Source organism: Labrys monachus (assembly GCF_030814655.1).
GTDB classification, from domain to species: Bacteria; Pseudomonadota; Alphaproteobacteria; order Rhizobiales; family Labraceae; genus Labrys; species Labrys monacha.
In genome coordinates this window covers 1,481,728-1,536,474 of record NZ_JAUSVK010000001.1, presented here as the reverse complement: position 1 = coordinate 1,536,474, position 54,747 = coordinate 1,481,728, and the positions used below count along the sequence as shown (strand labels likewise).

The 54,747-nt window shown below is 67.6% G+C and carries 56 protein-coding genes (2 of these 56 cut by a window edge); 27 read left to right on the top strand and 29 right to left on the bottom strand.

The window, feature by feature from the left end:
• The 11 genes from J3R73_RS06835 to J3R73_RS06785 form a co-directional block, all read right to left on the bottom strand.
• A protein-coding gene (locus tag J3R73_RS06835; protein ID WP_307424150.1) for a 3'(2'),5'-bisphosphate nucleotidase CysQ crosses the window boundary here: on the bottom strand, positions 1 to 389 show its beginning. It extends 430 nt beyond the left edge of the window; the window shows 389 of its 819 coding nt (coding positions 1-389); the start codon lies at positions 387 to 389; its stop codon lies beyond the left edge, outside the window.
• Between the two features lie 160 nt (positions 390 to 549).
• On the bottom strand, positions 550 to 1,074 hold the full coding sequence (locus tag J3R73_RS06830) for a GNAT family N-acetyltransferase (protein WP_307424147.1): 525 nt from the start codon (positions 1,072 to 1,074) through the stop codon (positions 550 to 552).
• Between the two features lie 304 nt (positions 1,075 to 1,378).
• Positions 1,379 to 1,714, bottom strand: coding sequence for a heme-degrading protein HmuQ (gene hmuQ / locus J3R73_RS06825; RefSeq protein ID WP_307424144.1), 336 nt, complete (start codon positions 1,712 to 1,714; stop codon positions 1,379 to 1,381).
• Positions 1,715 to 1,742: 28 nt separating this feature from the next.
• Positions 1,743 to 2,870 carry a TonB family protein gene (locus tag J3R73_RS06820; protein WP_307424141.1) on the bottom strand — a complete coding sequence of 376 codons (1,128 nt, stop codon included), beginning with the start codon at positions 2,868 to 2,870 and terminating at the stop codon, positions 1,743 to 1,745.
• The gene (locus J3R73_RS06815) at positions 2,867 to 3,316 is read right to left on the bottom strand and encodes an ExbD/TolR family protein (RefSeq protein ID WP_307424138.1); all 450 of its coding nucleotides are present in this window, start codon (positions 3,314 to 3,316) and stop codon (positions 2,867 to 2,869) included. Before J3R73_RS06815 ends, J3R73_RS06820 begins: the two co-directional genes overlap by 4 nt.
• Positions 3,313 to 3,990 carry a MotA/TolQ/ExbB proton channel family protein gene (locus J3R73_RS06810; protein ID WP_307424135.1) on the bottom strand — a complete coding sequence of 226 codons (678 nt, stop codon included), beginning with the start codon at positions 3,988 to 3,990 and terminating at the stop codon, positions 3,313 to 3,315. The genes J3R73_RS06815 and J3R73_RS06810 overlap by 4 nt, the downstream gene beginning before the upstream one ends.
• A 25-nt stretch (positions 3,991 to 4,015) precedes the next feature.
• Positions 4,016 to 4,438: a hypothetical protein gene (locus tag J3R73_RS06805; RefSeq protein WP_307424133.1), complete on the bottom strand. Its 423-nt coding sequence runs from the start codon at positions 4,436 to 4,438 to the stop codon at positions 4,016 to 4,018.
• On the bottom strand, positions 4,435 to 5,241 hold the full coding sequence (locus J3R73_RS06800) for an ATP-binding cassette domain-containing protein (RefSeq protein ID WP_307424130.1): 807 nt from the start codon (positions 5,239 to 5,241) through the stop codon (positions 4,435 to 4,437). The genes J3R73_RS06805 and J3R73_RS06800 overlap by 4 nt, the downstream gene beginning before the upstream one ends.
• Positions 5,238 to 6,299, bottom strand: a complete 1,062-nt coding sequence (locus tag J3R73_RS06795; RefSeq protein WP_307424128.1) for a FecCD family ABC transporter permease — start codon at positions 6,297 to 6,299, stop codon at positions 5,238 to 5,240. Before J3R73_RS06795 ends, J3R73_RS06800 begins: the two co-directional genes overlap by 4 nt.
• A gap of 4 nt (positions 6,300 to 6,303) precedes the next feature.
• The gene (locus J3R73_RS06790) at positions 6,304 to 7,179 is read right to left on the bottom strand and encodes a heme/hemin ABC transporter substrate-binding protein (RefSeq protein ID WP_307424124.1); all 876 of its coding nucleotides are present in this window, start codon (positions 7,177 to 7,179) and stop codon (positions 6,304 to 6,306) included.
• Between the two features lie 9 nt (positions 7,180 to 7,188).
• Positions 7,189 to 9,315, bottom strand: a complete 2,127-nt coding sequence (locus J3R73_RS06785) for a TonB-dependent hemoglobin/transferrin/lactoferrin family receptor (protein WP_307424121.1) — start codon at positions 9,313 to 9,315, stop codon at positions 7,189 to 7,191.
• Between the two features lie 254 nt (positions 9,316 to 9,569).
• Here J3R73_RS06785 and J3R73_RS06780 point away from each other — a divergent pair, with 254 nt between their 5' ends.
• Positions 9,570 to 10,451 (top strand): ChuX/HutX family heme-like substrate-binding protein, encoded by an 882-nt coding sequence (locus tag J3R73_RS06780; protein ID WP_307424118.1) that lies wholly within the window; start codon positions 9,570 to 9,572, stop codon positions 10,449 to 10,451.
• Positions 10,444 to 10,836, top strand: a complete 393-nt coding sequence (locus J3R73_RS06775) for a bleomycin resistance protein (protein WP_307424115.1) — start codon at positions 10,444 to 10,446, stop codon at positions 10,834 to 10,836. Before J3R73_RS06780 ends, J3R73_RS06775 begins: the two co-directional genes overlap by 8 nt.
• A gap of 147 nt (positions 10,837 to 10,983) precedes the next feature.
• Here the strand turns inward: J3R73_RS06775 and J3R73_RS06770 are convergent, their stop codons facing one another.
• Positions 10,984 to 11,760, bottom strand: coding sequence for an MBL fold metallo-hydrolase (locus J3R73_RS06770; RefSeq protein ID WP_307424112.1), 777 nt, complete (start codon positions 11,758 to 11,760; stop codon positions 10,984 to 10,986).
• A gap of 80 nt (positions 11,761 to 11,840) precedes the next feature.
• Here J3R73_RS06770 and J3R73_RS06765 point away from each other — a divergent pair, with 80 nt between their 5' ends.
• Entirely contained in the window at positions 11,841 to 12,731 is an 891-nt protein-coding gene (locus J3R73_RS06765) for a LysR family transcriptional regulator (RefSeq protein WP_307424109.1), read from the top strand.
• A gap of 98 nt (positions 12,732 to 12,829) precedes the next feature.
• On the opposite strand, the gene ubiA is transcribed toward J3R73_RS06765, so the two are convergent.
• Entirely contained in the window at positions 12,830 to 13,768 is a 939-nt protein-coding gene (gene ubiA, locus J3R73_RS06760) for a 4-hydroxybenzoate octaprenyltransferase (protein ID WP_307424108.1), read from the bottom strand.
• Positions 13,769 to 14,182 (bottom strand): hypothetical protein, encoded by a 414-nt coding sequence (locus tag J3R73_RS06755; protein ID WP_307424105.1) that lies wholly within the window; start codon positions 14,180 to 14,182, stop codon positions 13,769 to 13,771. It abuts the gene before it with no gap.
• A 153-nt stretch (positions 14,183 to 14,335) separates the two neighbouring features.
• Between J3R73_RS06755 and J3R73_RS06750 the strand changes: the two genes are divergently transcribed.
• The 3 genes from J3R73_RS06750 (at position 14,336) to J3R73_RS06740 (ending at position 17,560) form a co-directional block, all read left to right on the top strand.
• Positions 14,336 to 15,076 carry a 16S rRNA (uracil(1498)-N(3))-methyltransferase gene (locus tag J3R73_RS06750; protein ID WP_307424103.1) on the top strand — a complete coding sequence of 247 codons (741 nt, stop codon included), beginning with the start codon at positions 14,336 to 14,338 and terminating at the stop codon, positions 15,074 to 15,076.
• 137 nt (positions 15,077 to 15,213) lie between these two features.
• Positions 15,214 to 16,584, top strand: coding sequence for a glutamate--cysteine ligase (locus J3R73_RS06745; RefSeq protein WP_307424100.1), 1,371 nt, complete (start codon positions 15,214 to 15,216; stop codon positions 16,582 to 16,584).
• Between the two features lie 124 nt (positions 16,585 to 16,708).
• Positions 16,709 to 17,560, top strand: a complete 852-nt coding sequence (locus J3R73_RS06740) for a slipin family protein (RefSeq protein WP_307424097.1) — start codon at positions 16,709 to 16,711, stop codon at positions 17,558 to 17,560.
• Positions 17,561 to 17,568: 8 nt separating this feature from the next.
• Here J3R73_RS06740 and J3R73_RS06735 read toward each other — a convergent pair whose 3' ends face one another.
• On the bottom strand, positions 17,569 to 18,450 hold the full coding sequence (locus J3R73_RS06735; RefSeq protein WP_307424094.1) for a LysR substrate-binding domain-containing protein: 882 nt from the start codon (positions 18,448 to 18,450) through the stop codon (positions 17,569 to 17,571).
• 206 nt (positions 18,451 to 18,656) lie between these two features.
• On the opposite strand from J3R73_RS06735, the gene J3R73_RS06730 reads away from it, so the two are divergent.
• Entirely contained in the window at positions 18,657 to 18,965 is a 309-nt protein-coding gene (locus J3R73_RS06730; RefSeq protein WP_307424091.1) for a DUF1127 domain-containing protein, read from the top strand.
• 99 nt (positions 18,966 to 19,064) lie between these two features.
• Here J3R73_RS06730 and J3R73_RS06725 read toward each other — a convergent pair whose 3' ends face one another.
• A complete protein-coding gene (locus tag J3R73_RS06725; protein ID WP_307424089.1) occupies positions 19,065 to 19,763 on the bottom strand; it encodes a DUF937 domain-containing protein in 699 nt (232 codons plus the stop codon).
• 19 nt (positions 19,764 to 19,782) lie between these two features.
• Entirely contained in the window at positions 19,783 to 21,213 is a 1,431-nt protein-coding gene (locus J3R73_RS06720; protein WP_307424086.1) for an MATE family efflux transporter, read from the bottom strand.
• A 165-nt stretch (positions 21,214 to 21,378) separates the two neighbouring features.
• On the opposite strand from J3R73_RS06720, the gene J3R73_RS06715 reads away from it, so the two are divergent.
• Positions 21,379 to 23,025, top strand: a complete 1,647-nt coding sequence (locus J3R73_RS06715; protein WP_307424082.1) for an acyl-CoA dehydrogenase family protein — start codon at positions 21,379 to 21,381, stop codon at positions 23,023 to 23,025.
• Positions 23,026 to 23,046: 21 nt separating this feature from the next.
• Here J3R73_RS06715 and J3R73_RS06710 read toward each other — a convergent pair whose 3' ends face one another.
• Positions 23,047 to 23,598 (bottom strand): invasion associated locus B family protein, encoded by a 552-nt coding sequence (locus J3R73_RS06710; RefSeq protein ID WP_370880071.1) that lies wholly within the window; start codon positions 23,596 to 23,598, stop codon positions 23,047 to 23,049.
• 328 nt (positions 23,599 to 23,926) lie between these two features.
• On the opposite strand from J3R73_RS06710, the gene coxB reads away from it, so the two are divergent.
• The 11 genes from coxB (at position 23,927) to J3R73_RS06655 (ending at position 34,018) form a co-directional block, all read left to right on the top strand.
• On the top strand, positions 23,927 to 24,796 hold the full coding sequence (coxB, locus tag J3R73_RS06705; RefSeq protein ID WP_370879853.1) for a cytochrome c oxidase subunit II: 870 nt from the start codon (positions 23,927 to 23,929) through the stop codon (positions 24,794 to 24,796).
• Positions 24,797 to 24,829: 33 nt separating this feature from the next.
• Positions 24,830 to 26,461 (top strand): cytochrome c oxidase subunit I, encoded by a 1,632-nt coding sequence (gene ctaD / locus J3R73_RS06700; protein WP_307424075.1) that lies wholly within the window; start codon positions 24,830 to 24,832, stop codon positions 26,459 to 26,461.
• 194 nt (positions 26,462 to 26,655) lie between these two features.
• Complete coding sequence (gene cyoE, locus J3R73_RS06695) at positions 26,656 to 27,579, top strand: heme o synthase (protein ID WP_307437151.1); 924 nt, start codon at positions 26,656 to 26,658, stop codon at positions 27,577 to 27,579.
• A complete protein-coding gene (locus J3R73_RS06690; RefSeq protein ID WP_307424072.1) occupies positions 27,576 to 27,824 on the top strand; it encodes a hypothetical protein in 249 nt (82 codons plus the stop codon). The genes cyoE and J3R73_RS06690 overlap by 4 nt, the downstream gene beginning before the upstream one ends.
• A gap of 1 nt (position 27,825) precedes the next feature.
• Positions 27,826 to 28,431, top strand: a complete 606-nt coding sequence (locus tag J3R73_RS06685; protein WP_307424070.1) for a cytochrome c oxidase assembly protein — start codon at positions 27,826 to 27,828, stop codon at positions 28,429 to 28,431.
• 30 nt (positions 28,432 to 28,461) lie between these two features.
• The gene (locus J3R73_RS06680; protein WP_307424068.1) at positions 28,462 to 29,298 is read left to right on the top strand and encodes a cytochrome c oxidase subunit 3; all 837 of its coding nucleotides are present in this window, start codon (positions 28,462 to 28,464) and stop codon (positions 29,296 to 29,298) included.
• Between the two features lie 83 nt (positions 29,299 to 29,381).
• Complete coding sequence (locus tag J3R73_RS06675; protein WP_307424064.1) at positions 29,382 to 29,759, top strand: DUF983 domain-containing protein; 378 nt, start codon at positions 29,382 to 29,384, stop codon at positions 29,757 to 29,759.
• A gap of 3 nt (positions 29,760 to 29,762) precedes the next feature.
• Positions 29,763 to 30,509 (top strand): SURF1 family protein, encoded by a 747-nt coding sequence (locus tag J3R73_RS06670; protein ID WP_307424062.1) that lies wholly within the window; start codon positions 29,763 to 29,765, stop codon positions 30,507 to 30,509.
• A gap of 147 nt (positions 30,510 to 30,656) precedes the next feature.
• Positions 30,657 to 32,069 carry a threonine synthase gene (gene thrC / locus J3R73_RS06665; protein WP_307424060.1) on the top strand — a complete coding sequence of 471 codons (1,413 nt, stop codon included), beginning with the start codon at positions 30,657 to 30,659 and terminating at the stop codon, positions 32,067 to 32,069.
• A complete protein-coding gene (locus J3R73_RS06660) occupies positions 32,066 to 33,325 on the top strand; it encodes a M16 family metallopeptidase (RefSeq protein WP_307424057.1) in 1,260 nt (419 codons plus the stop codon). The genes thrC and J3R73_RS06660 overlap by 4 nt, the downstream gene beginning before the upstream one ends.
• A gap of 105 nt (positions 33,326 to 33,430) precedes the next feature.
• Entirely contained in the window at positions 33,431 to 34,018 is a 588-nt protein-coding gene (locus J3R73_RS06655; RefSeq protein WP_307424055.1) for a GNAT family N-acetyltransferase, read from the top strand.
• A gap of 99 nt (positions 34,019 to 34,117) precedes the next feature.
• Here J3R73_RS06655 and galU read toward each other — a convergent pair whose 3' ends face one another.
• Positions 34,118 to 34,993, bottom strand: a complete 876-nt coding sequence (galU, locus tag J3R73_RS06650; protein ID WP_307424052.1) for a UTP--glucose-1-phosphate uridylyltransferase GalU — start codon at positions 34,991 to 34,993, stop codon at positions 34,118 to 34,120.
• A gap of 494 nt (positions 34,994 to 35,487) precedes the next feature.
• Between galU and J3R73_RS06645 the strand changes: the two genes are divergently transcribed.
• Positions 35,488 to 38,373: an EAL domain-containing protein gene (locus J3R73_RS06645; RefSeq protein ID WP_370879852.1), complete on the top strand. Its 2,886-nt coding sequence runs from the start codon at positions 35,488 to 35,490 to the stop codon at positions 38,371 to 38,373.
• A 278-nt stretch (positions 38,374 to 38,651) separates the two neighbouring features.
• Here the strand turns inward: J3R73_RS06645 and J3R73_RS06640 are convergent, their stop codons facing one another.
• Positions 38,652 to 39,263, bottom strand: a complete 612-nt coding sequence (locus J3R73_RS06640; RefSeq protein WP_307424050.1) for a YqgE/AlgH family protein — start codon at positions 39,261 to 39,263, stop codon at positions 38,652 to 38,654.
• A 228-nt stretch (positions 39,264 to 39,491) separates the two neighbouring features.
• Here J3R73_RS06640 and J3R73_RS06635 point away from each other — a divergent pair, with 228 nt between their 5' ends.
• Positions 39,492 to 40,370, top strand: coding sequence for a protein-disulfide reductase DsbD domain-containing protein (locus J3R73_RS06635; protein ID WP_307424048.1), 879 nt, complete (start codon positions 39,492 to 39,494; stop codon positions 40,368 to 40,370).
• Positions 40,371 to 40,622: 252 nt separating this feature from the next.
• A complete protein-coding gene (locus J3R73_RS06630; RefSeq protein ID WP_307424045.1) occupies positions 40,623 to 41,105 on the top strand; it encodes a peroxiredoxin in 483 nt (160 codons plus the stop codon).
• Positions 41,106 to 41,129: 24 nt separating this feature from the next.
• On the opposite strand, the gene rnhA is transcribed toward J3R73_RS06630, so the two are convergent.
• The 5 genes from rnhA to J3R73_RS06605 all read right to left on the bottom strand — a co-directional run bounded on the left by rnhA (position 41,130) and on the right by J3R73_RS06605 (position 45,409).
• Complete coding sequence (gene rnhA / locus J3R73_RS06625; RefSeq protein WP_307424042.1) at positions 41,130 to 41,603, bottom strand: ribonuclease HI; 474 nt, start codon at positions 41,601 to 41,603, stop codon at positions 41,130 to 41,132.
• Positions 41,600 to 42,565 carry a homoserine kinase gene (locus J3R73_RS06620; RefSeq protein ID WP_307424040.1) on the bottom strand — a complete coding sequence of 322 codons (966 nt, stop codon included), beginning with the start codon at positions 42,563 to 42,565 and terminating at the stop codon, positions 41,600 to 41,602. Before J3R73_RS06620 ends, rnhA begins: the two co-directional genes overlap by 4 nt.
• A 31-nt stretch (positions 42,566 to 42,596) precedes the next feature.
• The gene (ispH, locus tag J3R73_RS06615) at positions 42,597 to 43,562 is read right to left on the bottom strand and encodes a 4-hydroxy-3-methylbut-2-enyl diphosphate reductase (protein WP_307424038.1); all 966 of its coding nucleotides are present in this window, start codon (positions 43,560 to 43,562) and stop codon (positions 42,597 to 42,599) included.
• Positions 43,563 to 43,639: 77 nt separating this feature from the next.
• On the bottom strand, positions 43,640 to 44,485 hold the full coding sequence (gene cuyB / locus J3R73_RS06610; protein WP_307424035.1) for a cysteate racemase: 846 nt from the start codon (positions 44,483 to 44,485) through the stop codon (positions 43,640 to 43,642).
• A gap of 9 nt (positions 44,486 to 44,494) precedes the next feature.
• A complete protein-coding gene (locus J3R73_RS06605; RefSeq protein WP_307424030.1) occupies positions 44,495 to 45,409 on the bottom strand; it encodes a LysR family transcriptional regulator in 915 nt (304 codons plus the stop codon).
• 176 nt (positions 45,410 to 45,585) lie between these two features.
• Between J3R73_RS06605 and cuyA the strand changes: the two genes are divergently transcribed.
• The 4 genes from cuyA to J3R73_RS06585 are packed head-to-tail and all read left to right on the top strand — an operon-like array spanning position 45,586 to position 49,376.
• A complete protein-coding gene (gene cuyA, locus J3R73_RS06600; RefSeq protein ID WP_370880070.1) occupies positions 45,586 to 46,599 on the top strand; it encodes a D-cysteate sulfo-lyase in 1,014 nt (337 codons plus the stop codon).
• 31 nt (positions 46,600 to 46,630) lie between these two features.
• Positions 46,631 to 47,434, top strand: coding sequence for an ABC transporter ATP-binding protein (locus tag J3R73_RS06595; protein ID WP_307424024.1), 804 nt, complete (start codon positions 46,631 to 46,633; stop codon positions 47,432 to 47,434).
• Positions 47,427 to 48,275 carry an ABC transporter permease gene (locus J3R73_RS06590; protein ID WP_307424020.1) on the top strand — a complete coding sequence of 283 codons (849 nt, stop codon included), beginning with the start codon at positions 47,427 to 47,429 and terminating at the stop codon, positions 48,273 to 48,275. The genes J3R73_RS06595 and J3R73_RS06590 overlap by 8 nt, the downstream gene beginning before the upstream one ends.
• Before the next feature lie 30 nt (positions 48,276 to 48,305).
• A complete protein-coding gene (locus tag J3R73_RS06585; protein ID WP_307424017.1) occupies positions 48,306 to 49,376 on the top strand; it encodes an ABC transporter substrate-binding protein in 1,071 nt (356 codons plus the stop codon).
• Positions 49,377 to 49,541: 165 nt separating this feature from the next.
• Here the strand turns inward: J3R73_RS06585 and J3R73_RS06580 are convergent, their stop codons facing one another.
• From J3R73_RS06580 to J3R73_RS06565, 4 genes are all read right to left on the bottom strand, one after another.
• On the bottom strand, positions 49,542 to 50,339 hold the full coding sequence (locus tag J3R73_RS06580; protein WP_307424015.1) for an ATP-binding cassette domain-containing protein: 798 nt from the start codon (positions 50,337 to 50,339) through the stop codon (positions 49,542 to 49,544).
• Complete coding sequence (locus J3R73_RS06575; protein ID WP_307424013.1) at positions 50,339 to 51,325, bottom strand: ABC transporter permease; 987 nt, start codon at positions 51,323 to 51,325, stop codon at positions 50,339 to 50,341. The genes J3R73_RS06580 and J3R73_RS06575 overlap by 1 nt, the downstream gene beginning before the upstream one ends.
• Positions 51,326 to 51,470: 145 nt before the next feature.
• On the bottom strand, positions 51,471 to 52,493 hold the full coding sequence (locus J3R73_RS06570; RefSeq protein WP_370879851.1) for a substrate-binding domain-containing protein: 1,023 nt from the start codon (positions 52,491 to 52,493) through the stop codon (positions 51,471 to 51,473).
• Between the two features lie 176 nt (positions 52,494 to 52,669).
• Positions 52,670 to 54,226, bottom strand: coding sequence for an FGGY-family carbohydrate kinase (locus J3R73_RS06565; protein ID WP_307424006.1), 1,557 nt, complete (start codon positions 54,224 to 54,226; stop codon positions 52,670 to 52,672).
• A gap of 239 nt (positions 54,227 to 54,465) precedes the next feature.
• Here J3R73_RS06565 and J3R73_RS06560 point away from each other — a divergent pair, with 239 nt between their 5' ends.
• Positions 54,466 to 54,747: the start of an ROK family transcriptional regulator gene (locus J3R73_RS06560; protein ID WP_307424005.1), read on the top strand. The gene runs 984 nt beyond the window's last position; the window shows 282 of its 1,266 coding nt (coding positions 1-282); it begins with the start codon at positions 54,466 to 54,468; its stop codon lies off the right edge, out of view.

Below are 54,747 nucleotides of genomic sequence, written 5' to 3'. Positions count from 1 at the left end.
TCGCCGGTGGTCGGACGATAGAGCACGCCGGCCAGCGGCCGCCCCTCCTCGACCAGCGCCGCCGAAATCACCCATTCGCCGTTGCCCGCGATGAAGCCGCGCGTGCCGTCGATCGGATCGAGCACCCAGACCTGGCGGCGCGACAGCCTGTCGGCGCTGTCCGCCGCTTCCTCCGACAGCCAGCCGATGGCCTCGGACACCGGACGCAGGCGCGCGGCGAGATGGGCATCGATGGCGAGATCCGCCTCGGTGACCGGAGAATTGTCGGATTTGTCGAAGACCCTGGCGCCATCGCGCATGAAGCGCAGGCCGATCTCGCCCGCTTCCCTCGCTGCTTCAGTCAGGAGCGGCAAGGCATCGCTCGCGCTCAGATATCCGGCCCCGGACAAAACGCCATTTCCTGCGGTCATGGCCCGGATTTAGGCGAGCGGAGGGATCGGCGCAAGCGCGAACACCGGACGCCGGACAGAACGCAGCCATGCGCGCCGCGCGAAGCGGCCCTGGCGACGGACGGCCTCGCCGGCAAGCCGGGATTTTCCGCGCCGCCCGTCATCGGCGAGGCGGGATGAGGTAGATCACGGCGGTGTATTTGGGAGTGCTCTGCGTGCCCTGCACGATGCCGCCGAGCGCTTCGGCGATGCGCCGGCTGGAAATGTTCTGCTCGGCGACGGGGTAGCGGAACGCCTCGATGTCCAGCCGTTCCGATGCCCAGCCCGCGACCGCGGCGACCGCCTCTCCGCCATAGCCGCGCCCGTGCTCGTCCTCGCGGATCCAGATGCCGAGTTCGGGACGGGCGGTGCGGACGCCGTGCAGGCCGACCAGGCCGAGATAGCGTCGATCGGGAAGGCCGCGCAGCACGAAATGCACGTCGGAGCCCCTGCGGATCGAAGAGAGCCAGAACTGCCAGATCGGCGCGAAGGCCGGCCAGGAGGTCGGCGGTTCCCACGCCATGAAACGCGTGATCGGCAGGGTGATGGAGCGGAAGACGTCATGGGCGTCGTCCGCCACGAAGGGCTTGATCGACATCCGCCGCGATTGGATCTCGACCCTTCGCCAGTTCAGTTCAGCCGACATCGCCGCCCACTCGCTCACCTGCTTCCGGATGGGGCACCGATGTTCGATCCGCACGCCTCTCACCCTACCGAGAAGACGCGGACCCGCGGCCGGTTCCCCAATCGAGCGAGAGAACCGCACCGTTCATCTGCCGCCCCGCCCTCCCGCCGGCCCGGCGAGTGAGGACAGACCGGCATAGCCCGCGCCCTCGGCCGGGTCCAGCGCGGCAACCGTTACAGCCGCCGACAGGCGGCGCGTGCGGCAGGACCGCAGCCTCGGATCCGACCTTGGCATCGGTCCCGAGGCTGCATTTGCGGCAGGAGCCCTATGCCGCCTTGCTCGCCGCCGGGGCGTTCAGCGTCTGCAGCACCTCGAAGCCCTCGAACACCGGGTGGCCGAGGGTAAGGGCCGGTCCCTTGCCGGCATTGCGATGGGCGAGGCGGAAGGCTTCCGAATGGGTCCAGGCTTCGAAATCCGCCTTGCTCGCCCAGACGACATGCGAGGAATAGAGCACATGGTCCTCATGCTCGGGGCCGCGCAGGAGATGGAAGGAGATGAAGCCGGGCAGCTTGTCGATATGCACTTCGCGATCGCGCCAGACGGCTTCGAAGGCAGCAGTCGAATCCTTCTTCACATCGAATCGGTTCATGGCGATGAACATGGATCTTCCTTTCTGTTTGATCGGGACATTACCGCAGGGCGTAACGGACGGGAACCGTCCGGACGTAGGGGTGGTAGGGTGGCGGAGGGAGCGAAAGCCCGCGCACCAAAGCGAGGGCGGCGGCATCCAGCGCCATATCGTTCGAGCTGCGGGCAAGGTGCACGGTGCCGACGGCGCCCTGCCCCGAGACCACGAAGCTCACGGCGGCGGTGCCCTCGACGCCCCGGTCCCGGGCGCTCGCGGGAAACCGCAGGCGGCTGCGGATCTGGGCGAGGATCACCGCATCGTAATTCTTGGCCGTGGCGCCGCTCCGGCGGGCATCGTCGGCGACCCCCACATCCGACACCGCGCCGGCGCCGCCCAGCTGGGGCCGCCTGGCGACGGTCTTCTCGGCGGGCTTCGCCTTGGGCGCCTGCTCGGCCGCGGCCTTCACCGGCTGGGAGGCCGTCTTCTTCCGTGGCGTCGCCCGCGAGGGCCTGGCGGGCTTCGGCTCGGCGGCTCCGGCTGTGGCGGGCCTTGCCGTCGCGGGCTGACTTGCCTTCGAGGGCTCCGGCACGGCTTCTGTGGCAAGGGCCGGCGTGACGTCGCCGCTGTCGGCCTGCGGCACCGCCGCCGGCGTCGCGAAATCCTCCTGCGAAGCGAGGGCGACGACGACGTCCGCGACCGGCGACGCCGCCGGCGCGGGAACCGCCGACGCCTGCGTCGTCGGAGCGGGAGCAGACGGAGCGGCCGGCCCCTCGGCCGATGCCAGCGGCGCGGCCGGCGCCGGCTCGAGCCGCGCCGTTTCGCTCCGCACGGGCTCCTGCGCGGCAGGCGCACGCTCCGCCTCCGCCCTGTCGGGCTGGAGGGGCTGCGTCGCGGCGGGCACCGGCGCAGCGGCGGCGGCATCGTCCTTTACCACCCGCGCCGTCTCCTCGGGTGCGGGGTCGGCCTGCTCCACGGCGGACCGCACCTCCTGCGCCAGCCACGTGCTCTTGGCATTCACCTGGTCGGCGGACGGCATCGGCGCGAAGGAGGCCTCGATCGGCTGGTCCGCACGCGTGACCGTCCCCGGCGGAATCGCGATCCAGGCGCCGGCGACTGCCGCCAGATGCAGCGCCGCCGCCGTCGCGATCATGCCGGAACGCCGGTTCCCGATGAGGTCGGCGGAGGTCATGGCGAAGGCGCGGCCCTGTCGGCCTTGCCGATGAAGGCAAGACGGCTCACGCCGTCGCGGCTGAGCGCCGCCATCACGTCGAGCACCTTCTCATAGGGCACCGCCGCATCGGCCCGGATATGCGCCGTGACCTTGGGATCGGCCCCGAGCCGCGCCGCGATCGCCGCGTCGAATCCCGCGCCGCCGAGGGCATCGGCCCCGACGAACACCGAGCCGTCCGCCTTCACGGTGACGACCAGCGGCTCGCGGGCCGGCGAGATCGCCGCGGCGCCGCTCGCCTTGGGCAGGTCGACCTTGACGCCGGCCGCCAGCATCGGCGCGGTGACCATGAACACGATGAGCAGGACCAGCATGACGTCGACGAAGGGCGTGACGTTGATGTCCGAGACCACCCGCGGTGCGCCGAGGCCGTCGTCCGCATCCGATTCGCCCAGCGAGAAGCTCATTCCGCCGCCTCCCTGAAGCCGAGGGGGTGGGCCTGGCCGCCGGCCGCCGGACGGCGCGCCGCCATCGCCTCCGCCTCGCGGCGGATCACCTGCTCGAACCGCCGGCCCATGCCCGCCGCGCCCTGCGACAGGCGGTTATAGGCGACGACGGCAGGCACGGCGGCCACCAGCCCCAGCGCCGTCGTGAACAGCGCTTCCGCAATGCCGGGGGCGACGGTCGCCAGGCTCGTATCATTGGCGCCGGCAATGGCGGAAAAACTGTTCATCACCCCCCAGACGGTGCCGAACAGCCCGACGAAGGGCGCCACCGCCGCCACGGTCGCGAGAAAGGAGAGCCCGGCATCCGTCGCGCCGACCAGGCCGGCGGCCACTTCGCGCATCGCCCGCTCGATCCGGCCGCGATATTCACCGCCCGTCTCGCCGGCGATGACGATATCGGCCGATTGCCGGCCTCGGATCAGCAAGGTCTGCGCCAGAACCGGGGCTGCCGCCAGGCCGCCCGCGGCCGCTGTCCGTATAAAGCGGCCGAGGCGCCGCTGCCGCCGCAGCGTCTCGAAGCTCAGGCCCCAGGAGAGGATCGAGGCGAGGACGAGGATCGCCATCACCGCCTTCACCACCGGATCGGCATGGATCAGCAGGTTGAGGAAGGAGAAATGCGGATTGGTGTCGGGCATGGCGACCTCGCTTGGAAAGATGGTCTCACTTGAAGAAGCGCGTTCCGGCCTTGGATTCGACGGCCAGCGTGTCCAGGCAGCGCGGCGGCCCCTCGGCTTCGCCTGCGAAATGGCAGGCCGGCAGGTCGTTGAGCAGGATGCTGCCGATGCCCTGGCAGTCGAGGCCCGCAATGTCGAAGGCGCGCACGATGGTCTTGCCCGCCGGCACCGGGCCGAGATCGACGGCGAGCCGCTTGGCGACGACGCCGTCCTGGCCGAACATCACGAGATCGGCCCGGAGCGCGTCCGCCGCCGCGGGACGGCCGTTGACCACCACCATGGTGACGCGGCAGGAGCCGTTCCGGCTTTCGAGCTTGTTGAGGTCGAGCGACAAATCGCCCGCCATGGCGGACAGCGGCGCGGCGAGCGCGACGCCTGTTATCAATAGTCGTGCGATGGCAGTTTTCATGCGGCCTCTTCATCGGCTTGAGCGACGGCGTGCACGATGCCCGCCCCGGATTCCTGCAGGGCGGTGCCGATGCGCACCTTGAAAACCCGCCGGATCAGATCGGCGGTCAGCGTCTCCGCCATGGCGCCCCCGGCGGCGAGATGGCCGCGATCGAGGACGAGCACGTCGTCGCCATAGATCGACGCCAGCGTGAGATCATGCAGGGTAACGACCACCGTGGCGCCGCCGGCCGCCAGCAGCCGGGCCTGCTGCAGCAGGCGGTGCTGGTGCTCGGGATCGAGGCTCGCCACCGGTTCGTCGAGGATGAGGAGATGGGGCTCTCCCGTCGCCGCCCGGTCGAACAGCTGCGCCACGGCCTTGGCGAAGGCGACGCGCTGACGCTCCCCGCCCGACAGCGTGGTGATCGGCCGGCGCGCCAGCGGACCGATATCGGCGGCGGCAAGCGCGGCGGCGAGCGCCGCCCCGTCGCGGGCCGCGCGGGGCGTGCCGGCATGGCAGAGCCGCCCCAGCGCCACGACGTCCTCGACGGCATAGGCGAAGGGACAGTCGAAATGCTGCGTCATCACGGCCCGCCGCGCCGCCAGCGCCGCCGGCTTTAGGGCGTGCAGCGCCTCGCCGGCAAACAGGACGCTGCCGCGTACCGTGCGGAGCAGGCCGGCGACGGCGTCGAGGAGCGTGGTCTTGCCGGCGCCGTTCGGCCCCATCACCACGAGGATGCGGCCGGCCCGCGCCTCGAAGGAGATGTCGCGCAGCACGATGCGGCCGGCGCGTTCCACCCGCAGGCGGTTGACGAGGAGGGTCATGGACGCTGTCCCCTGCGCAGGAGGGCGATGAAGACGGGTGCGCCGAGCAGGCTGGTGACGAGGCCGATCGGCAGTTCCGCCGGCGAGATCGCGACGCGCGCCACCGCATCCGCCAGGATCACGAGCGCCGCGCCGATGAGGCCGGAGGCCGGCAGGACGAAGCTGTAGCGCTGCCCGCCGAGGAAGCGGGCGCAATGGGGCGCCACGAGCCCGACGAAGCCAATCAGCCCGGTGAAGGCGACGGCCGCACCGATGGCGAGCGCGGTCGCGGCGATCACCCCGCGCTTGAGGGCGGCGGTGTCGACGCCGGCGAGGAAGGCCTCGCTCTCGCCGAGCGTATAGGCGTCGAGGGCCCGGGTGCGTCGGACCAGCAGCAGGCTTGCGGCCAGCAGGGCCGGCAGCGTCCCGGCGACCGCCACCCAATCGGCGCCTGCCAGCGATCCCATCATCCAGAACTGGATCGAGCGCAGCTGGCCGTCGTCGGCGATGGTGACGAAGAGCCCGACCGCCGCCATCGCCAGGGCATTGATGCCGATGCCGGCGAGGAGCAGGCTGGCGATACCGACATGCCCGCCGGCATCGCGCGCCAGCCGATAGGTCAGCACCGTGGTGAGGCAGCAGGCCAGGGCCGCCACGGCCGGCAGGGTGTAGAGGCCCCACCCCGCCCCGGCGCCGCCGTCCGCACGCGACAGGAGCACGATGCCGGCGACGACCGCCAGGATGCCGCCGGACGCCGATCCCGTCAGGCCGGGGTCGGCCAGGGGGTTGCGGAACAGTGCCTGCATGCTCGCCCCCGACAAGGCGAGGCCCGCCCCGACCAGGCCGCCGAGCAGGACGCGCGGCAGGCGGATGCCGACGAGGATGCCGGAATGGAGATCATGGCCGCCGGTCGCCGCCGTCAGCCATGCCGATGGCGGGATATGCACGCCGCCGAAGGCCAGGCCTGCGGCCAGCGCCGCCGCGAGCAGGGCGCCCAGGACGGCCAGCACCAGGCATTCGCGCCGGCGGGGCGTCGCGGCATGCGCCAGGGGTTGCGCAACGGCGTGGACGAAGCTCATGCCCTCAGCCCACGAAGCGTTCGGGATGGAGGCGGCGCGCCAACATGGTGATCGCCGCGGCCGACGACGGCGCGAAGCCGAACAGGATCGTCAGGTCGGTGTCGATCAGCCGCTCGTGACGCCCCGCGAAGGCCGCGATCAGCCCGAGCGCGTCGATGAAGCTCCCGCTTCCGCCGAGGGCGGCGACGGCCTGGACGTCGGCCACGATGAAATCGGGCGGGGACGCGGCGAGCACTTCGCGCGACACGGGCTTGAACAGGGAGAAGCCGGCAAAGGCGTTGGTGCCGCCCGCCAGCGCGTAGGCCGCGTCGACCAGGCCCATCTTCCCGCCGGCGATCGGCGTGCCGCCGTCGATGCTGCGGATGAAGCCGATGCGCGGCCGCATGGCCACGCCGTCCAGCCGCCGGGCGAGGTCGGCCATGGCGGCGGCCGTCGTCCCGGCGAGGACCGCCGCTTGCGCGTCGCGGCCGAGCAGGGTCCCGACATGGCGGATCTTCGCCGCCATGCCCTCGCCGCTGGGCGGGAAATCGACGAGCTCGATCCGCACGCCCGCCTTGCGCAATTGCGCCACCGCCGCCGGCGGCCCGAGATCGCGGTTGGCGATCACGATGTCGGGCTCGAGCGACAGGATGCCCTCGGCGGAAATCTGCCGGAGATAGCCGATGGAGGGCAGGTTCCTTACTTCGGGCGGCATGTGCGAGGTGGTGTCGACGCCCTGGATCGCGGCGGCGCCGGCGAGCGCCGCGACGATCTCGGTGACGTCGGCGCCGGCGCAGACGATGCGCTGCACCGGTTGGGCGAGGCCCCTCCCCGGCGCCGCGAGCAGGGCGAGCGCCGTTGCGAGCAGAACCTGGCGGCGGTCGAGCCGGGAAAGCGGCATTCCGGCCTCCTACTTGCTGGCGAACTTGTAGGTGATGGAGAACTTCGCAGCGAGGCCCGGCGAATAGTCGGAATCGAGGAAGGCCTTGTAGCGTCGGTCGAAGATGTTATCGACCGCGAGGTCGGCGCTGAGGCTGTCGCTGTATTTGTAGCTGGCGAAGACGTCGACGAGCCCGTAGCCGCCGGTCGGCACGTCGACCCGGCGCGAGGTCGCGCCGACGAAGGTGGCGCGGGTGCCGATCGTCAGCCGGTTGTCGAGGAAGCGCCAGCCGAAAGTGCCGCTGAGCTTGTTCGGCGCCACCGTGCTGAGCGGCATATGGGTGTCGCGGTTCTCGCCATTGGTGTGCGAGCCGGCGATCGAGGCGAAGCCGCTGACCCAGTCATAGGCCGCCTCGAGCTCGACGCCCATCAGGCGCGCCTTGGCGACGTTGACATATTGATAGGCCGTGATCGGGAAGCAGAGATAGGCTTGAGTGGCGCAGGTGCTCGCCGGCATGCCCGGGATGTAGGGCACCAGGATGGGGGACCCCACCGCCGCCATGTCGATGTAGTTGTCGACATTGTTGACGAAGCCGGTGACCTTGGCGCGGAACGTGTCGCCCTGCTGCAGGATGTCGTCATATTTGATGTTGGTGCCGACCTCGAAATTATGCCCCGTCTCGGGCTTCAACGCTGGATTGGGCAGAAGCGGGAAGGCTGGATAGGGATGGGTTCCCGAGATCAGCGTCTCCGTGATCGACGGCGCCCGGTAGCCTTCGGCATAGGTGCCGTAGAGCTCGATGCCCTTGACCGGCGTCACACCGATGGTGATCTTCGGCGACCAGTGCGAGCCGCTCGAACTGTAGGAGCCGCCCTTCAGCGAGTAGTCGTCGTAACGCAGGCCGCCGAGCACCCGCAGCCAGCCGCCATAGCGCATCTCGTCCTGGACATAGGCGCCGAGCAGGGTCCGCTCGCCGGAAGGCGTCAGCGCCGAGATGTAGCCGCCGGCCGCATCCTCCGTCGTCACGCGGTCGAAGGCACCGTCGCCGCCATAGGTCAGCGCATGCTCGACGGCTCCGGTGGAGAAGCGCGAGGTGTTGTAGATGTCGAAGCCGGTGGTGCCGATGCGGTCGAACAGTCGGGCGCCGGGCTGCACGCCGAGCGCCGAATAGGTCGCGTCGGGTACGAGGATGGTCTGCTGGTTCTCCGTCTGCGAGTAGTAGACCTTGGCATTGAAGTTGATCAGCGGCGTTTCCGGGCTCTCGTAGCGGTAGCCGGCCGTATAGGTCTGGGTGGTGACGTCGTTGCGCCAGCGCGAACCGTCGCCGCTCGTCCCGTTATTGTCGTAGCGGTAGTTCTGGCCCAGCGCGCTCAGGCTGATCGTCTGGCCATCGCCCGGATGATAATTGACCTTGAGCAGGCCGCCGAAATTGCGGGAGCCGGTGTCCTGCACCCTGTCGCCGCCGCCGTCGCGGTAGGAGCCCGCGTCGCGATAGATGAACTGTCCGTAGATGTCGGCGATCGTGCCGTATCGCGCGGCGGCCGATGACGAGGTGAACGCCCCCAGGCCGTTGCTGCTGAAGCCGACCTTCTCCTCGCCGCCCCACTTCTCGTCCGGCGCCAGGATCGAATCGACACCCCGCGTCGTGAAGGACGCGACGCCGCCGATGGCACCGGAGCCGTAGATGTTGGAGATCGGGCCGCGCACGATATCGATCTGGTTGATGAATTCGGGGTCGAGATAGAAGCTGCCGTTCGCGTTGTGGCCGGAGATCTGGTAGTCCTGCCGGGCGCCGTCGACGAGCACGTTCACGCGGCCGAAATCCTGCATGCCGCGGATGTTGATGGACTGCATGGGATCGTTCGCGCTCACCTGCGTCGAGACACCCGGCACATTGCGCAGCAGATCCGCGATGCTGGAAGGCTGGACGCGATCGATATCCTGCTGCGTCACCGTGCTGACGCCGCCGAGGACGTCGATCAGATGCTCGACCGTCTTGGTCGCCGTCACCGTCACGGTGTCGAGCGTGACGCCGCCGTCCGTGCCGGCGGGCGCATTGCCGTTCTGCGCATCCTGCGCGAACGCCGCCCCGGAACCGGCCGCAACCATTGTGAGCACGGCCGCCGTCGTCAGGCAGCGGCGCCGCAGTTCGTTCATTCCACTCATCTCAACCCCGATATTGTATAATTTTTCACGGCCCCAGATTGCGCAATTCATCTTGTGTAAATTCGCGCTAATCCATACAATTTATGCGATTTGATCGAGTATGAAACGGGAGTCAAGCATTTAGTGTTTGATTTTATTAATCAAAATTGCGCAGTTTTGCTTCGTTATAAACTGGAAAATTGGAACGATCGCGCAGTTTTTAATATTTCTATTGTGGGTTACGGAAATGGAGTGGAGATAGAGTGATGAATGAGCTGAAGCAGCAATGGCAGGGCCTGCGTGAGGCCCAGCCCGGGCTGCGTATCCGCGACGCCGCCTTCCGATTGGGCGTCGCCGAAGCCGCGCTGGTCGAGACGCGTATCGGCGACGGCGTCCGGCGGCTGCGGGCCGATGTCCGGCAGATCTGCGCGGCCTTGCCGGAGCTCGGCGTGGTGATGTCGCTCGTGCGCAACCAGGCCGCCGTCCACGAGAAGGACATCGCCTTCGCGCCCGCCGCGGCCACCGGCGGGACCATCGGCTTTTCAGGCGGCGAGTTCGCGCTGGAGGTCGCCCCGGCCGCGATCGCCCATGCCTTCTACGTGGAGGACGCCAATCCCAGGGGCAGGCTGCGCAGCATTCAGCTGTTCGATGCGTCCGGCGAGGCCGCCTGGAAGATCTATGCGCGCGACAAGGCAGACCATGCCGCCTTCGGACGGCTGGTCGACGGCCTCGCATCGGATGACGGATCCCCTGCCTCCTTCGCCCGCCCGGCGGTCTCCCCCGGCCCGGCCGGGCCGGCCGCTCCTGAGCTCCGCCTCCAGCCGATGCTGGAACGGATCGCGGGCGAAGGCCTGCCGCTGAGTCTCGACGTCGCCAATCCAGCCGTGCGCCAGCGTCACCGCGGCCCGGTCCACCGCATCGTGCGCATGGGATCCTGGCTCAACGTGCTCGATCCCGGCTTCGACTGGCATCTCGACGAAGGCGCCCTGTCCATGGCGCGCGTCACGGTCGAAGGCGGCATGCCCCGTCTCGTGCTCGGGCTGTCCGGCGGTGGGGAGGCCGCCATCCTCTCCCTCGGCGAGGGAGCGGCGAGCGGCCAGGAGGCGGCGTGGCGCGACATCATGGGGCAGGTGCAGCAGAATGACTGAAGCCATCGCGGCGCGCATGACAGGCGCCATTCCGACGCTCGCCTCCCTCAGCTTCGCAGAGACCTCCGGCTTCTATTCCCGCCTGGGCTTCTCCGTGCTCCATGGCGACCTGTCTTTCCTCCTGCTGCGGAGGGACGAGGTGCGCCTCAGCTTCTGGCTCACGGGCAACCGCCGCGTGCCGCAGAGCACCAGTTGCTGGATCGAAGTGACGGGCATCGATCCGCTCTACCGGCGCTTCGAGGCGCTCGGCATCGTCCATCGCAAGGGGCACCTCGAAACGAAGCCCTGGGGCACCCGGGAATTCTCGATCGTCGACTGCCACGGCAACCTGCTCCGCTTCTCCGAAACGGGCACGGACGCAGTGGAACCGGCGGAGGACGGCTGACGGCTGCGAAACGGAACAGCACCCCATCTCCGCAGGCGCCGGGCTCGAAACGCCGCGGCCGGCGCCTGCATCTTCGGCGCAGTTGCCCGCCGCGCACCCTTTCGCGGCCGGACGAAACGCGCCGTTCGTCGGGATGCCTGCACTGCCCTACCATTCGAAGCGCGTCGGCTTTCCCCGTTCGAGGCCGGCCAGCCGAGACGCCGCACCGAGCGTGACGAACGCCGCGGCGAGTTCGGCGGCGCTTTCCTTGAAATGGACCCAGCCTTCATTGTGGATGGCGACGATGGCGGCATCCGGGAACGCGTTCGCCGCCTCCAGCGCGTCATTGCTGCCCATGGTCATGTGGAACCGCCCCCTCGGCTGTGCGGCGCCGGCAAACAGCACCACCACCTTGGGCGAGAAGCGGCGGGCGACATCCGCCGTTCCCTCATACCAGACGGTATCGCCGGTGAAGTAGACCGCATCGCCCGGCTGCTCGAGGCCCAGCAGAAAGCCGACGACGTCGCCGGAAATCGGTTCGATGCCGACCGGTCCATGCCGCGCCGGCGCAGCGGTGACGAACAGCCGCTTCCCGCTCCCTCCCTCCAGGGTACGCGTGTCGAAAGGGGCGAGGCCGAGGGCGTTGCCGCCGAGCCGGGCCGCCCCGGCCCGCGTCGTGTAGGTCGCGCCGACATTCGGGAGCATGGCGCGGCCGGCATGATCGAGATTGTCGAGGTGCTGGTCGTGGCTCAGCAGCACGGCATCCAGCGCGCCGACCTCTTCCACCGACAGGGCGGGGCCGGAGGTCTTTTCGAAGCGGACCGGCGCCGTCTGGTAAATGCCCGGCGGATCGAAGGTCGGATCGGTCAGAAGGCGCAGGCCTCCGATCTCGACGAGCGCGGTCGGCCCGCCGATCAGCGTCAGTGTGAGGTTCGATGCGGACATGGCGGCGTTACCCTCTGCCGATTGCGATGATCCGAGGATAGGCGGTGGCCTGCTGTGATGAAATTCGCCAATATCGCTCAATGGCTGATCAAATCCGCACAGGGCTCGATTGGGAGGATGTCCGCATCTTCGTGGCGCTCGTCCGCCATGGCAGCCTGTCGGCCGCGGCACGTGCCCTGTCGGTCAACCACGCGACGGTTTCGCGGCGCATCGCGTCCCTGGAAGAGGCGCTCGGCGGCAGGCTGGTCGAGCGCCGGCCGGACGGTTATGTGCTGACACCCGCCGGTTCGCGCTGTCTCGCCGCAGCCATCGCCATGGAGACGGCGGCCGCGGCCTTGGCCCGGGCCGGCGCGGACGACAGGCCGAACGGCCTCGTGCGCATCAATGCCACGCCGGGCCTGGCCCAGGGCTTCCTCGTCGCGCGGCTGGCAGGCCTGGCGGCTCGCTACCCCGGCCTCGATGTCGAGATCGCGACCGACGTCCGCGCCGTGAGCCTCGAACGCCGCGAGGCGGACATCGCCCTGCGTTTCGGACGCCCGCAGGATGGCGACCTGATCGCCCGCCGCCTGGTGACGCTGGATTACGGATTCTATGCCTCGGCCGAATGGCGCCGTCGGATCGGCGACGGCGCCGCGCCCGTCCTCGTCGGCTTCGACGAAGCCAACGCCTCCATTGCGGACGCTGTTTGGCTCACGCGGCACTTTCCTCGCACCCGCATGGCCTTGCGGACCAGCAGCCAGCCCGCTCAGGCCGCGGCGGCGGGAGCCGATGCGGGCATTGCGCTGCTTCCTCATTTCATCGGACGGACCGATGACCGGCTCGGCCCGGTGACGCTCGACCGCGGACCGCCGTCGCGCGAGCTCTGGCTCGTCACGCGTCGGCGGGACGGCCAGGACCTCGCGATCAGGACCGTGGCAGATTTCCTCATCCAGCTCTTCGCCGACGAACGCGCCCTCTTCGAAGAGCGCTGAAGCGCCTTTTCCCGGGCGTCATCCGTTCTGATCGGCGCAGGAGGCCGAAGGCCGCAATGACGCATGAGAGATTTCGAATCGGTGGGACCGTATTTGTCCTAGACCGAGAACATCCATTGCCACAGGCAGTCCACCACCAGGCCGGCGAAGAAGATCGCCCCGGCATCGCGGTTGGAACGGAAGATCCTCAGGCAGCGTGCGCCGTCCTCATGGTCGAAGCGGATCACCTGCCAGAGCAAATGGACGGCGAAGCAGGCGAGGCCGAGGAAGGAGAAGGGCGAGGCGTCGACGAAGGTCAGCGACAGCGCGAACAGGAGGACGCAGCCCGCATAGAAGCCGGCGACCGCCAGCCGCGCATGCTCGCCGAACAGCAATGCGGTCGACCGCACCCCGACGATCGCGTCGTCCTCGCGATCCTGGCACGCATAGATGGTGTCATAGCCGATCACCCACAGGATCGATCCGGCGAACAGCAGGAGCGGCGACCAGCCCAGCGATCCGGCCGCGGCCGCCCATCCCATCAGCGCGCCCCATGAAAAGGCAACGCCGAGAACGGCCTGCGGCCAGGAGGTGATTCGCTTCATGAAGGGATAGATCGCCACCACCGCCAGGGAAGCGATGCCGAGGCAGACGGTGAACAGGTTGAACTGCGCCACCACGGCGAGGCCGACCAGCGCCTGCAGCACGAGCCAGGCGGCCGCAGCCGGGGCGCTCACCTGGCCGGAGGGGATCGGCCGCGAGCGCGTCCGCTCGACGGCGGCGTCGATATGGCGGTCGACGAGGTCGTTCAGCGTGCAGCCGGCCCCGCGCATGACGAAGGCGCCGACGAAAAGGAGGACGAGGTGCCAGGGATCGGGAAAGGCGCGGTTGCGGTCGAGCGCCACCAGCGCCGCCGACCACCAGCACGGCCACATCAGCAGCCACCCGCCGATCGGCCTGTCCGCACGCGACAGGCGCAGGAACGGCCTCAGGAAGGCCGGGGCGTAGCGATCCACCCAATTGCCTGCCGGCGCGTCCGCGACCGTGTCGGCTCGCATTTATTCGAGACGAAGTTCGACGGGGGGCTTGGGCAGCGCCGGCGGCCCGCCGGGACGGGGCCGGGCCTGCGGGGGCGGGCCCATGCAGACCTTCTTGTGGGTCTTGCCCGCGGTTCCCACATCCTTGATGAATTGAGCGATCGTCTGGTCCGGGATGGCGCAGAAATCCTTGTTCTTGCGCATATAGTCGATGATTTTCTCGTCGGCGGAGATATAGGCCTTGATCCGGCTGCAGAACGCCTCGCGGGCGCCGGACTTTTTGGGATTCTTGCTGATCGCGTTGATCGAGGCCGTGATCGCCAGCCGGTTGTCGATCAGCGGCTTGAGTTCCTTGTCGCAGAAATCGTTGGCCAGGACCGGTGTCGCGGTCAGGATGGCGCCGGCGAAAACGAGGACTGAGGCTGGGCGCAGCATGGGGTCATCCGCGAGATTTGTTGGTGGCACTCTCGATATAGAGGAACTATGGATCTCGCAAGTTCAGGGCGGCCTCAAGGTCGTTTTACGCATGGAAATCTCGCTCGGCCCGGCCGGGACGACCATCCGTGCCGCAAAGGTGCGAGTGAGCCGATGGCAGCCTATGATTTTCTTTCGGTCCGCCTCTTCGTCGACGCGCCGCTCGAAGAGGGCGCATCGGTCGGCCTCGACCGGACGCAGCAGAATTATCTCGGCAACGTGCTGCGCCTGAAGGCCGGCGAGAGAATCCTCGCCTTCAACGGACGCGACGGCGAATTCGCCGCCGGTCTCACCGCCGAGGGCAAGCGCCTCGGCCTCCTCGTCGAGGCGCGGACGAGGCCGCAGCCGCTCCTGCCCTCGCTGCGATGGCTGTTCGCGCCGCTGAAGCATGCCCGGCTCGACTACATGGTGCAGAAGGCGGTCGAGATGGGCGTCGGCTCGATCGAGCCGGTCATCACCCGGCGCACGCAGGTCTCCCGGGTCAATCTCGAGCGCATGCGGGCCAACGTCGTCGAAGCGGCGGAGCAATGCGGCGTGATCGCCGTGCCTCCCGTCGTGCCGGAAGAGGCCCTGCTCGGCCGCCTCGACGCATGGGACGCCTCGGTGCATCTGGTGTTCTGCGACGAGGACGCCTCGGTCGCCGATCCGCTCGCCGCCCTCGCATCGATACCCGAGGGGCCTCTGGCCGTGCTGATCGGGCCGGAGGGCGGCTTCGACGAGGCGGAACGCCAGGCCATCGGCCGCATCCCCACGCATACGCGCCTCTCGCTCGGGCCCCGCATCCTGCGGGCCGATACGGCAGCGGTGGCGGCGCTGGCGCTCGTCCAGGCCGTCCGCGGCGACTGGCGCGGCTGATCGGGCGAGCGAAACCTCGCAGAAAAAACGCCCTTCCACCGCATCATCCTGATTTTTGACGCGATCGTGTGTTCCGCCACAATTGTCATGTCGCAAACCTCTGTCTATGGTCCGCGCCGTTTTGCAAGGTTTGCCCCATGGCCCGTGACGTCATCGATTCCACTCCCGTCGCCTCGCGCGACGAACTCGTCGCCTGGGTCGAACAGGGGATAAAGCCGCGATCGGCCTTCCGGATCGGGACGGAGCACGAGAAATTCCCCTTCAGGGCCGGCACCCACCGGCCGGTCCCCTATGAGGGCCCGAACGGCATCCGCGCCCTGCTGGAGGGGATGCAGGCCATGCTCGGCTGGGAGCCGATCATGGAGGGCGACCGCATCATCGGCATGCTCGACATCACCGGCGGCGGCGCGATCTCGCTGGAGCCGGGCGGCCAGTTCGAGCTGTCGGGGGCGCCCCTGCCCTCCATCCACCACACCTGCTCGGAGATCCACGCCCATCTCGCCCAGGTGCACGAGATCGGCACGCCGCTCGGCATCCGCTTCCTCGGCCTCGGCATGTCGCCCGTATGGACGCGCCAGCAGACGCCGGCCATGCCCAAGCGCCGCTACGAGATCATGACGTCCTACATGCCCAAGGTCGGCGTGATGGGCCTCGACATGATGTACCGCACCTCGACCGTGCAGGTGAACCTCGACTTCTCCTCCGAGGCCGACATGGTCAAGAAGCTGCGCGTGTCGCTGGCGCTGCAGCCGATTGCCACCGCCATCTTCGCCAATTCGCCCTTCATGCACGGCAGGCCGAACGGCTTCCTCGCCATGCGTTCGGAAGTCTGGCGCCACACCGACCTCGACCGCACCGGCATGCTTCCCTTCGCCTTCGACGACGGCATGGGATTCGAGCGCTATGTCGACTGGGCGCTCGACGTGCCGCTCTATTTCGTCAAGCGCGGCGATATTTATCACGACGTCTCGGGCGGCTCGTTCCGCGACCTCCTCAAGGGCACGCTGCCGCAACTGCCGGGCGAGCGGGCGACGATCTCCGACTGGGCCAACCATCTCGGCACGCTGTTTCCCGAGGTCCGCCTCAAGCGCTACCTCGAAATGCGCGGCGCGGACGCCGGCCCCACTGCCAAGCTCGCGGCGCTCTCGGCCTTCTGGGTCGGCCTGCTCTATGACGGGGACGCCCTGGACGCCGCGTGGGACCTCGTCAAGGGCTGGAGGGAAAGCGAGCGCCTCGCCCTGCGCGATGCCGTGCCGCGACAGGCATTGCGCACCCCCTTCCGCAACGAGACCGTGCGGGACATCGCGCTGCGCGCCCTCGCCATTTCCCGCAAGGGCCTCCAAGCCCGCAACGTCGAGGACTGGGAGGGCCGCAACGAAGCCCATTTCCTCGATGGCCTCGACGACATGGTGGAGAGCGGCGTCACGGCCGCCGACGCCATGCTCGCCAAGTTCCACGGCGAATGGGGCGGCAGGATCGATCCGGTGTTCGACGAACAGGCCTATTGAGGGCCGGTCTCCGGAAATTGTCTCCAGGCCCGCCTCCTGCCGCTTTAAAGCGGGCGGCCCGCACACCACATCGGGATCGGTGCTTGGAGAGCCGCCGGGCGTCGGCACCGGAGGAGCCGCGGTCATGAATCCGATCACCCTGTTCGCGACGCTCGTGCTGGCGGCCATCGGCATCGGTATCGGCTCTGCCGGCGTGCCGATCCTGGGCGGCGTGTTCGTCCTTGCCGCGCTGCTCGTCGCCGCCTCGCTGAAGATGGCCAACACCTGGCAGAAATTCGTGGTGCTGCGCGCCGGCAACCTCCAGGGCGTCAGGGGGCCGGGACTTTTCTTCATCATCCCCATCATCGACAGCGTCGTCGCCGTCATCGACGAGCGCATCCAGACGACCGCCTTCAACGCCGAGCAGGCGCTGACCCGCGATACCGTCCCGGTCAATGTCGATGCCATCATCTTCTGGCACGTGCATGATGCGCGCAAGGCGGCGCTGGAGATCACCAATTACCGCGAGGCCATCGATCGCGTGGCGCAGACGTCGCTGCGCGAGATGATCGGGTCGTCGATGCTGTCCTCCCTGCTCTCCGACCGCAAGGCCGCGGACGAGCATCTGCGCGACGTCATCGGCGGCAAGACCGGCGAATGGGGCGTGACGGTGATGTCGGTCGAGATCCGGGACGTCGCGATCCCCGTCGCCCTGCAGGACGCGATGTCGCGGCAGGCCCAGGCCGAGCGGGAGAAGGAAGCCCGCGTCATCCTCGGCTCGGCCGAGGCGGAGATCGCCGGCAAGTTCGTCGAGGCCGCCACCATCTATGCCGGCCATCCGGCAGCCCTTCAGCTGCGCGCCATGAACATCATCTACGAGACCACCAAGGAGCGCGGCGCCACCATCCTGATTCCGACCTCGATGGTCGACAGCCTCGACCCGGCATCGGCGCTGGTGCTCGCCGGCCAGGCTCCCGGCCTCAAGAGCGCGGCATAGCCGAAGGGCTACTCCGCCGCTTCGGCATGGCCGGCGAGGTTGTCGAGGCTCTGGACGATGAGGGCGGCGAGGGCATCGGCGAGGGAAGTCTGCTCGCGCCAGTTGCGCAGGAGGCCGATCTTGCAGGACGGCAGCGGCGGAAAGCCGTCGATCGGCCCGAGCACCCGCATGCCGGGCCGCACGGCGCTTTCCGGCAGGACCGATACGGCGAGCCCCGCCAGCACCATCGCGCCGACCGCCGTCGAATTCCAGCTCGAATAGAGCACGCGATAGGGCCGGTTCTGCGCCTCGAGGCGCTCCACCGCCACCTGCCGCCAGCAGCAGCTCGCCCGCCCGAGCGCGAGGGGCAGCGTCGCTTCGTTCTGGATCGAATGAAGGCTCGACGTCACCCAGAGCAGGCGCTCGTAGCGCACGAACTCGGCCGGCCCCTTGTGCTCGACATGGGTGATGATGGCGAGGTCGAGGTCACCGGCCTGGATGCGCTCGACCAGCATGGGCGTCGGCTCGCAGACGATCGTCACCTCCACGCGCGGATTGGCCTGAGAGAAGCGCGTCATGATATCGGGCAAATAGCGGTCGGCATAATCGTCGGGCACGCCGAGCCGCACCCGACCGGTCAATTCGGTGTCGGCGAAAGCGCCGATCGCATCCATGTTGAGCTTGACGATGCGCCGCGCATAGTCGAGCAGCTTCTCGCCGTCCTCCGTCAGCCTGGAGGAACGCCCGTCGCGCTCGAAGATCGCCTTGCCGACCCGCTCCTCCAGCCGCTTCATTTGCATGGACACCGCGGACTGCGTCTTGAACACCATCTCCGCCGCGCGGGTGAAGCTGCCGGTTTCCGCGATGGCGATGAAGGTCCGAAGCTGGTCGATGTCGAGCAGCGCTGTCATGCACGCCTCCCCAATCTCATGAAACCCTGACACCGCGCCCCCACGGATTGCTCGCAACAGGGGTGGGGGCGGCATTGATAACGATCGCTTATGCTGAACATTAAAAACATTCGTTGGATTGATCAATGGCAATGTTTCATAGTGCGATCGTTCACTTTTGGTGATGAGTGAAGGCATTCGTCACCACCGGCCCGATGGAGAGAGCCATGTCAGTCTTTGTTGTCAACAGCCCGTCCCGCACCCTTGTTTCGAGCTTCGTCGGAACGCTGCGCGCTGTCGCCGCCAAGATTAACGCCATCGGCGTCGCGCTCCGCCATCGCAGGGAACTCGGTCAATTGGCCGGGGCGGACGCGGCGATGCTGCGCGATCTCGGCCTCACCCCGATGGATATAGACGGCGCCCTGGCCGAGCCGCTGTGGCGCGATCCCTCGCACCGGCTCGTCTGCTCGGTGTCCGAACGCCGCCTCGCCCTCAAGGCGGCGCATCGCGACAATCTCATCGGCCTGCGTCCCTGACGCCGGCCCTCCGCTGTTCCTGCCGCTGCCCCTGCGGTGGAACGCCTCGGAAGCGCGGCTTCCGCACCTCGACCCGCTTCGGAAGCGAAGCGGGTCTTTTCACGTCCTGCCGAACCAGCTTTCCAGCAGCGATCGCATCGCATCGCCCTGCGCCTTCTGAATCTGGGTGCCGGCCTCCAGCATGTTCGCGAAAAGGTCCGCCTGCCGCGGGGGTTCGGGCGGCGGCGGGCCGAGGAAGGGCGCCCAGAGCGACGCCATGAGGCTCTGCTCCGGCGCGGGCGGTGGCGGCGGCTGGAAGGCCCGCATCATGCCGAGGAACATGTCGCCCGCCGGGTTGGCGGCCGGTCCCGGTCCGAAGCCGCCGACGGCGTGGGGCAGCGCCATATGGGCGAGACCGCTCACCAGGATGGAAGCGAGCGCGGGAAGCATTGCCGTCAGCACCGGCGCGGCGACGCCGCTCTGCATCGCGGCCTGCCGGGCGAGATCCCTCGCCCTGTCGCTCGATCCGAACAACGCTCCGAGCACCGCATTGCCCTGCTGGGTCGCCTGCTGGGTGAAGGCGAGCGCGGCGTTCTGGAAGGCGTCGATCTGCGGCAGTCCGGCGAGGCCGAAGAAGGTGGGCGGCGGCGCCTCGACCCTGGCGCTCTCCACCTGCCGCTTGAGCCCGAGCGAGAAGGCGGGCAGCAGCGCTTCGACCGCAGCCTGGGCCTGCTGCCGGCTGAGTTCGAACTGGCGGGCCAGATTGTCGATCGCATGTCCGTTCTGCGCTGTGCGCAGAAGGTCGAACAGGTTGTCCATGGCCGCGTCCCCTCTCCTGTCAGTCCGACGCCGCCCGCGCCGGGGCGGGCCCGACTTTCGGCCCCTTCAGCCGGCGCAACGACCGATAGGCCCACCATACACCAATAACGCCGAACAGGACGGCTCCGAGCCCCTGCCCCGCCAGGGCGCCCTCCGCGCCCCAGAGCGTAGCCCCCGCCAGGGCGAAGGGAATGGTGCCCAGCGTCGTCTTGCCCCAGTTGAAGATCGTCGAGGCGATGGGAAAGCCGAGATTGTTGAACGAGGCGTTCGCGACGAAGAGCAGGCCATGGAAGATCCAGGATCCCGCCACGAACAGGCAGAAGAACTCGATAAGGCGGGCCGCCTCGGGATCGACGATGTTGAAGAGCCGCACCACGCCGTGATGCCCGGCGGCCAGCACCGCCCACATCACCAGCGCGTAGATCGTGGTGAAGATGAAGGCGTCGGTGAGCGTGCGCCGGACCCGGTCCAGCCGCCCGGCGCCGTAGTTCTGCCCGAAGATCGGCCCGACCACGCCCGAGAGGGAGAAGATGCCGCCGAAGCAGAAGGCGACGAGGCGGCCCGTCACCGCATTGCCGGCGACCGCGCCGTCCCCGAACGGGGCGAGCACGGCGGTCATGTAGCTGTTGGCGACGGGGGTGGCGAGATTGGCCAGCACCGCCGGCCCGGCAATGCCGATGATCGGTATGAAGTCGGCGAGGGCGTCGCGGATGGAGAGGCGGGCGACGAGTCCATGCACCCGCACCGCGCCATACCAGCCGAGCAGGGCCAGGGCGGCGCGCGAGAACACCACGACGCAGGCCGCGCCCTCGACCCCGAGGCCGAGCCACAGGATGAACACCGGATCGAGGATCGCCGCCACGATCGCGCCGGACAGGGTGACATACATCGCCCGGCGCGCATCGCCGACGGCCCGCAGCACGCCGGAAAACCCGACACCGATGCCGATGAGGATGACGGTGGGCGTCGTGATCTGCAGATAGATGGTGGCGAGATCGAGCGTGCGCCCGGTGGCGCCCAACCCCGCGAGGATCGGCCGGATGAAGGGGAAGCTGCACAGGGCGACGCCGGTCGTCACCACCAGCATCCACACCATGGTCGAGGCCGCGAACCGCCGCGCCAGCGGCCGGTTGCGTCCGCCGAGCGCCCGCGAGCACAAGGCGCCCGCCGAGATCATGATGCCGATGCACACCGAGGTCGTCATGAACAGGATGGTCGAGGCATAGCCGACCGCCGCCGTCGCGACAGTGTCGCCGAGATGCGAAATATACCAGAGATTGATGAGGTCGACGGCGAACACCGCCATCAGGCCGATCGATCCCGTCGAGGTCATCACCACGACATGGCGCATGGTCGAGCCGGTGACGAACTTGGCTTGCGCCTGGGGCACGGGAGGCCGAGGCGCGGCTCGGATGGCCTCGGCCTCCTCGTCGGCTTGGGGGTGATCCATTCTATGTCCAGTTCGCGGGCCGGAGCGAGGCGTGGCGCAGCGGCGTGCAGGAGTCGGCGCGGGTATAGGCCGAAATCGGCGGCAGGGAAACTCCCCGCTCGCACCCCTGCCCGCCTCGGGATACTCTCGGCCCGTCGTCCTTGGACGGAAACCGGGAGGCCAGCCATGATCGCGCATCGCCCCATCGCGGACCTGCCCACCCATCGCGTCACCAACCAGCCGCCGCCCCTTGTCGACTATAATCTCTTCGATACCGATCCGGGCCTGCGGGAGGCGCTGACGCGCGAGGGCGCGGGCTGGGCTTCGCAGGAGGCCCGCCGCTTCGGCGCCGCCCTCGGCACGCAGGCCTCGCTCGCGCACGGCGAAGAGGCCGACCGCCACCCGCCGCGGCTCCATGGCTTCGACCGCTACGGCCAGCGCATCGACCTCGTCGAATATCATCCCGCCTACCACGCGCTGATGGCGCTGGGGCTCGAGGCCGGCATCCATTCCCTGCCGTGGATCCGGCGCGGCGGCGGCCATGTCGCGCATGCGGCGCTCGAATATATGCTGACGCAGGTCGAGCCCGGCGTCTGCTGCCCGATCACGATGACCGGCGCCAGCCTCGCCGCCTTGCGGCAGAACAGCGACGTCTACGCCGCATGGGCGTCGCGCATCCTCGCCAACGCCTATGATTCGGCCTGCATCCCCGTGGAAGGGAAATGCGCGGCCACCATCGGCATGGCGATGACGGAAAAGCAGGGCGGTTCCGACGTCCGAGCCAACACGACCGCCGCGGCTCCCATCGGCGGCGACGGCTTCGAACTGACCGGCCATAAATGGTTCTGCTCCGCCCCGATGTCGGACGCCTTCCTCACCCTCGCCCAGGCGGAAGCCGGGCTGACCTGCTTCTTCGCCCCGCGCTGGCGGCCCGACGGCAGCCGCAACGCCATCTTCATCCAGCGCCTCAAGGACAAGCTCGGCAACCGCTCCAACGCCTCCGCCGAGATCGAATATGCCGGCGCCTTCGCCTGGCGCATCGGCGGCGAGGGGCGCGGCATCGCCACCATCATGGCCATGGTCAACCAGACCCGGCTCGATGCCGCCCTCGTCTGCGCCGGCATGATGCGCCAGGCCGCCGTGCAGGCCGTCCACCATGCCGCCCACCGCCGCGCCTTCGGCCGCCTCCTGATCGACCAGCCGCTGATGCGGCCCGTGCTGGCCGACCTCGTCGTCGAGGCGGAGGCCGCGCTGGTCCTGGTCATGCGCGTCGCGCGCGCCTTCGACGGCGGCGATCCGGCCGAGGCCGCCTTTGCCAGGATCGGCGCGGCGATCGCCAAGTTCTGGATCACCAAGCGCCTGCCCGGCCATGTCTGCGAGGCGCTCGAATGCCTCGGCGGCAACGGCTATGTCGAGGAAGGGCCGCTGGCGCGGTTCTACAGGGAAGCACCCGTCAACGCGATCTGGGAGGGCGCCGGCAACGTCAACGCGCTCGACGTCCTGCGGGCCCTCGGGCGGGAGCCGGCGGCTGCCGAGGCTCTCCGCAGCGAGCTCGAAGCCGCACGCGGCCTCGATCCCGTCTATGACCGGTTCCTGGCCGAGGTCGAAGGCGGCCTGGGCGATCCGGCGGCGGCCGAGCCGCTGGCCCGCCGCCTGGTCGAGGACATGGCGCTGGGGCTGCAGGCCTCGCTCCTGCTCCGCCACGGGCCGCCGGCGGTGGCGGAAGCCTTCGCCGCCGCCCGGCTCGGGGGCGGCATGCGGGGCTGCTACGGCGCGCTCCCGCACGGCCTGGCGCTGCAGCCCATTCTGGATCGGGCGAGAGCCGCGGCCTGAGCGGGCCCCGCCGGAAGGCGTCTACTTCAGCTCGTCGAATCCCTCGCCGAAACCCTTCAGGGTGAGCGGGATGCCGATGCCCTCCTCCGGGGTCTGGAAGATGATGAAGGTCGCTTCCTTGCCGGTGCGAAGCTGCCCGATCAGCCCGTCGTCGAGCACCACGTCGGCCATGCAGCCGGTGGCGATACAGCGTACGAAGCCGGCGCGGCCGACGTCCCTGCCGTCGATCTTGAGGCCGAGGCCGGAGGGAAGCAGGACCCCGAGCGGCGCCAGCACGCGCAGGAGCCGGCTCTTCTGGTCCGCGGTCTTGAGGACGAGCACCGAGAGCGCGACGTTGGGCCTGTCGGACGCGGTGACGGCCTGGACCAGGGCGCATTGTTCCTGCTGGGCTCCCGGCGGGGTATCGCAGCGCACCTGCCAATTGTCATGGGTGGAGCGAAGGGTGCCGAGGGCATCCGTCTGCGCCTGCGCCGCCGTTCCGCCGAGGGCGAGAACGAGCCCGAGAACGAGCGTCAGACCGACCGGACGCCGCAGCAGGAGAGCCGGTATGCCATTCTTCAGCCAATATGCCAGCAAGTCGTATCCTCGCCGAATCGGGGCCAAAAGCCCCTGTTTTGATCTGTGCCGGGACGGGTAACAGACAGGTCCAGCCTGTCAAGTTTGCCGCGCCGGCGGTGGGTAGGCAAGCCCTCGGACGACCTCGACCGCTTTCGCGCCCAATTGCCGCACAAACCGGGGACCCTGTGCCATTGCGATGCGTCGAGGATTATGGTTTTTGAGTGGCCGTGTGCTTTACAAGCGTTCCAATCCGTGAAATCTGCGCCCCAAGCGCTGAGCGGTGGTCGCTCTGAAGGCCGGTACCGTTGCCATGGGCGACCGGCGGGAATTGGAGAGAAGGCGGATGGCTTTCCAGGCAAGGAAGAAGATCGGCGGGATGATGCTGTCATCCGCGCTGTGGGCCCTGACGATGGGTACAGCGTTCGCGGACAGCCCCACGCCGGGCGTGGGCGAGCCTGCACCATGGCAGATGGGGCTGCAGGGCGCTGCCACGCCGGTGATGGAATATATCGTCTGGTTCCACAGCTACGTCATGTGGTTCATCGTGCCCATCACGCTGTTCGTGATGGTGCTGCTGCTCTACGTGATCTTCCGCTTCAACAAGAAGGCCAATCCGATCCCGTCGAAGGTGACCCACCATACCGGCATCGAGATCGCCTGGACCGTCATCCCCATCCTCATCCTGGTGGCGATCGCCATTCCCTCCTTCCGGCTGCTGTTCCTCGAGCAGACCATCCCGACCCCCGACCTCACCATCAAGGCGACGGCGAGCCAGTGGAGCTGGGACTATGAATATCCCGACAATGGCGACTTCACCTTCACCTCGGTGATGCGCCGCGACGAGGACAAGGTGAAGGCCGACGGCCAGCCCTGGCTGCTGGCGGTCGACAACGAGGTCGTCGTGCCCGTCAACAAGATCGTGCGCGTGCAGGTCACGGGTGCCGATGTCGTCCACGCCTTCGCCGTGCCTTCTTTCGGCATCAAGATCGACGCCATTCCCGGCCGCCTGAACGAGACCTGGTTCCAGGCGACGCGCGAGGGCTGGTATTACGGCCAGTGCTCCCAGCTCTGCGGCCACGACCACGCCTTCATGCCGATCGCGGTGCATGTGGTCAGCAACGACGATTTCCAGAAGTGGGTGGCCGGCAAGAAAGCCGCCATGAACGGTACGAATTCGAACGAGGTCGCTTCGGCGGCTGCTATAATAAAGTAAGTCGGCCTGAAGGCTCGATTAGAGGAAAGAACGATGGCCACTGCTCAGAACGCATCGGCGCATGACCCCCATGCGCATGACGTGCATGATCATCCCACCGGCTGGCGCCGTTATCTGTATTCGACCAACCACAAGGATATCGGGACGCTCTATCTGATCTTCGCGCTCTGCGCGGGGATCGTCGGCGGCTTCCTCTCGATCATGATGCGTGCCGAGCTCATGTATCCGGGCATGCAGATCTTCTCCAACCCGTATACGTTCAACGTGTTCGTCACCGGCCACGGCCTGATCATGATCTTCTTCATGGTCATGCCGGCGATGATAGGCGGCTTCGGCAACTGGTTCGTGCCGATCATGATCGGCGCGCCCGACATGGCCTTCCCGCGCATGAACAACATCTCGTTCTGGCTGCTGGTGCCCGCCATCTCCCTGCTGGTCATCTCGATGTTCGTTCCCGGCGGCCCCGGCCCCGACGACCTCGGCGCCGGCACCGGCTGGACCGCCTACCCGCCGATGTCCTCGACGATCGGCACGCCCGGCCCGGCGATGGACTTCGTGATCCTCGCTCTGCATCTGGCCGGCGCCTCCTCGATCCTTGGCGCCATCAACTTCATCACCACCATCTTCAACATGCGCGCACCCGGCATGACGCTGCACAAGATGCCGCTGTTCGCCTGGGGCGTGCTGATCACCGCCTTCCTGCTGCTGCTGTCGCTGCCCGTCCTCGCCGGCGCCATCACCATGCTGCTGACCGACCGCAATTTCGGCACCACCTTCTTCTCGCCCCAGGGCGGCGGTGATCCGATCCTGTGGATGCATCTGTTCTGGTTCTTCGGCCATCCCGAAGTCTACATCCTGATCCTGCCCGGCTTCGGCATCATCAGCCACATCGTCTCGACCTTCTCGCGCAAGCCGGTGTTCGGCTATCTCGGCATGGCCTATGCCATGGTCGCGATCGGCGTCGTCGGCTTCGTCGTGTGGGCCCACCACATGTACACGGTCGGCCTCGACGTGAACACGCAGGCCTATTTCGTGTTCGCCACCATGGTGATCGCGGTGCCGACGGGCGTGAAGATCTTCTCCTGGATCGCCACGATGTGGGGCGGCTCGATCGACTTCAAGGCCCCGATGGTCTGGGCCGTCGGCTTCATCTTCCTGTTCACCGTGGGCGGCGTCACCGGCGTCATGCTCGCCAATGCCGGCGTCGACCGCTCGCTGCACAACACCTATTACGTGGTGGCGCATTTCCACTACGTGCTGTCGCTGGGCGCCGTCTTCGCCATCTTCGCCGGCTGGTACTACTGGTTCCCGAAGATGTTCGGCTACATCATCCCGGACTGGATGGGCCAGGTGCATTTCTGGATCGCCTTCATCGGCGCCAACATGCTCTTCATGCCGCAGCATTTCCTCGGCCTCGCCGGCATGCCGCGCCATGTCGTCGACTACAATCCGGCCTTCGCCGACTGGAACTTCGTCTCCTCGATCGGTTCCTTCATCTTCGCGGCGGGCGTGATCTGGTTCCTGGCGATCAACTTCTACGCGCTGTTCGTCCGCAAGGAGCTGGCCGAGGCCAATCCGTGGGGCGAAGGCGCGACGACGCTGGAATGGACGCTGTCCTCCCCGCCGCCGTTCCACCAGTTCGAGACGCTGCCGCGCATCCGCTGAGCGCCTCGAACATCGCGAATTCGGGGGCGGCCGCATCCACGGCCGCCCTTGCGCCTCCAGACGGACGGCGCGAAGGTTTCCTGCTCGAATGCTGCCGAGCGCAGCATTCGAGCAGGAAACGATGCCCGGCAAGGGCGGATCGGCCGACCAGCCGGCTCGCCGGCGCCTCAACGAAGGAATTTTATGTGACCGATATCGGCGTGCCCATCAAAGGCCAGGCTGACGATGCCGACTCCCTGATCAGCATCGCCTCGGTCGGGGACTATCTGGCGCTGCTCAAGCCGCGGGTGATGTCGCTCGTGGTGTTCACCGCCTTGACCGGCATGGTGGTCGCGCCCGGGCATATCCATCCGATCGTGGCGCTCGCCGCCCTGATCGCCATCGCGGTCGGCGCCGGCGCCTCGGGCGCCCTGAACATGTGGTACGACGCCGATATCGACGCGGTGATGAGCCGGACGCGCAACCGGCCGGTTCCGGCCGGGCGGGTCGCCGCCGGCGAGGCCCTGGCCTTCGGGGTGTTCCTGTCCTGCGCCTCGGTGATGATCCTCGGCATCTTCACCAATCTGCTGGCCGCAGCCCTCCTGGCCTTCACCATCTTCTTCTACGTCGTCGTCTACACGATGTGGCTGAAGCGCTGGACGGCGCAGAACATCGTGATCGGCGGCGCCGCCGGCGCCCTGCCCCCGGTGGTGGCCTATGCGGCCGTCACCGGCACGGTGACGCTCGAGAGCCTGGTGCTGTTCGCCATCATCTTCATGTGGACCCCGCCCCATTTCTGGGCGCTCGCCTTGTTCAAGTCGGGCGACTACGAGAAGGCGGGCGTGCCGATGCTGCCCGTCGTCGCCGGTGCGGGCGAGACCCGCAAGCAGATCCTGCTCTACACCGTCGCCCTCGCCCCGATCGGCATGCTGCCCTGGTTTCTGGGTTTCGCCCCTCTTGCCTATGGCATCGTGTCGGCCGCCGGCGGACTCGGCATGCTGTGGCTCGCGGTGGATATCTGGCGCAGGCCGGACGACATGGCTCCCGCCCGCCGCATGTTCGGCTATTCCATCCTCTATCTCTTCGCGCTGTTCGCCTGCCTGCTCGGCGAGACCCTCGTCATGAGGGCGATCGCATGAGCATCACCAATCATATCTGGCTGGTCGGGCCGCTCGTCCTCGTGCTGATCCTGATCATCGCCTTCCGGCCCCTCGCCTATCAGCGCCCCCCGCGGGATTCCTGGATCGGCCGGCTGCGCCCGGACGAGGCTCGCAAGCTGCACTGGCGCAGCATCGCGCTCGCGACAGCGCTGATCGCCTTCGTTCTGCTGGTCTACGCCGTGAGCTTCGTCAAGGGGCCGGGCATCGGCAGCCAGGGCTTCTGACATGACCGCAGGTGATCCCGACCGGAAGAAGACGAGGACCAGCAACCGGCTGGTTGCGGTCTGCTGCGTCGCCTTCGTGGGATCGATGCTCGGCGCAGCCTATGCCGCCGTGCCGCTCTACAGCCTGTTCTGCAGGGTTACCGGCTATGGCGGGACGACGCGCGTCGCCGCGCAGGCGCCGGGCCGCACCATCGATCGCAGCTTCGAGGTCCGTTTCGATTCGAACATCAACGCGGCCCTGCCGTGGAAATTCGAGCCGGAGACGCGGAGCGTCCAAGTCCGGGCGGGCGAGGTCAAGACGGTCTATTACCGGATCACCAACCTGTCCTCGCAGGCCACCCACGCCACGGCGTCCTACAACGTCACGCCGCTGGAGACGGGCGCCTTCTTCTCCAAGATCCAATGCTTCTGCTTCTCGAGCCAGACCCTGGGGCCGGGCGAGAGCCAGGAATTGCCGGTGGTGTTCTTCGTGGATCCGGCCATCGACGAGGATCGCGACCTTCACGGCGTGAAGACGATCACCCTCTCCTATACCTATTATCCGGCGAAGCCGTCCGCGACACCGATCGCGGAGGCGACGTCGTCCAATACCAAACCGCAGTTGTGACACCCGGGCGACCGGCATCTGGAGAAAGCCATGGCTCACGCCAAGAACCATGATTACCACCTCGTCAATCCGAGCCCCTGGCCGCTGGTCGGCGCGATGTCGGCCTTCGTCCTCGCCATCGGCCTGATCACCTGGATGCACCACTACACGCCGGGGCCGCTGGTGTTCGGCATCGGCCTCATCGGCGTGCTCTACACCATGCTGATGTGGTGGTGGGACGTGATCAAGGAAGCCGCCGAGGGCGATCACACCCCGGTGGTGCAGCTCCATCACCGCTACGGCATGATGCTGTTCATCGCCTCCGAGGTGATGTTCTTCGTCGCCTGGTTCTGGGCCTATTTCGACGTTGCGCTCTTTCCCGGCGAGCCGATCGAATTCGCCCGCACGACGCTGACCGGCGGCGTGTGGCCGCCCAAGGGCATCGAGACGCTGGATCCCTGGCACCTGCCGCTGCTCAACACGCTGATCCTGCTCACTTCCGGCACCACCGTGACCTGGGCGCATCACGCTTTGCTCGAGGGCGACAAGAAGGGCCTGCGCAACGGCCTGATCCTGACGGTGATCCTCGGCCTGTTCTTCACCACCTGCCAGGCCTACGAATACGCCCACGCCCCCTTCGACTTCTCGGGCCACATCTACGGCGCGACCTTCTTCATGGCGACGGGCTTCCACGGCTTCCACGTCATCGTCGGCACCATCTTCCTGGCCGTCTGCCTGTGGCGGGCATCGCTGGGCCAGTTCACCATCCGCCACCATCTCGGCTTCGAGTTCGCGGCCTGGTACTGGCATTTCGTCGACGTGGTCTGGCTGTTCCTGTTCGCCTGCATCTATGTCTGGGGCCACGGCCCCGGCGGCGTGAACGGCTGAGCCGGCGCCTCCCTAGCCAGCGAAACGGCCGGGCTGACCCGGCCGTTTCCTTTTGAGGACACCGTTTCCCGGGGATCGCAGCCATGTCGCAGGATCATCACTACCCGCCGCTTTCGCCCTTCCAGACCGGATTGCGCGGCGTCTGCCCCCGCTGCGGCCAGGGACGGATGTTCGACGGCTTTCTCAAGCTCGTGCCGCGCTGTCGATCCTGCGGCCTCGACTACAGCTTTGCCGATTCCGGCGACGGGCCTGCCGTGCTGGTGATTCTCCTGGCCGGCTTCATCATCCTGGGCGCCGCCCTTTATGTCGAATTCACCTTCGAGCCACCGATCTGGGTCCACATCGTCCTGTGGGGTCCCCTCGCCATCATCGTCTGTCTCGGCCTGCTGCGCCTGATGAAGGGCGTCCTCGTGGCGCTGCAATTTACCAACAAGGCGGCCGAGGGCCGGCTTGAGGAATAATTCGTGACAGAGGTCCACGCCGACAGGCGCTCCCTTCTCGTCCCGACCGTGTTCATGCTGGCGATGTGCGCCTTTCTCGTCGGCCTCGGCACATGGCAGCTGCAGCGGCTGAAGTGGAAGGAAGGGCTGATCCGCGAGGTCTCGGAGCGCGCGACGCAGGCGCCCGTCCCCGCTCCGCCCGAAAGCCGCTGGCCGGGCCTGACACAGGATGCGATCGAATACAGCCACTGGCAGGTCAGCGGAACCTTCGACCATGCCGGGGAGGTGCAGGTCTTCGCCAACCTGCCGGACGCCAGGGGAGCGGCCCGCGGGGTCGGCTACTGGATCGTCACGCCTCTCGTCCGCGCCGACGGCTCGACCATCCTGATCAATCGCGGCTTCGTGCCCGAAAGCGCCAAGGATCCGGCGGGACGGCCGGCCGGGCAGGTCGAGGGGCCCGTCACCCTCACCGGGCTCGCGCGCTGGACCGAGGACCGCAACCTCTTCACCCCCGCGGACAATCCGGCGACGGGCAACTGGTTCACGCGCGACATCGCCGCGATCGCGCAGGCCGAGCACCTCACGCGTGTGGCGCCCTTCATCATCGACGCCGATGCGAGCGCGCCGGGCGGCCTTCCCCAGGGTGGCGAGACCATCCTCTCCTTCCCCAACAACCATTTCCAATATGCGCTGACCTGGTTCGGCCTCGCCATCGGGCTCGTCGGCGTCTACGCGGCGATGGTATGGCGCCGCCTGTCCGGCCGGGGCTGAGCCTTCGGGCCGAATGCGACCGTCCTGGAACACAAGGAGGCGACACTCGCCTTGCCCGCGAGCCTTGCCGGGACTACAGGAAGGGGATCGTGCCGAACGGAACGGGCTACGTCATCGTCCCGCTCCAGCCCCCAGAAGGATAGATTCGTGCGGTATATCTCCACCAGGGGCGAAGCTCCTGTCCTCGGCTTCTGCGATGCCCTGCTCGCCGGCCTCGCCCGCGACGGCGGCCTCTATGTTCCCGAAACCTGGCCGACCTTGTCGCATGCCGCCATCGCCCGGCTCGCCGGCAAGCCCTACTGGCAGGTCGCCGAAACGGTGATCTCCCCCTTCATCGGCGAGGAGATCGGGGCGGACGACCTGCGCCACATGCTGCAGCAGGCCTATGCCGGCTTCACCCATCCCGCCGTCACTCCCCTGGTCCAGATCGGCGACAGCCTGTTCGTCCAGGAGCTCTTCCATGGGCCGACCCTCGCCTTCAAGGACGTGGCGATGCAGCTGCTCGCGCGGCTGATGGATCACGTGCTCAAGGCCCGGGGACGGCGGGCGACGATCGTCGGCGCGACGTCGGGCGATACGGGCAGCGCGGCGATCGAGGCCTTCCGGGGCCTGGAGCAGGTCGACGTCATCATCCTCTACCCCCATGGCCGCGTCTCCGAGGTGCAGCGCCGCCAGATGACGACGGTGGCGGCCCCCAACGTGCAGGCCGTCGCGCTGGAGGGCAATTTCGACGATTGCCAGGCGCAGCTGAAGGCGATGTTCAACCATCTGGCCTTCCGTGACGAGATCGGCCTCTCCGGCGTGAACTCGATCAACTGGGCCCGCATCGTCGCGCAGATCGTCTATTACTTCACGGCCGCCGTGGCCCTCGGCGCGCCGCACCGGCCGGTGTCCTTCTCGGTGCCGACCGGCAATTTCGGCGACATCTTCGCCGGCTACGTCGCCAAGCGCATGGGATTGCCGATCGACCGGCTGGTGATCGCCACCAATGTGAACGACATTCTCGCGCGCACCGTCGCCACCGGCGTCTACGAAGCGCGCGGCGTGGTCGCGACATCCGCGCCGTCGATGGACATCCAGGTGTCCTCCAATTTCGAGCGGCTGCTGTTCGACGCGCATGACCGCAACGCGGCCAGCGTCCGCGGCCTGATGGCGGGCCTCGCCCAGTCGGGCGCCTTCGAGATCGAACCCTCGGCGATCGAGCGGATACGGGCCGAATTCGATGCCGACCGCGCCGACGAGCGGGAGGTCGCCGCGACGATCGGACGCTTTTGGCGCGAGGCGGGCTATCTCCTCGACCCCCATACCGCCGTCGGCGTCGCGGTCGCGGAGAAATCGGACCGCGACAGGCATGTGCCCATGGTGGTGCTGGGGACCGCCCATCCGGCCAAGTTCCCCGCCGCGGTGAAGGCTGCGTCCGGCATCGAGCCGGCGCTTCCCCCCTTCATGGCGGATCTGCTTGAGCGGCCGGAGCGCTTCACCGTCCTGCCCAACGACCTGATTGTCCTCGAAGAGTTCGTCCGTCGGCATTCCCGTGCGGCGAAGGGTGCTGCCGCATGAGTCTGAAAGTCACCGTCCTTCCCTCCGGCCTTACCGTCATCACCGATGCGATGCCCCATCTGGAGACGGCCGCGCTCGGCGTCTTCGCGGGGGCGGGCGCCCGATCGGAAGGCGAAGCGGAGCACGGCCTCGCCCATCTGCTCGAGCACATGGCCTTCAAGGGCACGACGCGGCGCGACGCCCGGCGCATCGCCGAGGAGATCGAGAGCGCCGGCGGCGAGCTCAACGCCGCCACGTCGGCCGAGCAGACCGCCTATTATGCCCGCACGCTGAAGGAAGATGTCGGCCTGGGCCTCGACATCCTCGCGGACATCCTCACCGAATCGATCTTCGACGAGGATGAGCTGACGCGCGAGAAGAACGTCATCCTGCAGGAGATCAGCGCCGTCGAGGACACGCCGGACGATCTCGTCTTCGACATGTTCAACCAGGCCGCCTTCCCGGACCAGCCGATCGGACGCCCCATTCTCGGCACGCCCGACAGCGTGATGTCCTTCGATCGCGATGCCATCCGCAGCTATCTCGATACGCATTACCGCGCAGGCCGCATGGTGGTGGCGGCGGCCGGTGCCGTCGACCACGACCGGATCGTCGAGGATTCGACCCGCCTGTTCGCCGGGCTGCCGACCGACAAGGGCCCCGCGCCGGTGTCCGCCCGTTATCACGGCGGCGAATTCGTCGTCGATACCGACCATGAGCAGGCCAATGTGCTGATCGGCTTTGCAGGCCGGTCCTATCGCGACGCCGCCAGCCCGGCGCTGGGTGTCTTCACCAATGTCCTCGGCGGCGGCATGTCCTCCCGCCTCTTCCAGGAAGTGCGCGAGAAACGGGGGCTGTGCTATTCGATCTACGCCTTCCAATGGGCCTATGCGGACACCGGCATCTTCGGCATCTCGGCCGGCGCCGGCGCGGAGGACCTCGCGGATCTCGTGCCCGTCATCCTCGACACCATCGAAGCGACCGCGCAGGCGCCCGGGGAAGCCGAAGTCGCACGTGCCAAGGCCCAGATGAAGGCGGGCCTGCTGATGTCGCTCGAATCATCCTCCGTGCGGGCCGAACAGCTCGCCCGCCATATCCTGACCTGGGGCCGCCCGCTCAGCGCCGCCGAACTGATCGCCAAGGTCGATGCCGTCACCGTGGCGGATGTCCGCAACGCCGGCCTCGCCCTGCTGGCGTCCGCCCCAACGCTTGCCGCCCTCGGCCCGGTCTCGACCTTGCCGCGCCTCGACAGCATCAGGACGCGGCTCGCAGCATGACGGTTCGAACGGGCCTGCGGCCTCCCGCCTTCCTGTTCCCGAACGAGCGGCCCCGGCGGACCTGCGGTTCTCCGGCTCGGCCTCGGCAGCAGGGGTGAACCGACCATGTCGTTCCTGCGGCCCTTTTCCTTTGCGGACGTGCTCCCGCCGATCCAGGGGCCGGGCATCGAATTGCGTGCGCCCGAAATGCGTGATTTCGAGGCCTGGGCGGCCCTGCGCTCGGCGAGCCGCGCCTTCCTGCGCCCCTGGGAGCCGACCTGGCCGGCCAATGACCTGACCCGCTCCGCCTTCCGGGCGCGCCTGCGGCGCTACAGCCAGGACGTGCGGGCGGACGCCGCCTATCCGCTCTACCTCTTCCGTACCAGCGACGGCGCGCTTCTGGGCGGGCTGACGCTCGGGCAGATCCGTCGCGGCGTCGCGCAGACGGGATCGCTCGGCTACTGGATGGGCGAGGCCCATGCCGGCCAGGGCTATATGACGGCGGCGGTGCGCGCCGTTCTCCCCTATGCCTTCACGGCACTGCGCCTGCGCCGCATCGAGGCGGCCTGCCTGCCGGAAAACATCGCCTCCATCCGCCTGCTCGAAAGGGTCGGCTTCACGCGGGAAGGCTATGCGCGCTCCTATCTGTGCATCGCGGGCGCCTGGCGCGACCATCTGCTCTACGCCATCCTCGCCGACGACGAAGTGAAATAGGCGGCGCGGGCCGTGGAAGGCTCCGAACGAACCGGCCGCCCTCCCGCTTGTACGGGCCGGCGGCCTCACGGTCCCCGGCGCCGCTCTCTGTCCGCAGCCTCAGCCGAGCAGCGTCTTCAGTTCGGAGCGCAGTTCGCCGCCGAGATCGGGACGGTCCAGCGCATAGGCGACGTTGGCGAGGAGGAAGCCGATCTTCATGCCCGTATCGTAGATGCGGCCCTTGAAGACCGAGCCGTAGAACTTCTGCGACTGGGCGAGCTTCAGCATCGAATCCGTGAGCTGGATCTCGCCGCCGGCGCCGCGTTCCTGGTTCTCCAGGAGATCGAAGATTTCCGGCTGCAGGATATAGCGTCCGGAAACGGCCAGGTTGGACGGCGCCGTTCCTTTCTTGGGCTTCTCGACCATCTGGGTGATCTCGAAGGCGTTGCCGCCGATCGCCTCGCCCCGTCCGACGATGCCGTATTGGTGCGTCTGGTCTTCGGGCGCCTCGAACACGGCGATGTGGTTGCCGCCGACATTGTCATAGGCTTCGACCATCTCGGCGAGGCAGCCCCTCTCCCTGCCGTGATGCAGCATGTCGGGCAGCAGGAGCGCGAAGGGTTCGCGGCCGACGATCTCGCGTGCGCACCACACCGCGTGGCCGAGGCCGAGGGGAGCCTGCTGGCGGGTGAAACTCGTCTGCCCCGCCGCCGGAAGGATGCGCTGCAGCGCCTCATACGCCTCCGTCTTGCCCCTCTCCTTGAGGGTGGCGTCCAGTTCGTAGGCGATGTCGAAATGGTCCTCGATCACCCCCTTGTTGCGCCCCGTCACGAAGACGAGATGCTCGATGCCGGCCTCACGGGCCTCGTCCACCACATGCTGGATGACCGGCTTGTCGACGACCGTCAGCATTTCCTTGGGCACGGACTTCGTGGCCGGAAGGAAGCGGGTGCCGAGGCCGGCGACGGGGAACACGGCTTTTCGAATGCGTGTCATGAAGAACCCTTGAAACGAACCCTGATACAATCCAAGCTTGATCATTCCGCCCCTTCGCGTGAAGAGGCGCACCGTGACGCATGCCGTGCATCACGACCGCCCGCGCGCGACCCGGCCGGACCTGCCGATTGTCGCGATCGAAGCGCCGCTGGAGCCTAAACACAGTTCGGGCCGGCAGCAATCTCGCCTTTGCCAGAGCCAAGCAATAAAAATAAGACAGAACGCGAATTCTTCTCGCTATCCCCGGGTAAATGCAGGGGATCCTCCCGGCCCGGGCATCATCATTCCGGTTGACGCCGCCAGAAACTCGATGGACCGGCTTGCCCATTTTTCCAATGCTGGCTACTGCTTCCTGAGACAATTGGATGGCAGTTGGGCGGGCCCGTCCAAGAGACAGGGATCACGGCCGGCGCCGTCGCGGCGCGGGTCGGGGTCCAGGGCAGAGCGACAGGGCGGACATTCCGATGGAGTGGCCGGCCCTGGCTGGAGATCGCATGTTGCAGGTTATTCGCGTCGTCGTCGCCTTCCTGACCGTGATGTTCGTCATGGTCGCGTTCGACGGCACGGCGCAGGCGCTGGAGCCTGTATCGGTCAATGGCGACGTCGACGCCATCGACCTCCTGCCCGCCGTGGAAAGCTATTCGAGCCAGGGCGACCGCATCCAGATCCAGACCGCGCCGGGCGCCGACGGCATCGTCCGCCGCATCGAGGTGCGGTCGAAGGAGGCCGGGGCCAGCCCGAACTGGATCGTCTTCGCCCTCGCCAACACCACCGACGAGCAGATCGACCGCATCGTCGTCGCGCCGCATTTCCGCCTCGTCGGCTCCGGCCTGGTCTGGCCCGACCTCGGGGCCTCGCGAATCGCCGAGATCACGCCGAGCCAGGGCTTCCAGCCGGAGCGCGAGGACGACGACGATGCCGACGTCTTCCGCATCACCCTCGATCCGGGCTCGCGCATCACCTTCGTCGCGGAGCTCAGGACCGCCAACCTGCCCCAGCTCTATCTGTGGAACCCTGACTCCTATAAGGACAAAGTCAATTCCCTGACGCTCTACAAGGGCATCGTGCTCGGCATCGCCGGCCTGCTGGCGCTCTTCCTCACCATCGCCTTCGTCGTCAAGGGCACCGCGATGTTCCCGGCGGCCGCCGCCCTGGCCTGGGCGGTCCTCGCATATCTCGCCATCGATTTCGGCTTCCTGCACAAGTTCCTGGCCATCACCGGCGACGGCGACCGGGTCTGGCGCGCCGGAGCGGAGGCTGTGTTCTCGGCCACGCTGCTGGTCTTCCTCTTCGCCTATCTCAACCTCAATCGATGGCATGTGCGCTACAGCGTGGTCTCCGGGCTTTGGCTGCTCGGCCTCGCGGCGCTCGTCGGGCTCGCCGTGATCAACGCGCCGGTCGCCGCCGGCGTCGCCCGCATCTCCATCGCCACGCTCGCCGTCGTCGGGCTGCTGATCATCTTTTTCCTCGCCTTCCACGGCTATGACCGCGCGGTGATGCTGATCCCGACCTGGACGCTCCTGCTCGGCTGGGTGGTCGCGGCGGGGCTCACCATCACCGGCCACCTCACCAACGACCTCGTCCAGCCGGCCCTGACCGGCGGGCTCGTCCTCGTCGTCATGCTGATAGGGTTCACGGTGATGCAGCACGCCTTTGCCGGCAGTGCCTTCGCCCCGGGCCTGATGACCGATACCGAGCGCAAGGCGCTCGCCCTGACCGGCTCCGGCGACGTCGTGTGGGACTGGGACGTCCCCGCCGACCGCATCTATGTCAGCCCAGAGGCCGACCAGCTGCTCGGCGTCTCGCCCGGCGCCCTGGACGGGCCGGCGAGCGGCTGGCTCGAGCTCGTCCACATGTTCGACCGCGACCGCTTCCGCACCGCGCTCGATGCTGTCATCGACCAGCGCCGCGGCCGCGTCAGCCAGGATTTCCGCATCCGGGCCAGCGACGGGCACTATATGTGGCTGAACCTCAAGGCCCGGCCGGTGGTCGGCTCCGACGGCGAGGTCGTGCGCTGCGTCGGCACCATCTCCGACATCACCGAGCAGAAGACGGCCGAGGAACGCCTGCTGCACGATGCGGTGCGCGACAACCTCACGGGCCTGCCGAACCGGGAACTCTTCACCGATCGCCTGGAGGCGGCGCTGGTCTTCGCCAGGCAGGACCCGGGTCTCCGGCCGACGGTGCTGGTCCTCGATCTCGACCGCTACAAGCAGGTCAACGACGCGGTCGGCCATTCGGTCGGCGATTCCATCCTGCTGACGGTGGCGCGGCGGATGTCGCGCCTGCTCAAGCCCCGCGACAGCGTCTGCCGCATCTTCGGCGACCAGTTCGGGGTGATCCTGCTGTCCGAGCCCGATTCGGAGCGCGCCGCCGCCTTCGCCGAGACCATCCGCCGTTCCCTGCGCACGCCGGTGGCCGTCGCCGACCGCGAGATCTTCCTCACCGCCTCCATCGGCGTGGCCACCCACGACCCGCAATCCCCGTCCAAGGCCGGCGATCTGATCAAGGATGCGGAGATCGCCATGTACAACGCCAAGAAGGCCGGCGGCGACCGCATCGAAATCTTCCATCCCTCCATGCGCATCGAGCGACCGGACCGGTCGTCGCTGGAGGCGGATCTGCGCCGCGCCATGGAGCGCGACGAGCTGAAGGTGCTGTTCCAGCCCGTCGTCCACCTGCAGGACCGCACCATTGCCGGTTTCGAGGCGCTGGTGCGCTGGGAGCATCCCAAGCTCGGCCGCCTGCCGCCGGCCGAGTTCACCGCCATGGCGGAGGAAACCGGCCTCATCGTCGATGTCGGCCTGTTCGTGCTCGATCGCACCGCCCGCCAGCTCGCCATCTGGCAGCGCCTCGTCGAAGTGGAGCCGCCGCTCTTCGCGCTCGTCAATGTTTCGAGCCGCCAATTGCTGCGCCAGGACCTGATCCAGGACATCAAGGCCGTGCTGGCCCGCGCCGGCATCGAGCGGGGCTCCCTCAAGCTCGAAATCTCCGAGGGCCTGGTGATGGAGAACCCCGAATATGCCGCACAGATCCTGGCGCAATTGCACGATCTCGGCGTCGGCCTGACCATGGACGGCTTCGGAACCGGCTATTCGAGCCTGTCCTATTTGCAGCGTTTCCCGTTCGACATGCTCAAGATCGACCAGAGCTTCGTCAAGCAGAACGGGCGCGGCCGCCCGGTGATCCTGCGCTCCATCATCGCGCTGGCGCGCGACCTCGGCATGGAAGTGATCGCCGACGGCGCCGACACCGACGCGGATGCGGACGATCTCAGCCATATCGGCTGCGAATTCGCCCGCGGCGCCGCCTTCGGCGATCCCGTCACCGCCGAGGAAGCCCGCCGCCTGATCGCGGGGCCGATCCGACTGCGGGCGTAGGGGCACACCTCTCAGCGCCGTCGCGGCGAGAAGCGCCGGCCGCGTCGCACCCGATGCCGCAAGCGCCCGTTGCCGCTCATTCTCGTCGAGAGATGGGTTTCATCGTCGGCGCGACGCTCGGGGCTCGCTGAATCCCGGGCATGTGCAGGGGAACCCATTGTGCAGGGGAACCCATGGCGCTCGCTGGGCAGCGCCTGGCCCATGCCTCCCTCGTTCTCACCGCTGCGGGCTGCCGGGATAATCGACCTTCGCCGCTGCTGCGGGTCTCAAACGAGCCGTCAGGCGTGGCCGGCGTCGCTCGAGAGCATGCCGGGCTCGATGCCGATCTTGCGCAGCGCCCGGTCATATTTGGTGTCGGTCTGGTCGTCGAACACGATGTCGGGATCGGCTTCGCAATGCAGCCATCCATTGGCGTGGATTTCCCGCTCGAGCTGCCCCGCGCCCCAGGTGGCGTAGCCCAGCGCCAGCAGCGCCTGCTCCGGGCCCTCCCCGAGGGCGATGCTGCGCAGGATGTCGAGCGTCGCCGTCAGGCAGATATTGTCCTCGATCGGCATGGTGGAATCGTCGATGAAGACGTCGTTGGTGTGCAGCACGAAACCCCTGCCCGATTCGACCGGGCCGCCATTGACGATGCGGATGGGCGCGCCGCGCGGCGCGCGCATGTCCGCGGGCGTCTCGATGACGCCGAGCTGCTTCAGGAGGTCGGGAAACTTGATGTTCCGGGCGGGCTGGTTGACGACGATTCCCATCGCCCCCTCGGCCGAATGCGCGCAGACATAGATCACGCTGCGGGCAAAACGCTCATCCGCCATGGTGGGCATGGCCACAAGGATCTTGCCGTCGAGGAAGCCCTCGGAGGAATCGAACACAGCGGAATGGTAGCTTGTCATGCGCAGATGGTGCCGCATCGCAGGGGCTTTGTTAAGGCATAATTTTGGCGAAGCCGCTCCGCGATGCGCGGCAGGCGGCATCCTGCGGACGAGGGCAGAAGGGCGGAGCCGGGCGAGAATTCCGGCGCCGAGGGGTTGGGAGGGGAACGGCGGCCTCCCCCCGTGGCATCGGGCTCCGTCACGCCTTCGTGGCTGGCGTCGATCGCGTTTCGAGGCTATCCATCGGACATGATGGAATTCCAGTGCCGATTTCGCAATTCGGCGGCCGCGGCGCCGATCCGCGCCGCCGGGCTCCTCCTCATGCTCACGGGTCTTTCGGCGCCCGCCCTCGCCTCGGGTGCCTCGCCCTGGTCGGCGGCGCCAGGGGCCGCGATCCGCCTGCTCGCCGGCACCGCCCGGCCGGCGGACGCCGGCGATAGCGGCCTCGCCGGCCTCGAGATCCGGCTCGACCAGGGGTGGAAGACCTATTGGCGCAATCCCGGGGATTCCGGCGTGCCGCCGGTGTTCGACTGGTCGAAATCGCAGAACCTCGCAAGCGTGACCGTGCTGTGGCCGGCGCCGACGCGCCTCGACGACGAGGGCGGCGCATCGGCCGTCTACAAGGGCGATGTCGTGCTGCCGCTGCGGGTCGCCGCCACCGATGCATCCAAGCCCGTGGTGCTCCACCTCACCCTCGCCTACGGCATCTGCCACGACATCTGCGTCCCCGCCAAGGGAGAGGCCAGCCTGACCTTCGATCCCGCCTCGCCGCAGACCGACGGCGCCGCCGCCGTCGCTGAAGCGGCCAGGCAGGTGCCGGTGCCGACGGCGATCGGTGCCTCATCCTCCCCATCGATCCGGCAGGTGCGCCTCGACAGCGCCGCCAAGCCGCCGGTGCTGACCATCGACGTCGCCACGCCGCGCCCCTCCTCGCTCTTCGTCGAGGGGCCGGCGGACTGGTACCTTCCGATGCCGGCGCCAGCGCCGGGCGCCGACAAGGCCAATCCGCAGAGCTTCGTCCTGCCCCTCGAAGGCCTGCCGTCCAAGGCCGTGCTGCCCGGAACCCCGCTGCGCTTCACGCTTTCGACTGGCGAGGGCGGGATCGAGAGCCTATATCGACTTCCCTAGAGCGTTTTGTGTTTTGACGGAATCGGCAAAACGCAAAGACGCGTCGAAAACAAGGAGTTAGAGCAAAGCTCCGTTTCTGCCTAAACGCGCTTTGCTCCAGAGCAAAATGCTTTGGAGCCAATTGCGATTTTTCGCAACGAGGAGGGGCTGCGGCCCGGCTCGGTTTCCCCGCAGGACGGGGCTCCCCGCCGGTCCGGCCTGCTTGCGCCTCGGACGATACTGTCTTCGAATTCATGTCGAATGGAGAGAAAAGTGACGATCAAGCCCGGCGACAAGCTTCCCGATGTGACTTTCCGAGTCGTGACCCCCGACGCTCCGGCCGCGAAGACGACGGCCGAGATCTTCGGCGGACGCAAGGTCGTGCTGTTCGCGGTTCCCGGCGCCTTCACGCCGACCTGCCACCGCAACCATCTTCCCGGCTTTCTCGAGCATTATGACGAATTCCGCGCCAAGGGCGTCGACGCCGTCGCCGTGACCTCCGTCAACGACGTCTTCGTCATGCAGGCCTGGGCCCAGGCGACCGGCGCGCTCGGCAAGATCGAGTTCCTGGCCGACGGCGCCGGCGAATTCGCCAAGGCGACCGGCATGGAACTCGACCGCGTCGCCGCCGGGCTCGGCGTGCGCTCGCAGCGCTATGCCATGCTGGTCGAGGACGGCGTGGTCAAGGCCCTCAACCTCGACGACGGCGGCAAGCTCGACATTTCCGGTGCCGACACCATCCTGAAGGCGCTGTGAGTCCAGAAGGCGCTGGGAGTTCGATCAGAACGCCACGGTCCTCGCCGCCCGCTTCTCCCTGAGAAACGGCGCCATGCCCTGCCGGGCGAGCCTGTCCGCCTCCTCGTTGAGCGGATGCCCGGCATGGCCCTTGACCCAGTGCCAGGCGACCTCATGGCGCTCCAGCGCCGTGTCCAGCCGCCGCCACAGGTCCTCGTTCTTCACCGGCTTCTTGTCCGCCGTCCGCCATCCGTTGCGCTTCCAGCCGTAGATCCAGCTGGTGATGCCGTTGCGCAGATATTGGCTGTCGGTGTGGAGGTCGACCGCGCAGCCGCGCGTGAGGGCCTCGAGCCCCTCGATCGCCGCCTGCAGCTCCATGCGGTTGTTGGTGGTGTCCGGCGCGCCGCCGAAGAGGTCCTTGCGATGGTCGCCGAACATCAGGATCGCCCCCCAGCCGCCGGGCCCGGGATTGCCCGAGCAGGCGCCGTCGGTATAAAGCGTCACCCGCTTCACGGTCATGGCTCGAACCCATATTCGGCGACGCTGGCCACATGCTGGTGGAAGCGCAGCTTCTTCCAATATTCCAAGGGATCCTTAGGCTTGACCAGCGCGCCGGCGGGCACGTTGAGCCAATCGACCAGCCGCGTGAGCATGAAGCGCAGCGCCGAACCGCGCGCCAGCACCGGCAGCGCCTCCAACTCCGGCGCCGACAGCGGCCGCACGGCGCGGTAGCCGGCGAGCAGCGCGCGCCCCTTGGTGGCATTGTAGGCGTGGTCCGTCTCGAAGCACCAGGCATTGAGGCAGATCGCGACGTCATAGGCGAGGAGGTCGGTGCAGGCGAAATAGAAGTCGATGAGGCCGGAAAGCCGGCCCCTCAGGAAGAACACATTGTCGGGGAAGAGATCGGCATGGATGACGCCCGCCGGCAGATCGCGCGGCCAATGCGCCTCGTGGAAGGCGAGTTCCCCGGCGATGGCGGCGGCGAGCCCCGGCAGGACGCTGTCGGCCCGGGGCTCGGCCTGCGCGGCGAGCGCCTGCCAGCCGGCCAGCGACAGCGCGTTGGGCCGGCGCATCGGAAAATCCAGGGCGGCGTTGTGCATCGCCGCGAGGGCTCGGCCGACGGCGCCGCAATGCTCGACGCCGGGGCGCTTGATCCAGATGCCTTCGAGGAAGCTGACCATGGCGGCCGGGCGGCCGGCCAGTTGCCCCAGCACCTCGCCGTCCCGGCGGCGGATCGGTGTCGGGCAGGTCACGCCGCGCGCCGACAGATGTTTCATCAGCTCGATGAAGAAGGGCAGGTCCTCGCGCTTCACCCGCTTTTCATAGAGGGTGAGGATATAGGCGCCCTTCTCGGTGCGCAGCAGGTAATTGGTGTTCTCGACGCCCTCGGCGATGCCCTTGCAGGCGAGCACGGCGCCGATATCGTATTGCGCGACGAAATGGGCGAGTTCCTCGTCGTTGATCTCGGTGTAGACGGCCATCGGCGGCGCATGCCTTCAGATTTGCAGGAATTCAGGACAGCGCCGCTTCGCGCAAATCCCTGGGCAGGGGGAAGAAGACGCTTTCGTCCGCCGTCGACACCGTCTCCACGCTGAGGGTGTAGCGCTGGGCGAAGGCGTCGAGGATCTCCTCCACCAGCACCTCCGGCGCCGAGGCGCCCGCGGCGATGCCGAGCGAGGCCAGGCCGCCGAAAAGCGTCCAGTCGATGTCGACGGCCCGCTGCGTCAGCACGGCGATCGGACATCCCGCCCGCTCCGCCACTTCGCGCAGCCGCTGCGAATTGGAGGAATTGGGGGCACCCACCACGATCATCGCCTCGACCCGCGGCGCCACCGCCTTGACGGCCTCCTGCCTGTTGGTCGTGGCGTAGCAGATGTCTTCCTTGTGCGGGCCGACGATGGCGGGAAAACGCGCCCGCAGCGCCTCGACGATCTCGCGCGTGTCGTCGACGGACAGGGTGGTCTGGGTCACGAAGGCCAGCGCATCGGGATTGCGGGGCACGAAACCGGCGATATCCTCCACCCGCTCGATCAGCCGCACCGCACCGGCGGGCAGCTGGCCCATGGTGCCGACGACTTCCGGATGACCGGCATGGCCGACGAGGATGATCTCGCGGCCGCGCTTGAAATGGATCTCCGCCTCGCGATGCACCTTGGTGACGAGCGGGCATGTGGCGTCGATGGCGAAGAGATTGCGCGTCTGCGCCACGGCCGGCACCGTCTTCGCCACCCCATGGGCCGAGAAGATCACCGGCGCGTCGGTCGACGGTATCTCGTCGAGCTCCTCGACGAAGATCGCCCCCTTCGCCTTGAGGCTCTCGACGACATATTTGTTGTGCACGATCTCGTGACGCACATAGACCGGCGCGCCATAGAGCTTGAGCGCGCGCTCGACGGCGTCGATCGCCCGCACCACGCCGGCGCAGAAGCCGCGGGGCGAGCAGAGCAAAATCGACAGCGGTGGTTTTTCGGCAGTCATCACGCGCCGGATATGGGGCTCGGCAGCAAGGCACGTCAAGCGATTAGCGCATGGAAAACGGCGCCGATCAAGCCGGGCTAGGTTTCGGGATAGGGCTCGGAGGCGAGCGCCGCGGCCCGGGCGACGCAGGCTCGCGCCAGGCAGAGCGTGGCATCGATGCAAGACGGCAGGCCGCAGAGATCGTTGGCGAGGGCGACCGGCAGCTCGGTGCAGGCGAGCAGCAGGACGCCCGCGCCCGCCGCCGCGAATTCCTTGGCGAGCTCCCGGCTGAGACGGCCCGCCAGCGTGAGATCGGCGACCTTCACGGCATAGATCGCCGTCATCATCCGCCGCTGCATGTCGTCCGTGGGGCGAATCACCGCGAACCCGGCTTCGGCCAGCCGTGTGTCGTAATAGCCCGAGGCAAGGGTTCCGTCGCTGCACATCAGGCCGACCGCCGTGCCCGGGAGATGGCCGGCTTCCCTCAGCGCCGCGACGGCGATGTCGGCGATATGCAGGATCGGGATCGAGACCGCGGCTTGCATTTCCGCATGCCAGTGATGCGCCGTGTTGCAGGCGATGGCGATGAAGCTTGCGCCCTGTGCTTCAAGCTGCCGCACGCCATATTGCAGATCCGGCCCCGGCGAGGGGCTGCCAGGCTCGAGCAGCGCCCGGTTGCGGTTCGGGATGCGTGGATTCGACCAGACCGTCACCGGGATATGGTCCTGGTCGCGCTCCGCCGGCGTCGCGGCGATCAGCTTGTCGAGGAAATCCAGCGTCGCCGCCGGGCCCATGCCGCCGAGAACGCCGACGAGCACCTCGGGCGCCCTGCCCCGGATGACGGCCCAGCCTTCGCCGCCGTCGGCCGGCCGCATACCGCTCTGCCCGGGTGGTCCATCCTGTGCATCGTTGCGCATCGCCCTGTCCCCTGTCCTGTCGTTCATGGTGCCGCCTCAATGCATCAGGGCGGCGAGATCGATCTGCGCCAGATGCTGCCAGAGGGCGACGTCCTGGTCGCTCCCCCGCGGGCGATGGGCATAGATGGCGATGTCCAGCGGATGCTGCAGCCCGTCCGGATCGAATGCCGCCAGCACGCCGGACCGGATGTCCGCCCCGACGAGGCTCCTCGGCAGCCAGGCCATGCCCAGGCCCGCCAGCACCATGGCGCGCAGCGCGCTGCTGAAGGCGCTGATGCACATCGTCTCGACTTCGAAACGGCCGGTCAGCCGGGGCATGGCCTGCTCCCAGATCACGGACCCGAAGAAGCTCGACTGGGGATAGGTGAGAAGGGCGAGCTTGCGGCCCTCCGCCGGCGCCCCGGCCGCGAAGGCGGCGCTGTCCGGCAGGCCGACGAGGATCATCGCGTCCTGCCCCGCGATCAGCCGCACGGCCGTGGCCGAGGGGATCTGCGCCGGCGTCCGATCGGTCTCGTGGCAGATGAGGAGGTCGACCTCGTTGCGGAGCATCATGTCGATGCATTGCGAACGGTCGCCGCAATAGAGGTGATAGGCCGGCTGGAAGCCATTGTGCCGGAGGCTCTCGACCAGGCGGGGAAACAGCGAGATCGACAGCGAATGCTGCACGGCGACGCGAAGCCGGGAGGCCCGCGCCTGCTCGCCCCTCAGCTGGCTGCGCAGATCGTAGATCTGGTTGAGGAAACGGTGCAGGTCGAGGTCGTTTTCGAGGGCGACCGGCGTGAAGCGGTGCGGCCTGCAGCTGCGATCCACCAGCGTCACGCCGAGCCAGGCCTCCAGCGCCTGGATGCGCCTCGAAAAGGCCGGCTGGCTCAGATTGCGCCGCTCGGCGGCGGCCGTGAAGCTGCCGAGTTCCCGCAGCACGAGGTAGTCCTCAAGCCAGCCCAGATCCATAAATCCCCTTCCATTGCCTAGATTATATGCAAATAATGCATGTAATGTCGAAAATTCAACGTTGGCGAACCTCTGCCGATGTTGTTAGCTCCTCCCCATCGAGCGAGCCCGCCGGCAGCCCGAGGCATGAATCGCGGCAGGGTTCGTCGCGGCAGAACGACTGGACAACAACGATGATGAACATATCCCGCTTTCCCCGAATCCGTCTAGGCCATCTGCCGACACCCCTAGAACCGATGAAGAATCTGAGCCAGAAGCTGGGCGGCCCCCGAATCTGGATCAAACGGGACGATTGCACGGGACTCTCGACCGGCGGCAACAAGACGCGCAAGCTCGAATTCCTGATGGCGGACGCACTGGCCCAGGGCGCCGATGTCGTCATCACCCAGGGCGCCACCCAATCCAACCATGCAAGGCAGACGGCCGCTGCAGCATGCAAATTAAGCATGCAATGCCACATCCTTCTCGAGGATCGCACGGGGCGGAACGACGCCGACTACGTGCTCAACGGCAATGTGCTCCTCGACAGGCTGCACGGGGCGACGGTCGCCCGCCGGCCCGGCGGCGCGGACATGGCGGCCGAGATGGAGAAGCTCGCCGACCAGCTGCGCGCCGACGGGCACAAGCCCTATGTCATCCCGGGCGGCGGTTCCAACCCGGTCGGAGCCCTCGGCTATGTCAATTGCGCGCTGGAGCTGCTGGTGCAGCTCAACGACATGGGCATCGCGCCGACGCATGTCGTCCACGGCACCGGCAGCGCCGGCACGCAGGCCGGCCTCGTCGCCGGCCTCGTCGCCGCGCGTTCCGGCATTCCCGTGCTCGGCATCGGCGTCAGGGCGCCCAGGCCGAAGCAGGAGGACATGGTGCTGTCCCTCGCCCGGCGGACCTGCGACCATATGGGGCTCGGCGATATCGTCGCAAGCGAGGATGTCGTCGCCAATTGCGACTATGTCGGCGACGGCTACGGCATCGGCACGCCCGGCATGGTCGAGGCCGTGCGCATGGTCGCCGAGCTCGAAGGCATCCTGCTCGACCCGGTCTATTCCGGCAAGGCGATGGCAGGCCTGATCGACCTCGTCCGCCGCGGCCATTTCGAGGCCGACAGCGACCTCGTCTTCCTCCACACCGGCGGCTCGGCGGCCCTGTTCGGCTATCCCGACGCCTTCGGCCTGCCGGGCTATGCGAACTGAGGGATCGGCGATGGGGGGCGAGCGATCATCCATGGACGGACCGGGCGCACCGGCAGCCGGGGGCGCGGCGATCCGCGTCGACGGCGTCAGCAAGTTCTTCCGGCGGACGAAGTCGTCCGATCCGCAGGCGGCGCTGCTGGAGGCGTCGCTCACCATCGGGGCGGGGACCTTCACCTGCCTCGTCGGTCCCTCGGGGTGCGGAAAATCGACGCTGCTGAACATGATCGGCGGCTTCCTGTTTCCCGACCAGGGCTCGGTCACCGTCGACGGCAGGCCGATACGCGGCCCCGGCGCCGACCGCGGCATGATCTTCCAGGAGCCGACGCTCTTCTCCTGGCTGACGGTGCGGGACAATGTGCTGTTCGGGCCCAAGGCCCAAGGCAGGCTCTCCGCCCGGACCCTCGCCGAATGCGACGAGCTGCTCGCCGTCGTCGGGCTCCAGCATTTCCGCGACCATTGCCCGCACCAGCTTTCGGGCGGCATGAAGCAGCGCCTCGCCATCGCCCGGGCGCTGATCAACCGCCCGGGCGTCCTGCTGATGGACGAGCCCTTCGGCGCGCTCGATGCCATCACCCGCAGCCACATGCAGGATTTCCTGCTCGACCTGTGGACGACACACCGCACCACCATCGTCTTCGTCACCCATGACGTGGAGGAATCGGTGCTTCTCGCCGACCGCGTGGTGGTGATGTCGCCCCGTCCCGGCCGCATCGCCGCGGTGGTCGACATCGACATTGCGCGGCCGCGTTCGACTCTGGCGGTGGATGCGCCCGAGCAGGTGGCGGCCCGCCGGGTCGTCCGCAGCCATCTCGCAGGGGCCGAACACCATGTCTGAGACACGCGCCATCCCGACATCGCCTGCCCGGAACGGCTCCGGGGTCGCCGATGGCATCGAGAAGGAGAGCTTCTGGCTCCGGCGCCAGAAACTCGTCGTCGGCAGCCTGTCGATGGTCGCCCTGCTCGTCGTCTGGGAACTCGTCGCCCGCCTGGCGATCGACGACCCTGCGATCCTGCCGGCTCCCTCGCTCGTCCTCTCGGTCTGCCTGCAGCACCTGACGCTGCCCTATCCCGCCCAGAACTCGACGCTGCCGGAGCACACGCTCTACAGCATCGTGCGCATCCTCATCGGCTTCGTGGCCGGCAGCATCGCCGGCATCGCCATCGGCGCGGCGATGTCCGCCATCAAATGGGTGCGCTACGCCATCGACCCGGTCATCGAACTGATGCGTCCCCTGCCGCCGCTCGCCTTCATCCCGCTGCTGGTGGTGTGGTTCGGCATCGGCGAGGTGCCCAAGATGGTGCTGATCTTCATCGGCGTGGTGCCGATCATGATCATCGCCACGCTGGCGGGGCTCGACGGCGTGCCCAAGCAGCTTCTCGACGCCGCCGCCTCGCTCGGCGCCTCGCCGCGCTATGCGATGGTCCATGTGAGGATCCGTGCCGCCCTGGTGCCGATCGTCACCGGCATGCGCGTTGCCGTCGGCGTGTCGTGGACCAGCATCGTGGCGGCCGAGATGATCGCCGCCGACCACGGCATCGGTTACGTCATCCTCGAGGCCGGAAACTACCTGGATACCGCCCTCGTCTTCTCCGCCATCATCATCATCGGGATTGTCGGCCTCGTCATGGACCGGGCCTTGCGGCTGATCCTGAGGAAACTCGACCCGACCCAATAAAATCCAGCACAGAACCCCGGAGGTGGAACAATGACGAACGCAAAGACGACGAAACGCAGGCGCGCCCCGCGCCGGACGACGGGCCTCGCCGCAGCGGCCCTCGGCCTCGCCGCCCTGGCCGCGACGGCGACTGCCGGCATGGCCGCCGATGCGCCCGACCTGGTGGTCACCTATTGGCAGCAGTCGACGCCCTCGCCCGAGACCATCCTGGCGACCCAGCCGGAACTGCAGAAGACGATACCCGCCAACCTCACTTATCACGCCATCACCAGCGGCCCGGCCGCCCTCGCGGCGATGAAGGCCGGTTCCTACGACTTCGTCGGCGGCGTCGGCAACCCGCCGGTGCTGGCGGCGATCGCCAACCGCACCGACATGAAGATCGTATGGGCGCAATATTACGACTTCGCCGGCCTCGCCGTCCGCAGCGACATCGCCGTGCCCGACGGTCTCGTCGGCAAGCAGGTCGGCGAGCAGATCGGCTCGTCCGAAGCCTTCTCCTTCTATGGCTGGCTGAAGAACCGCAACCTGCTCGGCAAGGTCAAGCTCGTCAACCTCACGCCGCCGGCGATGATGGCGGCCTATAAGAGCGGCGCGATCGCGGGCGGCTGGGTCAGCCAGCCCTGGCCGAGCGAGATGGCCGCCGACAAGGGCAAGCTCGTCGCCACCAGCGCCGACATGGCCAAGGAAGGCTATCCCGGCGTCAATGTGGTCGTGGCGAAGGCCAGCCTCGTCAAGGCGCATCCCGAGATCGTGCAGGCCTATGTCTGCGCCATGCAGAAGACCGCGGACATGGTGGCCGGCCCCGGTTCCACCGACGTGCTGAACAAGGCGGGCGCCTATAGCGGCGGCGAGCCGAACTCCGACGACGTCATCAAGCTGGGCAAGGCCTGGCCCTATTGGCCGATCGCCGACCAGACCGGACCGAACGGCATGGGCACGGTCGCCGATCCCGGCAGCGGTCTCGTCGCCAAGGTGCTCTACCAGACCGGGCAATGGATGAAGGAACAGGGCACGATCGCCAATCCGCCCGACGAGAAGGCGATCGCCGCGGCCATCGATCCGACCTTCGCCCAAGGCGTCGTCGACGGACACTGCAAATAGGGCCGGCACGCCGGGGAGCGCGGACTTCCTCGCCGACAGCCGGGAGATCGCTCGCCGGTCGACCTTCTCCTCGACGGCAAGGCTCTGCGTTTCCGAGAGGGGCGATCTGGCGATCGCCCCTCCCTGCGCGTCCTTGGGCGAGACGCCCGCGCTCCCGGGAGACGCTCAGCCCGCCGTCTTCGAGAAGTCCTCGACCTTGGCGGCGCCGGTCATGATCGCCACGACGTCGGCCATCGAATGGGTCTTCGGGCTAACGACCGCCGCCCGCTTGCCGAGGCGCATGATGTGGATGCGGTCGGCCAGTTCGAACACGTTCGGCATGTTGTGGCTGATCAGCACCACCGGCAGGCCGCGCTCGCGGATGGTGCGGATGAGTTCGAGCACCTGCCCGGTCTCGCGCACGCCGAGCGCCGCCGTCGGCTCGTCCATTATCACCAGCTTCTTGGCGAACAGCGCCGCCCGCGCCACGGCGACGCCCTGGCGCTGGCCGCCCGAAAGGTTCTCCACCGCATTGTAGATCGAGGGCAGGCGGAATTTCAGCTCCGCCATCGCCTTGCGCGCCTCCTCGCGCATGCGCCTCTTGTCGAGCCGGCGGAAGACCGAGCCGAAAATGCCGGGCATGCGCAATTCGCGGCCGAGAAAGAGATTGCTGGCGATGTCGAGGGCGGGCGCCACGGCGAGGTCCTGATAGACCGTCTCGATGCCGCGATAGCGGGCGTCGAGCGGTCCCTTGAACTGCACGGGCTGGCCGTCGAGCAGGATCTCGCCGCTGTCCGGCTTGAGGGCGCCGGTAAGCGCCTTGATCAGCGAACTCTTGCCGGCGCCGTTGTCGCCGACCACGGCGAGGATCTCGCCGCGCCGAAGCTCGAAATCGACGCCGTCGAGCGCGACGACATGGCCGTAGCGCTTGATGATGTCGCGCGCTTCGAGGATGGGGGCCGAGGAAGAAGCTGTTTCGGCCATCAGCGCCTCCCGCGCGAAAGCTGGTCGAAGGCGACCGCGGCGATCACCAGGATGCCCGTGATCAGGTCCTGCCATAGCGGATCGATGCCGGCGAGCGTCAGGCCGTTGCGCAGCACGCCGACGATCAGGGCGCCGATCAGCGTGCCGACGAGCCCGCCGCGGCCGCCGAAAAGACTGGTGCCGCCGATAACGACGGCCGTGATCGAATCGAGATTGGCGGTCTGCAGCGCGTTGGGATCGGCATTGGGGATGCGTCCCAGCGCCAGCCAGGCGGCGACGCCGTAGATGAATCCCGCGAGCACGTAGACCGAGAGCAGGTGGCGCCGCACGGGGATGCCGACGAGCCGCGCGGCTTCCGGATTGTTGCCGATGGCGTAGACGTGCCGACCCCATTTCGTCTGGTTCAGCAGGTACCAGATGGCGCCATACAGCACGAGCATGCCGAGGACGCCGTAGGTCACGACGAAACCGAAATAGGCGTCGCCATTGCCGGTCCAGCCGAGGAAATCGTCGTCGACAGGAAAGGCGCCGCCCGCGGAGATGAGCCGGAGAGCCGCGGTGATGATGCCCAGCGTGCCCAGCGTCACGATGAAGGGCGGCAGCCTGAGGCCGCTGATCAGCCCGCCGGCCACCGCGCCCGAAGCCGTGCACAGCACGACCGCGACCGCCATGGACAGCACCGGATCATAACCGCCATCGGCCAGCTTGCCGGCGATGATGGTGCCGAGGACGCAGATCGCGCCGACGGCGAGATCGATCCCCGCGGTGAGGATGATCAGCGTCTGGCCGATGGCGAGCGTGCCGACGACGACGGTCTGCTGCAGGATCAGCGAGAGATTCTGCTCGGCGAGGAAGCGGTCGTTGATCAACGAAAAGATGATGCAGAAGACCACCAGCACCAGGAGAGGACCGGCGGAGGGCGTCGCGACGATACGCGCGAGAAGGCCGCGCTCCTTTTCGGGCGATGAAGCGGTCACTGTACTCATCAAAACCTCGAAACTGTCGATGCAGGACTGGCGCAAGACCCTTTAGGCCGAACAGGCGCCAACCCTTCCTGCAGCCGTGCGGGACGAAAGCCGCCCGCACGGCTGCACGAAGGATGCGGCGCCCGTTCGCCGGAAAAGAGCGGGATTATTTGCCGCCCCAGCAGTTCTTGAGGCCCCAGGCGGTGTCCTTCGATTCCACGCCCGCCACCGGCTTGTCGGTGATGAGTTCGGAGCCGGTGTTGATGAACCCGCTCGGCTTCGTGCCGGTCTTGGCATAGTCCGCCACGGCATCGACGCCCAGCAGCGCCATCTTGTAGGGGAACTGCATCACGGTCGCCGCGACCTTGCCGGCCTTGACGTCCTTGACGCCGGAGCAGCTGCCGTCGATCGAGGTCAGCATCACGCTCTTGGCCTTGCCGAAGGATTTCAGCGCCGCATAGGCGCCGGCGGCCGCCGGTTCGTTGATGGTGTAGACGGCATTGATGTCGCCGTTCTTCGACAGGAGGTTCTCCATGCCGACCTGCCCCTTGTCCTGGGCGCCGTTGGTGATGGCCGAACCGGCGATCGCAGGATCACCTTCGGCGATGCCGAAGCCCTTGAGGTAGCCGTTGTGGCGGAACGTATCCACGGTGCCGCCCGGCGTGCCGTCGAGCATGGCGAGGATGGGCTTCTTGTCGCCCAGCGCCTTGCGGGCATAGCTGCCCTGCTTCACGCCGGCCTCGAAATTGTCCGTGGCGTAGGTGGCGTCGACCGCATCCGCCGGATCCGTCGCCGTGTCCAGGGCGATCACCAGGATGCCGGCGTCGCGAGCCTTCTTGATGATGCCGAGCATGCCGGTGGAATTGTTGGGCGTGACCAGGATACCCTTGGCGCCGGCGCTGATGAGATCCTCGATCGCGGCGACCTGGCCTTCATTGTCGCCGTCGAACTTGCCGAAGCGGGCGATCAGCTTGAGGCCCTTCTTCTTGGCCTCCGCCTCTGCGGCCTGGCGCAGCTTGACGAAATAGGGGTTGACCTCGGTCTTGGTGACGAGGCCGACGATGGTCTCGCTCGCCGCCGAAGCGGGCCCCGCCATCGCGAACGCCGTCGCGACGAGAGCAAAGCCGATAGCGGTCGATCGAAGGACGCTTCCGGTTGCCAATGACCGGCGCGGATGCAAAGCAGACATGATTTCTCCCATTTTTGTTGCCGGAGCTTCCCGCCCCTTCGTTGATCCTTCGTCTCGAAGGCTGGAGACTTTATGCCTCAACCTCCGACGAAATCAAATATATTTTGTCTATTTCTGTACATAAGTTCGGCAAGTCGAGGCAGCCATCATTATTAAGGAACGGGCCGCGGCGATTTTCAACCGGGAATGACGATATTGAGGTCGTGCAACGCCCTCCGTACCGTGTCATCGGCACACAGGGCGCGATAATTGCGGTAGAGCGTCCTGTAGGCCGGCGCGTGGCCGGGGTTCGGCCGGTACGGCGTGAACCTGCGCGCGCCGAAGCGCGCGGCGCCTTCTGCATAGTCCGGCACCAGTCCGGCCGCGACCGCGCCATGGATCGCCGCCCCCACGGCGGTGGGATTGGCGATTTCTGGCACCTCGACGCTGCGCTCGAAGACGTCGGCCATGATCTGCACGAGCAGGGGGTTGTTCTGCGCGAGCCCGCTCGTCAGGATCACCCGCTCGATGGAGAAATCCGCGGCCTCGAAGAGGTCGAGGACGGTCCTTGCGCCGAAGCACAGCGATTCCATCAAGGCGCGATAGATGCCGACCGCCGTCGTATCGGTCTTCAGGCCGAGCAGCAGGCCGCTCAGCCCGGAATCGGCCAGCGGCACGCGATTGCCGTTCCACCAGTCGAGCGCGAGGAGATGGTTGGCGCCCGGCGCCATGGCGGCGGCCTCGCCATTGTAGAGCGCGAAGCTGCCGGCCTGGGTCGGCGCTCGCGGAAAGGCCTTCACGAACCAGGCGAGCGTATCGCCGAAACCGGCCTGCCCCGCCTCGTAGCACCACAGATCGCGGATCGAGCCGTCCCTGGCGACCCCCTCGATGCCGGGCGGCAGCGGACGGAAATCACGGTTCAGGAACAGGTAGACGGCGGAGGTGCCGAGGGCGCCGACCAGGGCTCCCGTCGACACCGCGCCGATGGCCGGCAGCACCACATGCGAATCGATGACCGCGACGGCGACCACCGCCGCGCCCGAGATGCCGGTCCGCTCGCGCCAGGCGGCCGACAGGCCGCCCGCCGCCGAACCGATGCCTAGGGGCGACGACAGCCTGCCCGCCAATCCCGGGACGATGCCCTCCGGATAGCCCAGGGCCTCGGAATATTGCGCCTTGTAGGCGGCAAAGCCCAGGCTGCGCGCCTCCCGCCCGCATAATTGCCAGACCAGCCAGTCGCCCGCCTCGATGAAGCGCTCCGTTTCCCGCCAGATCTCCGGCGCTTCGTCGGCGATCTGCGCCGCCTTCGCCAGCAGCCATTCCCCGGAGAGCTTGCCGCCGAAATTGTCGAGGAAGGCGCCGCCTCCGGCGTTGATGGCGTCGGCATAGGGCTGTGCCGCGCCGTGCTTCCACAATTTGACATAGGCGTGGGGGTCGCCGGGATGGATGCGCGAAAGCGGCACGCCCGCCCCGGTCGCCGGCATCGGCGAACTCGCGGTGAAACCGAGGCCGATCGCCTCGACCGCCCGGCCCCGCCCGAGCCTGGACAGGATCTCGCCGGCGGCCTCGATATAGTCGTCGGCGTCCTGGAGCGCCCATAGCGGCGGCAGGCGCGTGCCGTCCGGCAGGCTCGTCATCACGCCGTGGCGGTAGGGATGCGCGTGGCTCGCAACCTGCTCGCCGCTGGCCGCATCGATCAGGACGCCGCGCGCCGATTCCGTGCCGTAATCGAGGCCGATCAGATAGGTGCTCATGCGGACGGTCCGGCTGCGTCGGACGGGCTCTGTTGCGGCAACACGTTGAAATTCCACCCTATTGAAATATCCGGTCGAACACGGCCTATGTGCGATCGCGCCGATGCGCGGCACGTGTTCTCCGCGCTTGGCCGAATTAGAAATGGAAAAGAACGAAAATCAACATTTATGATTATTTTTGAACAAAATTACCGGAATTCCTTCTAAGAATATCCTTATCCTCAGGAGGAGGCCTGTCGATGCGAATGCGAACGGAGGAAGCGGCGGGACATGCGATTCTCGGCAACAGCGGTGAGATCCTGTCGCTGATCGCGACCGGCACGGCGACGTCCCGTTCGGCGCTGCTCGAGCTTTCCGGCCTGTCGCGCGTCACGGTCACTCAGCGGCTCAACGCCCTGATCGCCGCCGGACTCGTACGGGAAACCGAACGGACGGTGCCGAGCGGCGGCCGGCCGACCCGCGTCCTGAGCGTCAACGAGCGCGCCGGCTTCGTGCTCGTCGCCAATATCGGCGAGACCTTC

What these genes read in the sequence shown, in the direction of transcription:
- J3R73_RS06660 (WP_307424057.1), top strand. Translation starts at nt 32,066, where the DNA reads ATGAGTCTGAAAGTCACCGTCCTTCCCTCCGGCCTTACCGTCATCACC.
- J3R73_RS06605 (WP_307424030.1), bottom strand. Translation starts at nt 45,409, where the DNA reads ATGGATCTGGGCTGGCTTGAGGACTACCTCGTGCTGCGGGAACTCGGC.
- J3R73_RS06720 (WP_307424086.1), bottom strand. Translation starts at nt 21,213, where the DNA reads ATGGATCACCCCCAAGCCGACGAGGAGGCCGAGGCCATCCGAGCCGCG.
- J3R73_RS06690 (WP_307424072.1), top strand. Translation starts at nt 27,576, where the DNA reads ATGAGCATCACCAATCATATCTGGCTGGTCGGGCCGCTCGTCCTCGTG.
- J3R73_RS06580 (WP_307424015.1), bottom strand. Translation starts at nt 50,339, where the DNA reads ATGGCCGAAACAGCTTCTTCCTCGGCCCCCATCCTCGAAGCGCGCGAC.
- J3R73_RS06770 (WP_307424112.1), bottom strand. Translation starts at nt 11,760, where the DNA reads ATGTCCGCATCGAACCTCACACTGACGCTGATCGGCGGGCCGACCGCG.
- hmuQ (WP_307424144.1), bottom strand. Translation starts at nt 1,714, where the DNA reads ATGTTCATCGCCATGAACCGATTCGATGTGAAGAAGGATTCGACTGCT.
- J3R73_RS06575 (WP_307424013.1), bottom strand. Translation starts at nt 51,325, where the DNA reads ATGAGTACAGTGACCGCTTCATCGCCCGAAAAGGAGCGCGGCCTTCTC.
- J3R73_RS06680 (WP_307424068.1), top strand. Translation starts at nt 28,462, where the DNA reads ATGGCTCACGCCAAGAACCATGATTACCACCTCGTCAATCCGAGCCCC.
- J3R73_RS06750 (WP_307424103.1), top strand. Translation starts at nt 14,336, where the DNA reads ATGGCAGCCTATGATTTTCTTTCGGTCCGCCTCTTCGTCGACGCGCCG.
- J3R73_RS06595 (WP_307424024.1), top strand. Translation starts at nt 46,631, where the DNA reads ATGGACGGACCGGGCGCACCGGCAGCCGGGGGCGCGGCGATCCGCGTC.
- J3R73_RS06715 (WP_307424082.1), top strand. Translation starts at nt 21,379, where the DNA reads ATGATCGCGCATCGCCCCATCGCGGACCTGCCCACCCATCGCGTCACC.
- J3R73_RS06800 (WP_307424130.1), bottom strand. Translation starts at nt 5,241, where the DNA reads ATGACCCTCCTCGTCAACCGCCTGCGGGTGGAACGCGCCGGCCGCATC.
- J3R73_RS06635 (WP_307424048.1), top strand. Translation starts at nt 39,492, where the DNA reads ATGATGGAATTCCAGTGCCGATTTCGCAATTCGGCGGCCGCGGCGCCG.
- J3R73_RS06830 (WP_307424147.1), bottom strand. Translation starts at nt 1,074, where the DNA reads ATGTCGGCTGAACTGAACTGGCGAAGGGTCGAGATCCAATCGCGGCGG.
- J3R73_RS06685 (WP_307424070.1), top strand. Translation starts at nt 27,826, where the DNA reads ATGACCGCAGGTGATCCCGACCGGAAGAAGACGAGGACCAGCAACCGG.
- J3R73_RS06645 (WP_370879852.1), top strand. Translation starts at nt 35,488, where the DNA reads ATGTTGCAGGTTATTCGCGTCGTCGTCGCCTTCCTGACCGTGATGTTC.
- J3R73_RS06780 (WP_307424118.1), top strand. Translation starts at nt 9,570, where the DNA reads ATGAATGAGCTGAAGCAGCAATGGCAGGGCCTGCGTGAGGCCCAGCCC.
- J3R73_RS06785 (WP_307424121.1), bottom strand. Translation starts at nt 9,315, where the DNA reads ATGAACGAACTGCGGCGCCGCTGCCTGACGACGGCGGCCGTGCTCACA.
- J3R73_RS06730 (WP_307424091.1), top strand. Translation starts at nt 18,657, where the DNA reads ATGTCAGTCTTTGTTGTCAACAGCCCGTCCCGCACCCTTGTTTCGAGC.
- J3R73_RS06820 (WP_307424141.1), bottom strand. Translation starts at nt 2,870, where the DNA reads ATGACCTCCGCCGACCTCATCGGGAACCGGCGTTCCGGCATGATCGCG.
- J3R73_RS06755 (WP_307424105.1), bottom strand. Translation starts at nt 14,182, where the DNA reads ATGCTGCGCCCAGCCTCAGTCCTCGTTTTCGCCGGCGCCATCCTGACC.
- J3R73_RS06675 (WP_307424064.1), top strand. Translation starts at nt 29,382, where the DNA reads ATGTCGCAGGATCATCACTACCCGCCGCTTTCGCCCTTCCAGACCGGA.
- J3R73_RS06740 (WP_307424097.1), top strand. Translation starts at nt 16,709, where the DNA reads ATGAATCCGATCACCCTGTTCGCGACGCTCGTGCTGGCGGCCATCGGC.
- J3R73_RS06565 (WP_307424006.1), bottom strand. Translation starts at nt 54,226, where the DNA reads ATGAGCACCTATCTGATCGGCCTCGATTACGGCACGGAATCGGCGCGC.
- J3R73_RS06795 (WP_307424128.1), bottom strand. Translation starts at nt 6,299, where the DNA reads ATGAGCTTCGTCCACGCCGTTGCGCAACCCCTGGCGCATGCCGCGACG.
- J3R73_RS06775 (WP_307424115.1), top strand. Translation starts at nt 10,444, where the DNA reads ATGACTGAAGCCATCGCGGCGCGCATGACAGGCGCCATTCCGACGCTC.
- coxB (WP_370879853.1), top strand. Translation starts at nt 23,927, where the DNA reads ATGGCTTTCCAGGCAAGGAAGAAGATCGGCGGGATGATGCTGTCATCC.
- ctaD (WP_307424075.1), top strand. Translation starts at nt 24,830, where the DNA reads ATGGCCACTGCTCAGAACGCATCGGCGCATGACCCCCATGCGCATGAC.
- J3R73_RS06790 (WP_307424124.1), bottom strand. Translation starts at nt 7,179, where the DNA reads ATGCCGCTTTCCCGGCTCGACCGCCGCCAGGTTCTGCTCGCAACGGCG.
- J3R73_RS06585 (WP_307424017.1), top strand. Translation starts at nt 48,306, where the DNA reads ATGACGAACGCAAAGACGACGAAACGCAGGCGCGCCCCGCGCCGGACG.
- ispH (WP_307424038.1), bottom strand. Translation starts at nt 43,562, where the DNA reads ATGACTGCCGAAAAACCACCGCTGTCGATTTTGCTCTGCTCGCCCCGC.
- rnhA (WP_307424042.1), bottom strand. Translation starts at nt 41,603, where the DNA reads ATGACCGTGAAGCGGGTGACGCTTTATACCGACGGCGCCTGCTCGGGC.
- J3R73_RS06570 (WP_370879851.1), bottom strand. Translation starts at nt 52,493, where the DNA reads ATGTCTGCTTTGCATCCGCGCCGGTCATTGGCAACCGGAAGCGTCCTT.
- galU (WP_307424052.1), bottom strand. Translation starts at nt 34,993, where the DNA reads ATGACACGCATTCGAAAAGCCGTGTTCCCCGTCGCCGGCCTCGGCACC.
- J3R73_RS06765 (WP_307424109.1), top strand. Translation starts at nt 11,841, where the DNA reads ATGGCTGATCAAATCCGCACAGGGCTCGATTGGGAGGATGTCCGCATC.
- ubiA (WP_307424108.1), bottom strand. Translation starts at nt 13,768, where the DNA reads ATGCGAGCCGACACGGTCGCGGACGCGCCGGCAGGCAATTGGGTGGAT.
- J3R73_RS06805 (WP_307424133.1), bottom strand. Translation starts at nt 4,438, where the DNA reads ATGAAAACTGCCATCGCACGACTATTGATAACAGGCGTCGCGCTCGCC.
- J3R73_RS06735 (WP_307424094.1), bottom strand. Translation starts at nt 18,450, where the DNA reads ATGACAGCGCTGCTCGACATCGACCAGCTTCGGACCTTCATCGCCATC.
- J3R73_RS06620 (WP_307424040.1), bottom strand. Translation starts at nt 42,565, where the DNA reads ATGGCCGTCTACACCGAGATCAACGACGAGGAACTCGCCCATTTCGTC.
- J3R73_RS06655 (WP_307424055.1), top strand. Translation starts at nt 33,431, where the DNA reads ATGTCGTTCCTGCGGCCCTTTTCCTTTGCGGACGTGCTCCCGCCGATC.
- J3R73_RS06810 (WP_307424135.1), bottom strand. Translation starts at nt 3,990, where the DNA reads ATGCCCGACACCAATCCGCATTTCTCCTTCCTCAACCTGCTGATCCAT.
- J3R73_RS06640 (WP_307424050.1), bottom strand. Translation starts at nt 39,263, where the DNA reads ATGACAAGCTACCATTCCGCTGTGTTCGATTCCTCCGAGGGCTTCCTC.
- J3R73_RS06725 (WP_307424089.1), bottom strand. Translation starts at nt 19,763, where the DNA reads ATGGACAACCTGTTCGACCTTCTGCGCACAGCGCAGAACGGACATGCG.
- J3R73_RS06590 (WP_307424020.1), top strand. Translation starts at nt 47,427, where the DNA reads ATGTCTGAGACACGCGCCATCCCGACATCGCCTGCCCGGAACGGCTCC.
- cuyB (WP_307424035.1), bottom strand. Translation starts at nt 44,485, where the DNA reads ATGAACGACAGGACAGGGGACAGGGCGATGCGCAACGATGCACAGGAT.
- J3R73_RS06745 (WP_307424100.1), top strand. Translation starts at nt 15,214, where the DNA reads ATGGCCCGTGACGTCATCGATTCCACTCCCGTCGCCTCGCGCGACGAA.
- cuyA (WP_370880070.1), top strand. Translation starts at nt 45,586, where the DNA reads ATGAACATATCCCGCTTTCCCCGAATCCGTCTAGGCCATCTGCCGACA.
- J3R73_RS06815 (WP_307424138.1), bottom strand. Translation starts at nt 3,316, where the DNA reads ATGAGCTTCTCGCTGGGCGAATCGGATGCGGACGACGGCCTCGGCGCA.